Consider the following 57,671-nt stretch of genomic DNA (forward strand, 5'->3'; position numbering starts at 1 on the left):
CCCCGGGGGCCCCCCCCGCCCGGGGGGGGGGGGGGCGGGGGGGGGGGGGGGGGGCCCCCCCCGGCGGGCCCCCGGCCCCCCCCCCCCGGCCGGGGGGGGGGGGGCGGGGCCCGCGGAGGGGTTCGCGGCTGCGCGGAGACCACCCGATTTCCACGTCCGGTGGTGACAGCGCATACCGTAGTGGTGTGGCGAACGCGTTGAACTCCAAGACAGACCCCCGCGAACCAGGCGACGACGACGCTGAGAGGGCGCCCCTGCTGCGGGAACCCCGTGAGGGCCTGCCCGAGGTCACCGCCGACGCCGAGACCCTGGCCGGTGTGGTCGCGGCGCTCTCCGCCGGCACGGGCCCCGTGGCGGTGGACGCCGAGCGCGCCTCCGGCTACCGGTACGGGCAGCGGGCCTACCTCGTCCAGTTGCGCCGCAACGGCGCGGGGTCGGCGCTGATCGACCCCATCGCGTGTCCGGACCTGAGCGGGCTCGACGCGGCGGTCGGCGAGGCCGAGGTGGTGCTGCACGCCGCCCACCAGGACCTGCCGTGCCTGTCCGAGGTCAACCTCCGCCCCAAGCGGCTGTTCGACACCGAACTGGCCGGACGGCTCCTGGGCCACCCCAGGGTGGGCCTGGGCTTCATGGTGGAGCGGATGCTCGACATCCGGCTCGCCAAGGAGCACTCCGCGGTGGACTGGTCGCAGCGCCCCCTCCCCGAGGACTGGCTGCGGTACGCGGCCCTGGACGTGGAGATCCTCATCGAGCTCCGCGACTCCCTGGAGGTCGAGCTGGAGGAGACCGGCAAGATCGGCTGGGCCCGCGAGGAGTTCGCCGCGGTCCTGGCGGCTCCGCCCAAGGAGCCGCGGACCGACCCCTGGCGCCGCACCTCGGGCATCCACCGGGTGCGCAACCAGCGCGCCCTGGCCGCCGTGCGCGAGCTCTGGTACGAACGCGACCGCATCGCCCAGGAGCGGGACATCTCGCCCGGACGGGTGCTCCCGGACGCGGCGATCGTGGAGGCGGCGACGACGATGCCCCGTTCCACGACGGACCTGGCCAAGATCCGGCAGTTCGGGATCAAGCTCGCCCGCCGCTACCTGACGACGTGGATCAAGGCGGTCAACCGCGCGCGCGACATGGCGCAGGCCGACCTGCCCCGGCCCAACGCGCCCGGCGACGGCCCGCCGCCGGTGAACCGCTGGGCGGACCGGGCCCCCGAGGCCGCGCGCAGGCTGGAGGCCGCGCGGACCACGGTCACGGGCATCGCCGAGGACATCGTGATGCCGACGGAGAACCTGCTGCTGCCGGACACGGTCCGCCGGCTCGCCTGGGCGCCGCCGGAGACCGTGGACCCCGACGCCGTGGGGGCTTTCCTGCGCGAGCGCGGGGCACGCGAGTGGCAGGTGGGACTGACCGCGGAACCCCTGGCCACGGCCTTGCGGGACGCGGAGAAAAGCTAGCGTTTACCCGCTTCTCACCCAATCAATCCAAACGTGATGGAAGTCACCGACCCATAAGGGTGTCTGACGCCTGTTCCGTAGCCCCGTGTCCGATTAAGTTATAGAAACGTGCCTTGGAATATCAGGGCTTCTTGACCTCTTACGGGTGTGACGGCCGTCGGCTGCGAGGCCGCGGCTGCGCGATCAGGGAAATGTGGTGAGTCTGCTGTCGTTCTGGCGTGCGTTGCTGCGCGAGACCGGGTTGACGGGTGCGACCAGGACACGGTCCGCCGATTCCGCCAGCGCCGTACCCGCTCGCGAGGAACAATCCGTGACCCGTCCGGCCGAGACCCCCGTGCCGAGCCCGGCCCCCGTGGGCGGCGGGGGGTTCGAGACGCTCTCCCTGGCCGAGGAGCGGTCCGAGACCGCCCCGGACGGCGCCCCCGCGCCCACGTCGGGCATGCGGGCCGCGTCCCTGGAGCGCACCCTGCGCTCCCTCGTGGAGCGGCTGGGCACCGAGCACCCCGACACCATCACCGCGCGCAACAACCTGGCGACCAAGTACGCGCAGATGGGGCGCCGCCAGGCGGCGGTGCAGCAGTTCGAGCTGGCGCTGTCCGAGGCGGTCGCGGTCTTCGGCGACGAGCACCCGCGCACCGAGATCATCCGGGAGAACCTGGCCTGGGCCTTCGAGGACGCCGGACGCCCGGCGGACGCCTCCGGCCAGTGGGAGCTGCTGCTGCGTGAGCGCGAGCGCCAGTTCGGCGCCTCCGACGAGGACACCGTGGAGGCGCGCATGCGCCTGGCCGTCTGCTACCGGCGCAGCGGCCGCCTGGACGCGGCGGTCGCGCACTACCAGCGGGCGATCGAGGACGTGGCCTCGACCGAGCGGCGCGAGGAGCTGCGGCTGGGGCTGAGCGCGGCGCACAACATGTCCGGGCGCTACGACGAGGCGATCAACCAGCTCCGCATGGTCCTGGCCGCGCGGCGCCGCCGCCTGGGCAAGGGCCACCTGGACACCCTGGCGGTGCACCACCGGCTGGGCCGCGCCTACACGCAGGCGGGCCGCACCGACGAGGCCGTGGAGAGCCTGCGCGAGGCCTACCGGGTGGCGCTGAACTCCTCCGGCGACCCGGAGGTGCGGCGCCTGACCCTGCGGTTGCGCCGCGACCTGGCCGGCGCCTACAACGCGGCCGGGCGGCACCGCGAGGCCAACGCGCTGCTCTGACGGCGCGGGCGCGGCGGAACGCGAAGGGGTCCGATCGGGGCCGGGGTGGACCACCCCGGCCCCGACGCGTGTCCGCGCCCCGTCCCGGCCGCGGCCGCCGGAGGATCCGGGGCGGCGCGGAGCCTCGGCGCCCACCCCGCGGGCCCCTCCGCCGGGACCCGCCGCGGCCCGTCCCCGCGGCTCCGGCGCGCGCGGGAGCCGCGTCGCGCCGAGCGGCCGGTCGCGGGCCGGACCCGGTCCCAGGATGTCGCGAAGACGTCGGCCCCGCCGCTCGCACAATTTGTTACTGGCGAGTAGCATGGGCGCGACAAGTCCACTCACCCTTGGAGAAGGAGGGCCCATCGTGCCGCGAACTGCCCGCGATGTCGTGTTTGTCGACGGGGTCCGCACCCCGTTCGGCAAGTCAGGCAAGGGCCTCTACGCCGAGACGCGCGCCGACGACATGGTCGTCCGCGTCATCCGCGAACTGATGCGCCGCAACCCCGGCCTCCCGCCGGAGCGCGTCGACGAGGTCGCCATCGCCGCCACCACCCAGATCGGCGACCAGGGCCTCACGATCGGGCGCACCGCCGCGATCCTCGCCGGGCTGCCGCGCAGCGTCCCCGGCTACTCCGTCGACCGCATGTGCGCGGGAGCGCTCACCGCCGTCACCACCTCGGGCGCGGGCATCGCCTTCGGCGCCTACGACGTGGTGATCGCGGGCGGCGTGGAGCACATGGGCCGCCACCCCATGGGTGAGGGGGTCGACCCCAACCCGCGGATCGTCTCCGAGAAGCTGGTCGACCCGTCCGCGCTGGTCATGGGCAACACGGCCGAGAACCTGCACGACCGGTTCCCGAGCATCACCAAGGAGCGCGCCGACGCCTACGCGGTGCGCAGCCAGGAGAAGGTCGCCAAGGCCTACGCCGACGGCAAGATCCAGCCCGACCTGGTCGAGATGCTGGTCCGCTCCCTGGAGAAGGGCTACGGCCTGGCCACCCGGGACGAGCCCCCGCGCCCCGGCACGACCATGGAGTCGCTCGCCGGCCTCAAGACCCCGTTCCGCTCGCACGGCAACGTGACCCCCGGCAACGCCGCAGGCCTCAACGACGGCGCCACCGGAGCCCTGCTGGCCGCGGAGGACGTCGCCGAGGAGCTGGGGCTGGACTCCCGCATGCGCCTGGTCGACTTCTCCTTCACCGGTGTCGAGCCCGAGGTCATGGGCGTGGGCCCCGTCCCCGCGACCGAGAAGCTGTTCGCCCGCCAGGGCATCTCGATCGACGACATCGGCCTCATCGAGATCAACGAGGCCTTCGCCGTCCAGGTGCTCGCCTTCCTGGAGCACTTCGGCCTCGCCGACGACGACGCCCGCGTCAACCCGTGGGGCGGCGCCATCGCCGTCGGGCACCCGCTCGCCTCGTCCGGCGTGCGCCTGATGATGCAGCTCGCGCGCCAGTTCGCCGAGCGCCCCGACGTCCGGTACGGCCTCACCACCATGTGCGTCGGCCTCGGCATGGGCGGGACCATCCTGTGGGAGAACACCAACTACGAGGGGGGCAAGTGAGCAACGCGATCGAGCAGGCGAGGGAACTGTTCAAGGACGAGGTCGTCACCAACGCGATCTCCCGCGACGTCGAGCTCCCCTACGGCGCGGGCACGGCCGTCCTGATCACCCTGGACAACGGGCACGACCACACCAAGCCCAACACCTTCGGCCCCGGCGGGCTCCTCGGCCTGGACGCCGCGATCGAGGCCGCCCGTGCGCGCACCGACATCGCGGCCGTGGCCGTCACGGGCAAGCCGTTCATCTTCGCCGTCGGCGCGGACCTGACCGGCGTCCCGGCGATCCGGACCCGCGAACAGGCCCTGGCCATCGGCAAGCTGGGACACGACGTGTTCCGCAAGCTCGGCGAGCTGGACGTGCCCACCTTCGCCCTGGTCAACGGCGCTGCCATGGGCGGCGGCGTCGAGGTGGCGCTGCACTGCACCTACCGCACCATCTCCTCCGGCGTGCCGGCGCTCTCGCTGCCCGAGACCTTCCTCGGCCTGGTGCCCGGCTGGGGCGGCACGTACCTGCTGCCCCGCCTGATCGGCGCCGAGAAGGCCCTCAAGGTCATCATCGACAACCCGCTCGCCCAGAACAAGATGCTCAAGGGCACGCAGGCCTTCGAGATGGGCATCGCCGACGCGATGTTCGACCCCGCCGACTTCGTCGAGGAGTCCCTGCGCTGGGCCGCGAAGGTCGTCAAGGGCGACGTCGTCGTGGAGCGCCCCGAGGTCGACGAGGGCGAGGCCTGGGACAACGCGGTCAACATGTCCCGCTTCACCGTCGAGGGCAAGCTGCACGGCGCCGCCCCGGCCCCGGCCCGCGCCGTCGAGCTCGTCGCCGAGGCCAGGAACCGCACGCGTGACGAGGGCTTCGCCGCCGAGGACGAGGCGCTCGCCGACCTCATCATGAGTGACGAGCTCAAGGCCGGCCTGTACGCGTTCGACCTGGTGCAGAAGCGCGCCAAGCGCCCCGCCGGCGCACCGGACAAGTCGCTCGCCCGCAAGGTCACCAAGGTCGGCGTCGTCGGCGCCGGGCTGATGGCCGGACAGCTGGCGCTGCTGTTCGCCCGCCGCCTCGACGTCCCCATCGTCATGACCGACCTGGACCAGTCGCGCCTGGACAAGGGCGTCGCCTACGTCCACGGCGAGGTCGACAAGCTCCTGAAGAAGGGCCGGATCGGCAACGACAAGGCCAACCACCTCAAGGCCCTGGTCAGCGGCTCGCTGACCAAGGACGCGTTCGCGGACGCCGACTTCGTCATCGAGGCCGTGTTCGAGAACATGGAGGTCAAGCAGCAGGTGTTCGCCGAGGTGGAGGCGGTGGTCTCCCCCGAGGCGATCCTCGCGACCAACACCTCCTCGCTGTCGATCACCGAGATGGCCTCCGGGCTGCGCCACCCCGAGCGGGTCGTGGGCTTCCACTTCTTCAACCCGGTCGCCGTCCTGCCGCTGCTGGAGATCGTCCGCGGCGAGAAGACCGACGACGCCTCCCTGGCCACGGCGTTCGCCACGGCCCGGAAGCTGAAGAAGACCGCCGTCCTGTGCAAGGACGCCCCGGCGTTCGTGGTCAACCGCCTGCTCACCCTGTTCATGGGCGAGGTCCTGAGGGCCGTGGGCGAGGGCACCGAGCCCGAGGTCGCCGACCGCGCGGTCGCGCCCCTGGGCCTGCCGATGTCGCCGCTCCTGCTGCTCCAGCTGGTCGGCCCCGCGGTCGCCCTGCACGTGTCCGAGACCCTGCACGAGGCGTTCCCCGAGCGCTTCGCGGTCTCCGCCGAACTGGCCGAGATCGTCAAGGCGGGCAAGACGGCGATCTTCGCACCGGACTTCACCATCGACCCCGAGGTGAGGGAGCTGTTCACCGGCGGCGACAAGCCGTCCGAGGAGAGCGAGATCCTGGACCGGGCGCTGCGCGCGATGGCCCGGGAGGTCCGGCTGATGCTGGACGAGGGTGTCGTGGCCGAGGCCGCCGACATCGACCTGTGCCTGATCACCGGCGCGGGCTGGCCGTTCCACACCGGCGGCATCACGCCGTACCTGGACAAGGTCGGCGTGTCCGAGGCCGTGAACGGCAAGCGGTTCCACGAGGGCGCCCCCAAGGCGTTCTGACCGAGGAGCGCCGCCGGGCGCGGACGGGCCCGGCCACCCCTGCGGGAACAGCGGGGGCGGCCGGGCCCTTTCGCGTTCCCGGGGCCGCGAAATCGCACTTCACAGACATTTCGACTACTCGAACATACCGACCGGTAGCCCTGTGTAATGTCTGCCTCGTGGCAATCTCCCCTGAGCACCAGATATACGCCGAGTTGTTCGCCGACGCGCCCGACATGGCCGTCGGCTTCCTGCGCGACCTCGGCGTGAACGTCCCCGACTACGAACGGAGCGAGGTCACCTCGTGCGACCTCGGCCACGTCGATCCCGTGGAGCGCCGTTCCGACGTCGCGATCATGCTGCGCGGCCCCGGCCCGGACGACCCCCACGACCACCTGATGGGCATCGTCGTGGAGGTCCAGCGCGATCAGAAGGAGCGCAAACGCTTCACCTGGCCCGAATACGTGGCCAGCCTGCGGTCCAGGCACGAGTGCCCGGTCATGCTCCTGGTGGTCTGCCCCCGGCAGTCCGTGGCCGACTGGTACGCCGAACCGATCCACCTGGGCCATCCCGGCTTCGCCCTCCACCCCCTCGTGGTGGGTCCGGGCGACATCCCCGTCGTCACCGACCCCGGGACGGTCGCCCTCTCACCGACCCTGGGAGTGCTGTCGGCGGCGGCTCACGGGCATCTCAAGAAGGACGTCCTGGACGCGCTGCACACCGGCCTGGAATCGATCGACCAGGACAGGGCCGCGAAGTACATTGGATTCGCGCTGCACCTGCTCACCGACACCGATGGACAGAAGACTCTGGAGTCGCTCATGATGGCGGACACCTTCGAATACACCAGCGCCTGGACCGAGAGCCTCAGGGCCGAGGGCGAGGCCAGGGGGGAGGCCAAGGCCATCCTCCGCTTCCTGGCCACGCGCGGGATCGAGGTTCCGGAGTCGGCGCGCGAACGCATCAGCGCCTGCCGCGACCACGAGGAACTCGGCACCTGGCTCGACCGGGCCGCCGCCATCACCCACATCGACGAGCTGTTCGACGAGTGACCTGAGCCCGGGGCGGGCCCGGGCGCCGCGGCGCCCGGGCCCGCGGCCGTTCAGCGGACGGTGGCCGCCCGGAGCGGCCCCGCGGGCAGCGTCCCCTGCTGCCGGTACCAGGCGCCCGTCGCGGCGACGGTCTCGGCGACGGAGCGGAACTCCACGCCCAGGTCCCGCTCGGCCAGGCCCGAGGTGATGTGCCGGTCCTCGCCCTCGCGCAGGACCCGCACCCCGGCGCGGGTCGCCGTCGGCTCGCCGCCGCCTAGGCGGGCCTGGAGCTCCATGAGCGACGCCGCGGCCAGCGCCAGCCCGGCCGGGACCGCCCGGGGCGGGCGCACGCCCGTCTCGGTGGCGACCGCCCCGGTCAGCCCCGGCACGGACCGCTTGACCCCGGCCACCACGTAGCGGTCGTGCCGGCCCACGCGGGCGGCTGCCACGCAGGCGAAGGCCACATCGCGGGCGTCCACCACGTAGTTGGACAGCCTGGGCACCGCCTTGACCGCCCCCCTGGCCACGCCGAGGAAGAGGCGCCCCGAGGAGGTGGGGCCGGCGTCGCCGGGCCCCCACATCCACCCCGGCAGGACCACCGAGACGCGGGTGGAGCCCGTCCGCCCCGATCGGATCATCTCGTCCACGGCCCGCTCGGCGCGGACCTTGCTGGAGGGGTAGCACTCCGAGACCCGCAGCCCCGCGTACTTCTCCGGGGGCGGGGTCGACTCGTCGGCGGGCTGTTCGGGCCCGCGCAGCGCCAGCGTGTTGATGGAGCTGGTGTGGACGAACACCGGCACCCCCGCCTCGGCCGCCGCGGCCAGGACCTGGCGGGTCCCGGTGACGTTGACCCGCTCCAGGGGCTCGGTGAGGGAGGGGTCCTGGAAGTACTCGCGGAAGTAGGCGGCGGTGTGGAAGACCTCGTCCACCCCCGCGAAGAGGGCCCGGTAGGAGTCGGGGTCGGTGACATCGCCCGGGGCCAGGCGCAGGCGGGGATCGGCGGGGAGTAGCGTACGGGCGCGGTCCGGGTCGCGGACCAGGGCGACGACCTCCTGTCCCTGCTTCAGCAGAAGTCGCACGATGTTGCTGCCCAGGAGCCCGGTCGCGCCGGTGACCAGGGCCCTCTCCCTGGTGGGGAGCGGTGTGGTGTGGGTGTCCGCCATGGTTTCACATCCCAAATATTATATAGTTGATCTATAATCATTACTCGTGATTATTTATGGAGTGAGGGTGACCGAGTTATGGAGAACGCGGCCGAGTGGGACACCCCCCTGTGGCACACGACCGGTTTCCGGCTGATCAAGCTGGGCGAACTGGTCCAGGCGACCACCGCGTCGATCTTCGGACCCCAGCAGATCTCCTCGCGCGAGTTCCACGTCCTGTCCGCGGCGGCGTCGATGTCCAACCCCTCCCAGAAGGAGCTGAGCCGGGTCCTGGGCGTGGATCCCAACGTGATGGTGGGGCTCGTCGACAGGTTGGAGGAGCAGGGGCTCGCCGTGCGGGAGCGCAACCCCCGGGACCGGCGGCGCTACATCGTGACGACGACGGAGAAGGCGGCACGCCTCCTGGAGGAGGCCCGCGAGACCGTCGCCGAGGCGGAGTCGGAGTTCTTCGCCACGCTGTCGGAACAGGAGGTCAGGACCCTGCACGAGCTGGCGGGGCGCCTGCTCGCCACCCATCCCCGGGTGACCAAGCAGGAGTAGCCGGGAGGGTTCGTGTGTCGGGGGGCCCCCGCGGCCCCCCCCCCCCCCCGCCGCCCCCCGCGGGGCGCCCCCCCCCCCCCGGGCCCCCCCCCGCCCCCGGGGGGGGGGGGGGGGGGGGGGGGGGCCCGCGCGCCCCCCCCGACACACCGGGCGTCCTACTCGGAGATCCCGAAGCGCGCGTGCACGCGCTTCAGCGGGGCCGGCGCCCACCAGTTGGCGCGGCCGGCCAGCCGCATGAACACCGGTACCAGCACGCCGCGGATGAGGGTGGCGTCCACCAGGATCACCACCGCCATGCCGATGCCGAGCATCATCAGGTAGAGGACGTCGGAGACGGCGTAGGTGGCGAAGGACGCGGCGAGGATGACCGCCGCCGCCGTGACCAGCGGGCCGCTGCGCTGGAGCCCGGCCGCGACCGCCCTGGTGTTGTCGCCGGTCAGGTCGTACTCCTCCTTGATCCGGGACATCATGAACACCTCGTAGTCCATCGACAATCCGAACGCGATGCAGAACATCAGGATCGGGAACGTCGTCTCCAGCGTGCCGTTGGCGGTGAAGCCCAGGACCCCGGACAGATTCCCCTCCTGGAAGATCCACACCAGGACCCCGAACATCACCGCGAGGCTGAGCACGTTGAGCACGATCGCCTTGGCGGGCAGCAGGATGCTCCCGGTCATCAGGAAGAGGATGACGAAGGTGATCGCGAGGATGAGCCCGAACACCAGCGGGACCTGGCCCAGCAGGGCCTCGCGGAAGTCGGTCAGGTCGGCCGGGTAGCCGCCGATCTGCGTGTCCCCGGGGGCGGGCACGTCCCGGATCCGCTCGATCAGGTCCTCGACGTCGGTGAGGGCGTCGGAGCTGGGCACCACGGAGAACCAGGTGGCCTCGGCCGAGCCGAACCTCTCGTCGGCCCCGGGCTCGGGCCCCGCGGCCGCTTGGCCGCCCGCGTAGCGGCCCGTGAGCGCGTCCACCTGGTAGACGCCCTCCACCTGCGACAGGGCCTGCGCGTACTCGCCGAGGGCGGCCGTGTCGGCCCCTCCGGGCGTGTCCACCAGGACCTGCACCGCGTCCATCTCCTCCTGGACGAAGTTGGTCTCGATCTGGTCCTGGACGTCGCGGCTGGAGTTGCCCTGGGGCAGCACGCGGGCGTCGGGCAGACCGAAGTCGAGCCCCGTGGCCGGGGCCGCCAGGAGGAGCACCAGGCCCAGCGCGGGCAGGCCCCACAGGATCGGCCGGCGCATCATCCTCAGGGCGGTGGAGTGCCACCACCCGCTGTCGGGGTCCGGCTCGCGCTTGGGGCGCACGCGGTGCCCGACCTTGGCGAGCGCGGCGGGCAGGATGACCAGCGCCGCGAAGACCGAGGTCACCACGGCCCCCACGCCCGAGTAGGCGAAGGACTGGAGGAAGGGGAACGGGAAGAGCATGAGGCAGGAGAGCGCGACCGCGACGGTCAGTCCGCTGAAGAAGACGGTGCGCCCGGCCTTGGCCACCGCCAGCGTGACCGCCTCGGGGACCTCCCGCCCCCTGGCGAGCTCCTCGCGGAAGCGGTTGATGACGAACAGGCTGTAGTCGACGCCGAGCCCCACGCCCATGACCAGCGTGAGGTTGGCGGCGAAGGTGGACACGTCGGTGAAGTAGGTGACGCCGCGCAGCAGCGCGAGCGTGGCGATCACCGAGAAGAGGCCCATGCCCAGGGTCAGCGCGGCGACGGAGACCCGGCGGTAGATCAGGAGCAGCAGGACGAACACCAGCGGGAAGATGATCACCTCGGCGCGGATGAAGTCGGCCTGCGCCTGCTGGGCGGCCTGGCGGAAGATCTCGTCGCCGCCGCCCACCTCCACGCGCAGGACCTCGTCGTCGCGGGTGAACTCCGGGGAGATCTCACCGAGCGCCGTGCGCGCCTCGGTGACGGTCCCCTCCATGCGGACGGTGATCAGCGCCTGGGACCCGTCCTCGGAGCGCATCGCCGGGGAGTCGCCCCGGCCCCAGTAGGACGCGGTCTCGGCGACCTCCTCGCGGGAGGCCAGGTCCCGCTCCAGCGCGGTCGCCGCCTGCACGACCTCCGGGGCGTCCACGTCGCCGCCCTGGGCGGTGACCAGGAGCAGGAAGTGGTGCTTGCCGGTGCCGAAGCCGTCCTCCAGCAGCTGCTCGACCCGCTCCGACTCCGAGCCCGGGCTCTCGAAGCGGCTGAGGAGCAGGCGGTCCATGGTCCCGGCCGCCAGGACCAGGCTGACCAGGGCCAGCGCGATGCAGGCCAGGATCACCCGGCCGGGGCGCCGGGCCAGTCCCTCCCCGAGCCGGGTCAGGAACGGGGGGCGCCCCGGCGGGGCCCCTTCTGTGCTCGGCGGTGAGGTTGTCGTCGGTGACGAGGCCATCGTGTGTGTTCGCCTTCCAGGGTCAGGAGGTGGGGGCGTGCCGCTCCAACCACGCGGCAGCCGTCTCGTACAGGTGCTCGGATCCGGCGTCGACCGTCACGAAGTGGCCGGCGTCGTCCAGGGTCGTGGCGGTGACGTCGGGGCTGGAGGTGAACAGCCCGGGATAGCCCTCGACCCCCTGGCGGAGGACGTCGTGGGCGCCGAAGACCAGGTGGACGGGGACGTCGATCCCCCCGACCAGGTCCAGGTCGTAGAGGATCGCCATGGGCTCGGAGATCATGACGCCGCAGGGGTTGCGGCTCCAGTGCTCCTCCACCTCGGCGACCACGGCGGGGTCGGCGCCGGATCCGAGCCCCCCTTCGCGGAAGTCCTCCAGGGTGGGGTCGAAGTGGACGTAGCCGCGGGGGTCGCCCGGTTCGGCGTGCTCCTCGCCGCCCTCCAGGCAGGTCTGGTAGGCGGTGAGGAAGCGCCGGTTGGTGTCGTCGGTGATGCCCACGGCCGCCCACCCGGTCAGGAGCAGGCCGTCCACGTCGCCGAAGGAGACGGAGGCGGTCTCGGCGACCAGGGCGCCGCTGGAGTGGCCGCCCATGACCACGGTGTCGAAGGCGGCGGGCTCGCCCCCCTCCACCCCGTACTCGCCCTCGCGGAGCTGCCCGACCACCTGGTTCGCGATGTCGGCGTGGGCCCCGCTGCAGCTGGCGAAGCCGTCGGGGATGTCGCTGGACCCGTAGCCGAGGCGGTCGATGGTGACCGAGGCGTGGCCGCGGGCGGCCAGCTCGTTGACGTAGTTGCGCCCCTCGACGTCCAGCCGCCAGATCCACTCGCCCGTGTTGGTGCCGTGGACCAGCAGGGTCACGGCCGGGGCCTCGGCCTCCAGGACCTCGGCCGGCGCGGTGAGGTGGCCGCGCACGGTGTACTCCTCACCATCGGCGGAGCACTGGCCGCGGGTGCGGTTGACGTTGTCGACCGTGAACTCCACGGGGAGGTCCACCACCCCCTCGGGGAGTTCGGCGGGGGCGGCGGGCACGGCGGCGCCCGCCGCACCGGGAGCCCCCGCGTGCGGGGCCGCGGACGCGGCCCCGGGGAGGGGACCGTGGCCCCCGGGGGCCGCTGCCGTGGTGGCCGCGACGGTGAGGGCCGCGGCGACGGCGGCCGCCAGGCGGGCGGCGCGCCCGAGGGTGCGGGTCATGTGCGCTCCTTGGCGTGCGTGGGCGCCGGTCGGGCGGCGGGGTCCCGTGGGGTTCACCGGTCCTCCAGCCATGCGGCGAGGTCCTCGCGCAGGGCGGCGGCGCCCGGTTCGAGGACGAGGTAGTGGCCGGCGCCGGCGACCGTGACGGTCTCGCTCTCCGGAGCCCCGGTGAAGAGCGCGGCGTGCGAGGCCCCCTCGCCGACCCGGGTGTCGTCCTCGGCGAAGGCGAAGAGGACGGGGACGTCGATGCGGTCCACCCGGCGCATGTCGGTGGACAGCGCCTCGACCTGGGTGCCGAGGTCCCCGCAGGGGGTGCGGTCCTGGAGGGTCGCGGCGAGCGCGGCGGCCGGCGTGGAGGTGTCGTGGAAGTTGGCCCTGGTGAAGGACGTGTCGCCGACGTCGACGTAGGTGTATCCGGCGGGGTCGTCCCCGTCCGGGTCGGGCGGACCCGCGCCGGCGTCGGCGGGGACCCCTCCCTGCATGCAGGAGGCCAGGCCGCCGAAGAAGCGGGCGTTGGCGCGGTCGGTGACGCCGGTCCCGCTCCAGGCCATCAGGACCAGGGCGTCGGGCGCCCCGGCCCCGTCGAAGGAGTAGGCGGTGATCTGAGCGATCTGGGCGCCGCTGTGGTGCCCGGCCAGGGTGACCCGGTCGAAGGCCGGGACGCCGCCGTCCAGCGCCGAGGGGTCCCCGACCGTGTAGTCGCCCTCGCGGACCTGGGCGATGACCTGCGACGCCATGTCGGCCTGGCTCCCCAGGCACAGGGCCATGCCGTCGGGGCGGTCGCTGGCGCCGTAGCCGAGCCGGTCCAGTGTGAGGGAGGCCTGGCCCAGCAGGGCCATCTCCTCCGCGTGGTGGAGTCCGGGCCCGTCCATGCGCCAGAACCACTCCCCCGCGGCCTGTCCGTGCTGGTAGACGGTGACGGCGGGTTCCTCCTGCGCGAGCACCGCCGCCGGTGCGGTCAGGTGCCCCCGGAGGGTGTACTCGCCGCCGTCGCTGTTGCACGGCAGCCGGGAGTCGTTGCCGTTGGTGACGGTGAAGGAGACGGAGACGTCGACGATGCCGGCGTCGGCCATCCGCCGCGCGGTGGCCTCGGCCCGCTCCTCCGCCGTGGGCACGGGCGCCGCCGAGGGCCCGGAGCCGCCCGCGGGCAGCAGCACGAGCACGGCGGCGGCCACGGCGGCGGCGCCGGCCCCGGCGATCAGGGCCTTCCTAGTCCCGGACATGGGCCACCTCGGTGTTCTTCCTGTCGGGCTCCGCGACCGGGGCGGGCGCGGGGCCCTCCTCCGGGGTCCCGGGGCGGCCGGTCGTGGTGTCGGGGCGGGCGGCCCCGGCGTCCGGGTCCTCCCCGCCGGGCCCGTGCGGGCGGACGGGCTCGGCCGCGCCCTCGCCGAGGGTCGCGTCGAAGGCCCGGTGGAAGCGGCGCAGCGGCTCGGGGGCCCACCAGGTGGCCCGCCCGGTCATGCGCAGCACCGAGGGCACCAGGAAGCAGCGCACGACGGTGGCGTCGACGACCACCGCCAGGGCCACGCCCCAGCCGAGCATCATCGTGTTGGTGACGCGGGAGGCGCCGATGGCGAACAGGACGACGGCCAGGGTGACGGCCGCCGCGGTGATGATGCCGCCGGTGCGCCGGAGGCCGAGTTCGACGGCGGCGCGGTGGTCGCCCACCCGGTCGTACTCCTCGCGCATCCTGGACATCAGGAACACGCCGTAGTCCATGGACAGGCCGAAGGCGATGCAGAACATGAGGACGGGCAGGGCGGTGTCGATGAACCCGGTGGGGGTGAAGCCCAGCGGCCCGCTCAGGTTGCCGTCCTGGAAGATCCAGACCACCGCGCCGAACATGGCGGTGAGGCTGAGCGCGTTGAAGAGCACGGACAGCAGCGGCAGGACCAGGCTGCCGGTGAGCAGGTAGACGAGGACGAGCATGCTCGCGACGACGGCCGTCAGCGCGAGCGGGATCTGCTCGGCGATCGCGGCCTGCGCGTCCACGACGGCGGCGGCCTGGCCGGAGACGGACGTCTCCAGCGGAGTTTCGACCGCGCGGATGGCGCGGACCAGGTCCTGGCTCTGGGGGGAGATGTCCTCCACCCCGGGGTCGGGCATCACCTGGAGGTAGGCGAGGTCGTCGGACTCGCGCAGGGCGTCCACGGGGGTGCGGGCCCGGGTGTTGGCGCCGTCGGAGTACACGCCCAGGGGCGAGCGGACCTCGTCGACGTCGTCCAGGGACGACAGGGCGGAGGCGTAGGCGTCGAGGGCGTCGGCGTCGGTGTCCTGCGGGGGGCTGTGGACGAGCACGTCGACCGCTCCGGTCGCGGTCGAGCTGAAATCGTCGCGGATGACGTCCATGACCTGGCGCGACTCGGTTCCGGCCGGCAGCTGGCGGTCGTCGGCCATGCCGAACTCCACCCGGAGGAAGGGCAGCCCGGCGGCGACCAGGACGACGAGCGCCACGGAGGCGAAGACGGGGGCGCGGTGCATGACGAGGCGGGTGAGCCGCCGCCAGCGCCGGTCGGCGGCGTCCTCCGGGGAGAGGGGTTCGGCCGCGCCGGTGCGGCGGCGGAGCAGTCGGCGCGGGTCCAGGGAGTTGACGCGGTGGCCGAGGAGGGTGAGCAGGGCCGGGAGCACCACCAGTGAGGCGAGGGCCGCCAGCGCCACCACCGTCACGCCCGCGTAGGCGAAGGAGCGCAGGAAGTAGAGCGGGAAGAGCAGCATCGCGGCCAGGGCGGCGGAGATCGCCAGCGCGGAGAAGACCACCGTGCGCCCGGCCGTGCGGACGGTGACGGCGGTGGCCGTGGGCGGGTCGGCCCCGGCGGCCAGCTCGGCCCGGAACCGGCGCACCATGAGCAGGGCGTAGTCGATCGACAGGCCCAGCCCGAGGGCGATGGTGAGGCTCTGGGCGAAGACCGACACGTCGGTGAACCCGGCGATCACGTAGAGGGCGGCGTTGGTCCCGATGACGGCGACCACGCCGACCAGCAGGGGGAGGACCGCCGAGACGACGCTGCCGTAGACCCACACCAGGATGAGCAGGGTCAGGGGGAGGGCGATCAGCTCCGAGCGCAGGAGGTCCTCGGCGATGGTCGACTCGATGTCGTTCAGTACGGCGGTCTGCCCGCCGACACCGACGGTGAGGGGGCCGTGCTCCCCTCCGTAGGCCTCCGCGATCGCGGCGACGGCGGGGCCCGCCTCGTCCTCCGTGCCGCTCACGTGGGCGGCGATGAGGGCGCGGGAGCCGTCGTCGGACTTGAGCTCCTCGGAGCCGGTCTGCCAGTAGGAGGTGACGCCGGCGACGGCGTCCTCGTAGGCCAGCCCCTCGGCCAGTCCGAGCGCCCGGCTGGCGACCTCGCGGTCGTCCACCCCCGCCTCGGCCTCGACCAGGAGGATCAGGTTGGGCCGGCTGTCGGGGAAGTGCTCTTCCAGGACGTCGCCCGCCAGGGCGGACTCGGAGAGGGGGTCCTCGGTGCCCTGTCCCGCACGGAGCCGGTCCGCGACCCCCGAGCCCAGGACCACGGCCCCGGCCACGGCCAGCAGGGCGGCGAACAGCACCCACCAGGGTCTGCGCGTGGTCAGCCCGGTCAACGCGTCGAGCATCGTGCCACCCCCGTTCGTCTTGTGCGCGCGGGACGGCCGGCGGCGGTCGGAAGGCTCCGACCGCCACGGCGCGTACCGTCGTCGCCACAGTATCGTATAAGCATGCGACGATCATTCACCTAAACAATAGGGTTCACATATCGTTTACTCGGGGGAGCGCTGAACCTGCGGCAGCGGCGCGGCGTCGAGGAAGTCCCCCGCCCGCCAGCCGGGGTCCAGGACGGAGACCGACGCGACCACCGCGTCCGGGCGCACGTGCACCACCCACTCGCCCCCGGCCCCGCCCCTCGGGGGCCCGTCCCACCGCGCCACGTCGTGGGCCGCGGGGTCGGGCGCCGCTCCGTCGCGGCCGGTCAGCAGGAGCACGTCCACGTCCTCGGGGACCGCGCGCCTCAGCTCGGCCGCCGCGTCGGCGGCCCTCCGGGAGGAACCGCCGACCAGCAGCGCCTGCCGCCCGGAGGCGAGGTAGTCGTGCAGGCTCTCGGCCTTGGTCCCGGCCGCGGGGACGAGCGGCGCGTCGCCGATCCGCCGGCCCGGGACCGCGTTCCCCACCGCCTCGCGCTCCCGCCAGCCGGGCGGGGGCGCGGTGACGGCGGGGCTCTCCCGCAGGTCCGGGGAGATCTGGGCCAACTGCGGCACCAGCCGCTTCTCCAGCAGGCCCGACGCCGAGAGCGTGCGCATGAGCGTGTCGCGGAACAGGCGCGCCAGGGGCGCCCGCACCATCCACGTGCGGGTCTGCTGGTCCGCGCTGCGCACCACCGCCCGGGCGGTGGGCCGGCGTTCGAGCGGGTAGCTGTCCAGCAGCCCCTCCGGGGCGCCCCGGAGCACGGAGGCCAGTTTCCAGCCCAGGTCGAAACCGTCCTGGATGCCGGTGTTGAGGCCCTGGCCCCCCGCCGGACTGTGCAGGTGGGCCGCGTCCCCGGCGATGAGCACGCGCCCGCGCCGGAACTCGCGCGCCACCCGGGCGTGGACCCGGAAACGGCTGCGCCACCACACGCTCTCGATGCGCATCCCCGCGGGCCCCCGCTCGGCGAGCAGCCGGGCGAGCAGTTCGTCGCCGGGCGGCTCGGCGTCCCCGTCCGGGGCGATGTCGAAAAACACCCGGTGCCCGCCGCCCGGCAGCGGCACGATGACCAGCACCCCGTCGGGGGTGAGGTGGTACTGGGCCTCCTTCTCGGGAACGGGGCCGCTCACCACCCCGTCGCTGAGCAGGAACACGCGGTCGTAGGTGTCGCCCTCGAAGGCCACGCCGAGCGACTCGCGGACCGCGCTGCGGCTGCCGTCCGCGGCCACCACCCAGGCCGCGGAGACCTCCTCCCGGCCGTCCGGGTCCCCGGAGGGGCCGAGGACGACCCGCACCCCCTCCCCCTCCGGGGTCGCCGAGTGGACCTGGGTGGACCACTCGACGGACCCGCCGAGTTCGAGGAGGCGGTCGTGGAGCGCCTGCTCGGTGCCGGGCTGGGGCAGGCAGACCGGGCCGGGGAAGGCGGTCCCCTCCAGAGCCCCGAAGCGCACCCCGCCGATCCTGCGGCCTCCGGAGAAGTAGGACGCCGACGCCAGCGGGAGGGATTGGCCGATCACCCTCTCGTGGACGCCGAGCCTGCGCAGGACCTCCAGGGCCCCGCTCCACAGGATGAGCGCCTTGGGCTCCTCGGCGACGCCCGCGCGGCGTTCGACCACGCGGCAGGGCACGCCGTTCTGGAGCAGGGTGCACGCGGCGGCGAGCCCGGTGGGACCGGCGCCGACCACCAGCACCTGCGGGCGCTGACCGGAGGCGCTCACAGGACCCCCTCCGCCGCTCGCCGCGGCTCGCCCGCCGCGTCCAGGAGCGCGGTCACGTCGGCGATCGCCTGGGCGTTGTCGCGGAAGCGGACCGTGGCCATGCCCATCCTGGCCGCGGGCTCCAGGTTCGCCTCCAGGTCGTCCACGAAGAGGCAGCGCTCGGGCGGCAGGTCCAGCCGCGCGAGGAGGCGCTCGTAGATCTCGGCGTCGGGCTTGCGCACGCCCTCGTGCGCGGAGTTCACGACGACCTCGAAGAGCTCGTCGGCGGGCACGGTGGCCCGCCACAGCTCTTCCCACTCGATGACGTTGTTGGTGAGCAGGGCGACGCGGTAGCCGTCCCCGCCCAGCCGGCCCAGGAAATCGGCGAACTCCCGGTTCCCGGTGCGCCCGGCGAACCAGGTCTCGCCGAAGGTCCGGCCCTCGGGCAGCGCCCAACCCCCCTCGGGGAGCTCGGCGGTGACCTGCGAGACGAGGTCCGCCTCCGTGATGGCGCCGACCTCCAGCAGTGCCATGGGGTCGGCGCCGTTGCGCTCGGCGGCGGCCCCCATCGCGGTGAGGACGGCGTCGGGGGTCAGCCCGGCGGCCCCGGCGAAGTGCTCCAGGGTCTCGATGAGCGGGTTGGTGAGCACGCCGCCGTAGTCGCAGACGACGGCCTCGATGCGCTTCAGGACCACTGCGCCACCTCGATCCGGAAGGTGCTGCCCGTGACGCCCTGCTGGATGACGCGGACGTCCGCGCCCATGACCGGGCCGAACCGCTCGTCGCTGCGGAAGGGGACCAGGTCGGCCTCCACGACGGAGGCGAGGTCGTTCTCGGAGAACGAGGAGAACGACGCCTCCACCGAGACGGGCGCCAGGGTGGCCGGGTCCAGTCCGCTGGAGCGCGCCACGGCCGCCACCGCCAGCTGGCGGGCGGCCTCGATGAGCAGGTTGCCCGGCAGGTGGTCCAGCGGGTGGTCGAACAGGTGGGGGTGGCTGTGGTCGGGGACCACGGTGGCCCTCCAGCCCTCCTCGCCGCGCTGGACCGGTTCGGTGATGACGACGTTGCGCGGGTCGCGCCGGCCGACGACCGAGGGACGGGCGGGGACCGCGCGGGGCGCGGGTCCCGCGCTCCAGTCCAGGGCGTCGCGCCCCTTGCTGCGCAGCGCCTGGTAGGTGAGCTTGCTGACGAAGATGAGCGCGCCGGTGGCCTTGGCGACCTCGGCGCCGTTCAGCAGGACGTCGCCCCGGAAGTCGTATCCGCGCAGCTTCCCGGCCTGGTTGCGGTAGAGGTCCGCCTCGGTCCGGACCAGCATCCGGCCGGGCTCGGAGCCCTGGCGCAGACCGTCGAGGTCGGTGATGTCCAGCGACATGCGCTGCATGATGAACGCCCGGTCCATGGGGACGTTCAGGTGCCGGTGGGAGATGAGCACGCCGGTCTGGCGGCACGCCTCCAGGATCAGGGGCAGGTCGTAGGCGGGCGACTCCAGCATGACGTGGCCGCGGGGGAGCTGGGCGGCCACGTCGAAGGCGCTCTCCCCCGTCTGCTGGGAGTCGGTGACGAAGACCTCAGAGACGGCGTTGCGGTGGACGAGCCCCCGGGGCACCGTCGAGTCGTAGTCGAGTTCGCGGACCTCGGCGTGCTCGGGGTCGAGCCCGACGAGGGTGACGCGGTCGCCGGCCGCGGTGGCGGCCGGCTGCGCGCTGGTCGTTGCGTGGTTCATGTGCTTCCCTTTCGTTCGCGTTCCCCGGACGGGAGGCGTCTCCCGGTCGGGACACGAGGTTCGGAACGGCAAAGAAGGGTGGTTCCCGTGTCGGGGCGGGCGGGCCACGGGCCGCCTCCGCACAAGGACCGAGTATCCGGAGGAGCCCTGAAGGAGCCCTGAACAAGACCTGAAGGCGAATCGCGAAAGAAGTTCGCATTTTTCGGCGCACACCACATCCACCTGCGAAAATGCACGCGCAATTGATCAAGGACCATGATCGTCACTGGATTGTGACTATCAACACAAGAGATGGCCTCGGGCTTGTCCCCAACCCCCGGGGCTGGGAAGCCGCCGCGGGCGGCGTCGGAGCGGAGCTTATCCATTACTTACAGGCATGGCCTGCGTGTTTATGATCGACTCGCCGCGCCCCCGGCGGCACGGAAGCGGCTGGGAGCGCTGTTCCACCCCGCAAGTCCCTGAAATTCTCTCGGCGCCGGAACACGGAAGAAGGACCGGAGAACCGAAAGAAGCAGGAGCACGTCAACGCGAGGAAGAGTCAGCTGGAAAGGCTCCTGAATGCACAGAACACAGCCTGAGACCACCACCCTGGCCGTACTGGGCGAGCTGGCGGTCACCGACGGCACCGTTTTCCTCCCCCTGGGAGCCCCCAGGCAGCGCGCGGTGCTCGCCGCCCTGGCCATCAACGCCAACCAGTCACTGACCACGCAGCGCATCATCGGCATGGTCTGGGGTTCGACCTATCCGGCCTACGCCAACAACCTGGTGCACAAGTACGTCTCCGGCCTGCGCCGGGCCCTGGCCGGCCTCCCGGCCCACCGCCAGGTCCGCATAGAGAGCGGGTCCGAGGGCTACCGGCTCGTCGCCAGGCTGGACCAGCTGGACCTGACCCTGTTCCACATCCATGTCGAAGCCGCGCGCGACCTCCGTGAGCACGGGGAGCCGGGACGCGCCGCGGAGATGTTCGGGGAGGCCCTCGCCCTGTGGCGGGGCCCCCTCCTCGGCGAGCTGCCCGGAATCGCCTTCGACGACGAACGCGACTTCATGGAGACCGTCCGTCTGGTGGTGCTGGAGGAGTACGCGGCCCTGAGCATCCAGGTCGGCCGCCACAACGACGTGGTGGGGATCCTGCGCACCACCCTGCGCCACCACCCCCTGGAGGAGAACCTGGCCAGGCTGCTGATCCTGGCCCTGTACAAGGCCGGGCGCACCGCCGAGGCGATACGGGTGTACCAGCGGCTGTCCTCACGGATGCTGGGAGAGCTGAACATGCCGCCCCGCCCCGAGCTGAACGACCTGTACCACGCCATCCGGCGCCACGCGCCGATCCCCGCCCCGCACGCCTGACCCCGAGCTGCGACCACCGCCCGACGGCCGCGCGCACCGTCCCGGCGCCGACGCACCCACCCGCTTGTGACGGCCGGCCCGCCGGGCCCGGCCGGCTCGGCCCCGCGGCGCCGAGCACAGCGCTCCCCGGCGGCATGCCGCCGGGGAGCGCCCCTTGCCCGTCAGACCCCGGCGGGTTCCCGGTCCCCGTCCCGTGCCCGGTCGCCGGGCACGGCGGCGTCCTCGTCGTCCCCGCCCTCGGAGATCCCGATGCGGTCGTGGAGCAGGCGGAGGGGGCGCGGCAGCCACCAGTTGGCGCCGCCGAGCAGGCGCATCGAGGCGGGCACCATGACCGCGCGGACCAGGGTCGCGTCCACGAGCACCGCGATGGCCAGGCCGATGCCGATGATCTTCAGGAACAGCAGGCCCGAGGTGCCCATCGCCAGCAGCACCACCATGAGCAGGATCGCGGCGCTGGTGATGATCTGGCCGGTGTGCTGGAGGCCGGCCGCCACCGACCGGGTGTTGTCCCCCGTGCGCAGGTACTCCTCGCGGACCCGGCTGAGCAGGAACAGCTCGTAGTCCATCGCCAGGCCGAAGGAGACGATCGTGATCAGCACCAGGTAGGTGGGGTCGATCGTGCCGACGGCGTCGAAGCCGAGCAGGCCGGCGAAGCCGCCCTCCTGGAAGCCCCAGACCGCGATGCCCAGGGAGGCGCCCAGCGACAGCGCGCCCATCAGCACGGCCTTGACGGGCAGGACGATCGACCCGAAGGCGAGGAACAGCAGGAACAGGGTCGCGGCGGCGACGAAGCCCACCGTCGTCGGCACCGAGTCGACGATCGCGGACACGTTGTCCTGCTGCATGGCCGCCACGCCGCCGACCAGGGTCCGCTCGGCCCCCTCCGGGGCGGGCTCGGCCCGCACGTCGCGCACCAGCTGCGCCACCTCCGGGGAGTCCGACTCCCCCTCGTAGGCGACGAAGACGTGGGCGATGCCGTCGCCGGTGCGCTCGACGCGGGAGAGCGAGGCCCCGGGCAGCTCCGCCAGGCGCTCGCCGTACCCCTCCAGCGCCTCCTCGCCCGCGTCCCCGACCACCGCCACGTCGAGGCGGCCCAGGCCGCCCGCCGGGAAGTCCTCCGCCACCGCCTCGGTGGCGATCCGGCTGCCCGCGTCGCCGGGCAGGTAGCGCTGGTCGGTGGAGCCGAGCTGGGTCGAGGCCAGACCGGAGCTGAAGACCAGCAGGACGGCGCCGACCGCGACCAGGGACACGGCGGGGCCGCGCATCACGGTCCGGGCCAGGCGCGCCCAGGCGCCGGCGTTCTCGTGGACGGCGCCGGTGACGGTGCGCCGGGGCAGGGGGATCCTGAGGCTGTTGATCCTCCGGCCGACCACGGCGAGCAGGGCCGGCAGGAAGACCAGGGCGGCCAGCAGGTCGAACAGCACGACGGCGATGCCGCCCCAGCCGATCGACTTGAGGATGGGCTGGGGGAAGAACAGCAGGCCGGCGAAGGCGATGCCGACGGTGATGCCGGAGAAGGCCACGGTGCGGCCGGCGGTGTCGACGGTGCGGCGCACGGCGTCGCCGATCGCCCGTCCCCGCCCCAGCTCCTCGCGGAACCGGCTGACCATGAACAGGCCGTAGTCGATGGCCAGTCCCAGGCCGAGGATGGTGGCGACGTTGACCGCGAACACCGACACGTCGGTCACGTAGGTCAGGGCGCGCAGGACGGTCAGGGAGCCGAGGATGGCCAGTCCGCCGACGGCGAGCGGGACCAGGCCCGCGACGAGGCCGCCGAAGATCACGACGAGGAGGAGCAGCAGGACCGGCAGGGTGAGGAGCTCGGCGCGGACGATGTCGGTCTCGGCCGTCTCGGACAGCTCGTGCTCGACCGCGACGGGGCCGCCCAGGTGGACCTCCAGCGTGCTGGACTCCAGGTGCTCGGCGACCTCCTCGTACTGGTGGAGGCGTTCGGCGTGGCTCTCCCCGGTGAGGGTCACGGGGATGTAGGTCGCGTGCATGTCCTCGGCCACGAGCATGCCGCGCTCGGTCTCGGGGAGCTCCTCGTCGAGGTAGACGTCGAAGTCGGCGACGGCGTCGGGCATGCCGTCGGCGATGCGCTGCACGGCCGCGGCGAAGGTGGGGTTGTCCACCTGGATCTCGTCGCTGCGGTAGACCGCGACGACGTCGACGCCGTCGTGGCCCAGGCCCTCCTCCAGGAGGCGCGTGGCCTCGGAGGACTCCGACCCCGGGTCCTCGAACCCGCTCTCGCTCACGTCGGAGAAGACCCCCGACCCCCACACCGCGGCGAAGACGGCGAAGAGCGCGGTGGCGGTCAGGACGGCCCAGCGCCAGCGGTGGGCCCCCAGACCGAGGCGCCCGAAAAGTCCGGTGTGTGTCGGCATACGCCGCCCTCTCAGCGAACGGCCCTCATGTCCGTCAACGGTGTTTGCTAACGGTGTTCACTAAAGCGTGCGGGCGTTACGCTGTCAACGTCGCCAACGAGGACCACAGCGCCCCGACCGGGGCGCCGGAGACGGGGTGTACCGCAGCACATGACGAAATCCCAGCTCGCCCGGGGGGACGGGCGGCCGAGCCGCCGCGAACGTGTGCGCGAGGCCACACTGTCCGAGATCAAGGCCATCGCCCGACGGCACCTGGTGGACCACGGGGCCGCGGGCGTCTCCCTGCGGGCCATCGCCCGCGAGATGGGCATGACCGCCCCCGGGCTGTACCGCTACGTCTCCGGCATCGACTCGCTGCTGATACTGATCACGGCGGACATGTTCACGGAGCTGGCCGACGCGGTGGCCGAGGCCGACGCCAGCGTGCCCGACCGGGAGACGGACCTGCGCATCCTCACCTCCCTGCGGGCCTTCCGCTCCTGGGCCGTTGCGCACCCGGCCGAGTTCGCCACCATGTTCGGCCCGCGCGCCCGCCTGGACCCGGAGGCCGACCCCGCCCCGGCGATGGAGGCCGGGCGCAGGTTCGGCGCCACCTTCTACACTCTCTTCGACCGCCTGCTGTCCGAGGAGCGCTTCCCCCTGCCGGACGGGGACCGCATCACCCCCGAACTCGCCCGCGAGCTGCGCGCCTTCGCCGACAGCTGCGGCTTCTCCGCGCCGCACATCCCGGTGGAGGCGATCATGGTGCTCAGCAGCTGCTGGGTGCGCCTGTACGGGGTCGTGTGCATGGAGGTGTTCCAGCACCTCGATTTCGTGATGCAGGACATGGAACCGCTCTTCGAGTCCGAGCTTCAGAACCTGTTGGCGGGACTCGGCGTCCGGTACCGGCCGCCGGAGAACAGCACGCCGGTTACCATCGGTACGCCCCCTTAGGCCCCATACTGAAGCTCTGTGCACCTTGCCGGATTCGCCCCGGGGCGTCTCCGGCCCCAGCCCGGTGGGCTCTGGCACCCTAGCGAGGACGGACCCCGTGGAGAACCGACCCGGCGGTGAACGGGGCGACGCCCCCCGCCCCGACCAGCCCGGCCCCGCAGACTCGCCCGTCCCCTCCGAGGCGCGCGACGGGCGGGGGTCCCCCCTGCCGTCCGACCCCGCGCCGGAGGGGGAGTCCGGGAGGGCCGGGGCCGCGGACCCGGCCCCCTCCTCCGAGCGGGGGCCCGCCGCCCCCGACGGCGCCTCCGACGGGGAGGCCGGCCACACCCCCGCGCCCTCCTCCCAGGACGGACCGCCCGCCCCGGACCCCGGCTCCACGGGACGGTACGCACAGCCTCCCCTGCCGGGAGCTCGACAGCCCCAGGGCCCTCCGGCCCCCTCGTGGCAGGGCCCCCTCCCGGGGCCGCAGGGGTTCCCCGCCCCCGGCCCGCGGTCCCCGGGGACGACGGCCCACACCCTCCACCCGTTCCACGCCCCCGACCGCCCGGCGGCGCCCGGGCAGCCGTTCCCGCGGAGGGGGCCGTACCCGCCCCTCCCCCCGCACCCCGCGATGGCCCAGCACCCGGCCGCCCCCTACTACGGGCCTCCCGGCGGACACGGCCCGTGGCCGCCGCCCCGGCAGCCGTGGGGGCAGCCCCTGCCGCGGCGGCGCCGCCGCGGCCTCGGCGTCCTGGTCGGCTCCTCCGTGGCGGGCACGATCGCCGTCGCCGCCCTGGTCGTCAGCATCGTCATGGTCTCGACGACGCCGCAGCCGGAGCCGCAGCCGACCGGCACCGACCTGTCCGCCCTCTACGACGAGGGCCTGGCGGCCCGGCCCAACTCCGTCGAGATCGACATCGCCGACCACCCCCTCTACGACGCTCCGATGCCGGAGCCCGTCGACTGCGACACCCCCTCGCTGGACATCGGCTCGGACGAGTCGTGGCAGGACTTCGCGACCATCACCGGCGACTGCCTGGACCTGCTCTGGGCCCCGGTCATGGACGACCTGGGCCTGTCCTCCAGCACCCCGGAGATCACCGTCACCCGCGAGTCCCCCGACACCGGCGAGGAGGAGGGGTACACGCTCGCGTACTACGAGAGCGACTGGAACCGCATCACCGTCGTCCTGCCCAACGTCCGCCAGCTCAGTGCCCAGATCCCCGTGGACGAGCGCGAGGACGTCTGGATCGCCCTGATGGGACACGAGTACGGCCACCACGTGCAGTTCGCCACCGGCATCCTCGACGTCTCGCACGACATGCGCTGGAACGCCGGGAGCGAGGACGACGAGCTCGACACCCTCCGGCGCACCGAGCTCCAGGCCGAGTGCATGGCCGGGATCGGGCTGCGCGGCGTCACCGGCGGCGACGGGGACGTCCTGGAGGCGGTCAACGCCAACTTCAACTCGGGCGGGGACCTCGACACCCACGGCAGCGCGAGCAACCGGGCGTTCTGGCTGGAGCAGGGCTGGTCCGAGGAGACCGTGAGCGCCTGCAACACCTACGGCGCCGCGGCGGGCGAGGTCACCTGATCAGCCCTCGACGACCTTCCGGTAGGCCTCCCACCCGTGGAGCTTGACCCGCTCCCCGCGTTCCAGCTCCGCCGCCTGGCGGGCCTCGGCCGCGTCGATGCGCAGCCAGTCGTCGTACCAGCTGTGCGCGATCCCCCGCTCCTCCAGGACCCGTTCCAGCGGCACCGGGTCCGGAGCCTCCGCGCGCAGCCCCGGGGCGTCCCGCAGCAGGGACCTCACCGTGGCCGCCGCGTCGGACTTGTTGGTGCCGATGACCCCGGTCGCGCCCCGCTTGACCCACCCGGCGACGTAGTCCCCGCGGACCACCCGGCCCCCCTCGTCCAGGACCCGGCCCTCGTCGTGCGGGACCGTGCGCCCCTCGGCGTCGAACGGCACGCCCGGCAGCGGGGCCCCCGCGTAGCCGACCGAGCGCAGCACCAGCCCGGCGTCCAGGTCGGTGGTCCGCCCCGTGCCGACCAGGCGCCCCTCGTCGTCCAGGCGCGTGTGCTCCACCCGCACCCCCGTGGCACGGCTCCCGCCGAGGACCTCCTTCGGCCGGGCCCAGAAGTGCAGGCGCACGGTGCGGGGACGCCCCTGGGGGGCGCGCCCCGCGTGCTCCCGGAGGAGCTTGATGTTGGTGCGCGCGGCGCGGGCGACCATGCGCGTCTCGTGCGTGCCCGTGCCCACCTCCGCGGGGTCGACGTCGACCTGCTCGGCGGGCACGACCACGTCGGCGCCGGGCAGGGCGAGCAGGTCGCGCAGCTCGGGCGCGGTGAACCGGGCCTGGAGGGGCCCCCTCCGCGACAGGATGTGGACCGTGCGCACCCGGCTGGCGGCGAGCACCTCCAGGACCGGCTCCGGTATGTCGGTGTGCCGCAGTTCGTCGGCGGTCTTGGCCAGGATGCGGGCGACGTCCAGGGCGACGTTGCCCGCCCCCACCACGACGGCCTCCTCGGCGTCGAGCACGAACCCCGCGAGCTCGCTGTCGGGGTGCCCGCAGTACCAGTTGACGAAGTCGGTCGCGGCGACGCTGCCGGGGAGGTCCTCCCCCGGCACGCCCATGCGGCGGTCCACCGGGGCCCCGGTGGCGTAGACGACCGCGTGGTAGGAGCGGGCCAGGTCCGCGCGGGTGAGGTCGGAGCCGAACTCGACCCCGCCGACGAAGCGCACGTCGGGGTGCTCCAGCACGCTCCTCAGGGCCCCGGCCACACCCTTGATCTTGGTGTGGTCGGGCGCGACCCCGTAGCGCACGAGGCCGTAGGGGGTGGGCAGGCGGTCCATCACGTCCACCCGGACGGGGACGCGCCGCTGCCGTGTGAGGGCGTCGGCGGTGTAGACGCCGGCCGGACCGGAGCCGATCACGGCCACACGGAGCGCGTCGCCGGCCCCGGCGTCCCTCGGGTCGGGCTGAGAGGTCATGGTCCCATTCTGACAGCCCGGGGACGGATCGCGGGGGCGGTCGCGGCGCGCCGTGTCCCGGACGCGGACCGGCCCGGACGGGGGTCCCGTCCGGGTCGGTCCGCGCGGCGGTCAGGCCTTCTCGTCGGCCAGCTCCTCGGCGCCCTTGCGCGCCTCCGTGTGCCGGGAGACCGTCCCGGTGAGCTTGCGGGACAGTTCCTGGGGCGTCAGCCCCTGGGCCCGGAGGATGTCGTCGCGCTTGGCGTGGTCCAGGAACTCCTGGGCGATGCCGAACGTGCGCACCGGCACGTCCACGTCGTGGTCGCGCAGCAGGCGCGCCACCGCGTCGCCCACGGCGCCCGTGCGGCCGTTGTCCTCGATCACGGCCACGACGCTGTGCTCGGCGGCCTCGCCGACCAGGGCCTCGTCGAGCGGCTTGACCCACAGAGGGTCGACGACGGTGACGCCGATGCCCTGGACGGCCATCCGGTCGGCGACCTCGCAGGCGACCTGGGCCATGGTGCCCACGCCGACGATGAGCAGGTCCTTGGCGTGGCCGCCGTCGGCGGCGCGGCGGAGCAGGTCCATGGAGCCGATCCGGCCGACCGCGTCCACCTGTTCGGCCACGGCGCCCTTGGGGTAGCGCACCACGGTGGGGGCGTCGTCGACGGCGACCGCCTCGTTGAGCAGGAGGCGCAGGCGCTCGGCGTCGCGGGGGGCGGCCAGGCGGAGTCCGGGGACCACCTGGAGGATGGACATGTCCCACATGCCGTTGTGGCTGGCCCCGTCGTTGCCGGTGACCCCGGCGCGGTCCAGGCAGAAGGTGACGCCCTGGCGGTGCAGGGCGGCGTCCATGAGCACCTGGTCGAAGCAGCGGTTGAGGAAGGTCGCGTAGACCGCGACCACCGGGTGCAGGCCGTTCATGGCCATGCCCGTGGCCGCGGTGGCGGCGTGCTGCTCTGCGATGCCGACGTCGAAGATGCGGTCCGGGTAGGCGTCCGCGAACTTGTTGAGGCCGGTGGGGTGGAGCATGGCGGCGGTGATGGCCACCACGTCCTCGCGCTCCGCGCCGATCTCCACCATGGCGTCGGCGAAGACCGAGGTCCACTTGACGGCCTTCGACCCCGGCTTGGCCAGGCCGGTGGCGACGTCGAAGGGGCCCGGGGCGTGGAACTGGTCCTCGTCGTGGTTCTCCGCCGGGGCGTAGCCCTTGCCCTTCTGGGTGATGCAGTGCACGATGACCGGGCCGCCGAAGTCGCGGGCGCGGCGCAGCGCCTTCTCCAGGCCCTGCTCGTCGTGGCCGTCGATGGGGCCGAGGTACTTGAGCCCCAGGTCCTCGAACATCATCTGCGGCTGGATGGCGTCCTTGATGCCCTTCTTGAGGCCGTGCAGGGCCTCGTAGATGGGCTGGCCCACGACCGGGGTGCGGTTGAGGGTGGTCTTGGCCAGGTCCAGGGCCTGCTCGTAGCCGGGGGCCATGCGCAGCGAGGCGAGGTGGTCGGCGAGCCCGCCCCTGGTCGGCGAGTAGGAGCGGCCGTTGTCGTTGACGACGACGACGAGGCGGCGGTCCTTGCGCTCGGCGATGTTGTTGAGCGCCTCCCAGGCCATGCCGCCGGTGAGGGCGCCGTCGCCGATGACCGCGACCACGGTGCGGTCCCTGCGGCCCCGCACCTCGTTGGCCTTGGCCATGCCGTCGGCGTAGGAGAGCGCGGTGGACGCGTGCGAGTTCTCGACGAAGTCGTGCTCGGACTCCGCACGGGAGGGGTAGCCGGAGAGCCCGCCCTCCGACTTGAGGTCGGAGAAGTCGTGCCTGCCGGTGAGGATCTTGTGCGCGTAGGCCTGGTGGCCGGTGTCGAAGAGGATGGGGTCCTTCGGCGAGTCGAAGACCCTGTGCAGGGCGATGGTCAGCTCGACCACCCCGAGGCTGGGACCGAGGTGCCCGCCGGTCTGGGAGCAGGAGTCGACCAGGAAGTCCCGGATCTCCTGTGCCAGCGTCGGGAGCTGGTCGGCCGGAAGCTTCTTGAGAGCTTCCGGATTGTGTATCGACTCGAACAGTGCCACTGTCTCGTCAGTCCCCTCGTCCAGCGTGTCCGTTGAGTGTGCCGACCCGGGCCCCTGACGTGGGCCGGTTCCGGCTACCGGCAGGTATACATACCCGAGTTTATGGGTGTGCGTCCACGGGTCCTACCCAGCCCTGCGACGGCTACGACCCCGGAGGCGGCCCGCGCGCGGCGGGTCCCCCGCCAGACGGCCGGAGCCGCGCGGAACGCCCCGAGTATCGCGGGTTTCGGCGTACATTACTCGGTTTCGGGAACGGTGTTGTCCCAGTTGCCCGGCCCGAGGGCGTCCGGGGGCGCTCCCGGGCGGCCCGGACTCCCCGGTCCGGCCCCGTGCGCTCCGGCGGCCCCGGACGTGTCCGGGGTCACCCGAGGACGGCCTGCGCGAGCAGGCCGGCGGCGGAGGCGCCCACCACGCTCAGCATCGCCACGCGCAGCCGCCCCGCGTCGACGCGGCGGCGCAGGACGCCGCCGAGCAGGAACCCGAGGACGACGAAGGGGACGGCGGCCGCACCGACCACGGCGGTGCGGACGTCCATCTGGCCGCCCGCCGTCAGCGCCGCCAGGGAGAACGCGCCGCCGCACAGGAAGAACGCCGCGAGGGTCGCCCGCACCCGCGAGGGCGCCTCGTGCTGGTAGAGCAGGGCCATCGGCGGTCCGCCCACCGAGGTGGCGGTGCCGGCGAAGCCGGACAGGGCCCCCGCGGCCACGAGCGACCCCGGGGTGATGCGCACGCGCAGGGACAGGACCGAGAGGGCGACGGCGACGAGCACCATGAGGCCGACGGCGCCGGCGAGGGCGCGGGGTTCCAGGACGGCGACCACCCACACCCCCAGAACGGTCCCGGGCACGCGCGCGGGAAGGCCCCACGCGAGGCCCCGCCAGTCCACGTGCCGCCACTCCTGCAGGAGGGTCAGAACGGGCAGGACGATGACCGTCACCAGCAGGCTCCCCGGCATCAGCGTGGGGTCGAGGAAGGAGATGACGGGGGCGGCGACCAGGCCGAGGCCGAGGCCGACGGCGCTCTGGACCGCCGCCCCGAGCACGACCGCGACGACGCACACGAGGACGAACGCCCACAGGTCCGACTCCCCGAGGAGGCCGTGGCCGGTCGGGGAGAAGTACTCCGCGAGTGCCGGGGCGGCGGCCCGGTGGGTCGGGAGGGCGGGCGGGGACGGGACTGCGGAGATGTCTACGGGCACGCCGCCGGACGTTACATCTCACTCATCCCTACCGGGATTAGGAGATAGGAGCATGGGATGACCGAACCGGGCGGGGGTCGGGTCCGCGGCGGTACGCCGCCGGCGTCCGGAACGGCCCGGAGGGGGGCCGCCGGACGGAGGCGGCGCCACGGACCGCGTCGGCGTACTCCATCGCCCGCTCGGGGTGCAGGAACCAGTCGATCAGACCGCTCGGATCGCTGAAGGAGTTGGCGAAGCGGTCGGCCGTCGCCTGGTGGCGGGACGCGAGGCCGAACAGCTCCCACACGTGCGGCGGGCCGGACAGCATGACCCTGCTCCAGGCGGTGACCTGGCGGGCCCGGCGCCAGTAGGAGGCGAACGCCGACCGCATGAACGCCTCGTCGAAGGGGCGCGTGCCGTGGTCCACGATCGCGCGCCGGTAGACGTCGGCGCACAGGGACGCCATGTTGGCCCCCTGCGCGGTGATGGGGTCGTTGGCGACCACGGCGTCGGCCATGCCCAGGACCAGGGCCCCGTTGGAGAGCCGGGCGACGGGTTCCCTCACCACGGGCGTGCAGGCGCCCCGCAGGGCGGCCCGCGGATCGGCGAGGCGGGCCCGGGAGAAGCGCTCGTACTCCCACGGCGCGGAGCGGCGCAGCACGTCGAGCAGGGAGTCGAGGACCTCCTCGCCCGGGGCTCCGGCCGGCAGTGCGCGGTCCATGGGGCCGCCCGGCACGGCCTCCACCATGACGGCGTCGCACGCACCCGCGAGCGAGTAGGTGGGGAGCGTGAACACCTCCCCCTCCCCCGGCACGGCGCTGCGGCTGAGGATCGGGCCGGACGGGTGGGGAGCGGCGCCGGTGACGTAGGCGAGGGCGAGGGTGCGCTGCGGTGCGGCGAAGGCCGAGCGCCGGGTGTCGCGGGGGAAGACGTCGGCGAGCTCTCCCCGTCCGGCGGCGACGACCACGAGGTCGTGGTCCCGGTCGGCCGCGAGCCGCTCCAGCTCCGCGGCGCCGACCCTGCGGCGGACGTGGCGGCCCCCGCGCCGGACGAACAGGTCGAGCCAGGCCGACAGCTTGAGCCTCTGGTCCACCGACTGGGCGGGTTCGTCCAGCCTGCCGACCCACGATGCGGCCGGGGCGGTCCCGCGTCCGCCCGACCGCGCGGCCGGCCCGCGGGCAGGGGCTCCCGCGGTCCCCCCTCCGGGGTCGGCGACGTGGACCCCCACGCCCCGGACGAGGGGCGCCCGGTCGTCCCAGAAGGCGAGTCCGTGGCGCCGTTCGCGGCGCAGGGCCGGGCCGAAGAGGCACTGGGTGGAGGTCACGCCGCCGGAGCGGACCTCCTCCGCCCCGGCCGGGCTGACCAGTGTCACGCCGTAGCCCTCGGCCAACAGGCCGAGGGCGAGTTGCAGACCTGACTGTCCGCCTCCGACGACGAGGATCGTGCGCATGTCTCTCCCGGGTACGCGCCCGCGGCCCGGAGGCCGGAGAGGGCTCCGGGGCGGGCGGCGGGCGCGGGGTGGTCGGGCCGTCGCGGTCCCTGTCCCGTCCCGGCGTGGTCCGGGCACGGCGGAGCCGGGGCGCGGCGCACACGTGGTGCGCCTTCCCCGCGACGGCCGGTTGCTTGCGCGGCGAAACTAGCAGCGCCCCGCAGGGCCCCTCCCCCGCCCCCGGGGAGTGGGACCTTCGGCCCGGCGGGGCCGGGACCTGCGACTCTGCGCCGCCCGGCCGCCGGAGTCGGCGGCGCCCCGGGGCGTCGCGCCGGCGTTTCCGGCGGCCTCGGCCGACGTTCGCGCAGCTCATGGCGGTCGGTTGGGACGGCGGGGCCGGTCGGGGCGCCCACGCGGCGGAGGCGGGGCTCCCGCCTCGGCCCCGGCCGCTCCCGCCGCCCCTCCCCCGGAGTGCGCCCCTCGGCCCGCGGGAAGGGGGAGCGACGCATGTCACAGGGCCGCAGGGGCTCCGCCCCGGAAACGGCGGGGCCCGGCCCGGCGCACGGGGCGCCGGACCGGGCCCGACGGGGGTGGGGAGCGCCGCCCCCGCCGCCCCCGCCGCCCCGGGAGGACCCGTCCGAACCGGGACCCGGGCCTGCCCGGACCACGCAGCGGGCCGGCGCCGGGCGTCGGGCGGGGCGGGTGTCACCGGCCTCCGTGGCCGGTACGCCTAGGCGCCGCCCCGTGCGTGCGTCTTGCGCCCCCGCCGCGAGACCGCGTCGAGGATGACCGCGATCAGGAGGACGGCCGCGGTGATCATGAAGCGCACCGAGGTGTCCATCTGGAGCAGCAGGAGACCGGAGGTGATCGCGCCCAGGACCAGGCCGCCCAGGAGGGCGGAGTAGGCGTTGCCCCGGCCGCCGAAGAGGCTCGTCCCGCCGATGACGGCCGCGGCGATGGCCATCATCAGCTCCGCCCCGCTGCCGGTGGAGACGCTGGCGGCGAAGTTGCGGGACACCAGCATGATGCCGCCGAGGGCGGCCAGGGTCGACGCGATGCCGAACACCGAGATGCGGATCAGGTCGACGTTGATGCCCGCCCGGCGGGCGGCCTCGGAGTTGCCGCCGACGGCGTAGACCATCCGCCCGTAGCGGGTCTTGCGCAGCACGAGGTCGAGGACGACCACGAAGCCCACGAAGATGAGGAACGCCAGCGGCACGCCCTTGTACTGGTTGAGCACCCAGACGCCGCCGACGATCGGCACCGTGAGCAGCGCCGCGCGGAAGAGGACCTCCTCCAGGGGCTTGTAGGGCAGGCCCGCCAGGCGCCGGCGCCGTTCGACCGAGAAGACGGCGATCAGGTAGAGCACGATGACGATGCCGGCGATGGCCCACCCCATGAAGGGGACGAAGTACGTCTGCGTGAGCATCGCGATGGCGCCGCTGGGGCTGGTGTTGATGGTGCCGTCGGCGCCCATCAGGTAGAGGTGCACGCCCTGCCAGCCGAGGAGGCCCGCGAGGGTGACCACGAAGGCCGGCACCCCCAGTTTGGCGAAGATGACGCCGTGGAGCAGGCCGATCAGGAGCCCGACCCCGACGGCCGCGGCGATGGCGCCCCACTCGGGCAGGCCCGTCTTCACCGCGAGGACGGCCAGGACGGCCGCGGACAGGCCGGAGACCGATCCGATCGACAGGTCGATCTCGCCGAGGAGCAGCACCATGATGACGCCGGTGGTCATCAGGCCGACGGCGGCGATCTGCACGGTCAGGTTGGACAGGTTCTGCGGGGACAGGAACCGGTCGTTCATCGACTGGAAGACGATGCCGATCAGCAGCAGTCCGACCACGACGGGGAGGGGACCGAGCTCCCCGCCCCTCAGGTTGCGCCGCAGCGCCTGGAGCCAGCCCTTGGGCGAGGCCGCGGTGGCGAGGAGGCGGGGGTCGCGCCTGGCCTCGCCCGCTTCGGGTGTCCCGTCCCCGGACTCGTGGGACAGGTGGGTCTGCTGTGTCATCGGTTGTCCTCCGTGGCCAGGGCCGAGGAGCCGGTGCGGTCGGAGCGGCGGCTGACCGGGTTGTCGGCCGCCCCGGTGATGGCGGCCACGATCTCCTCGTAGCTGGTCTCCGCGATGGGGAAGTCCCCCGCATTGCGGCCCAGCCGCAGCACCACGGCGCGGTCGGCGACAGCGCGGACGTCGGCCATGTTGTGGCTGATCAGGACCACGCCGAGCCCCTGGTCCCGCAGGCGTTCGATCAGGTCGAGGACCTGGGCGGTCTGGGCGACGCCCAGGGCTGCGGTCGGCTCGTCGAGCATGACCACGCGGGGCTGCCCCAGCAGGGAGCGGGCGATGGCGATGATCTGCCTCTGGCCCCCCGAGAGCGAGGCCACGGGGACGCGCAGGTCGGGGATGCTCACCGACAGGGAGTCGAGGAGCTCCCTGGCCCGGCTCTCCATCTCGACCTCGTCGAGGGTTCCGGGGAAGTGCAGCTTCTCGTTGCCCAGGAACAGGTTGCCGACGATGTCCAGGTTGTCGCACAGGGCGAGGTCCTGGTAGATCGTCGCGATCCCGAGCCGCTGGGCGTCGGAGGGGGCGGAGATGCCGACCGGCTTTCCGTCCCACGCGATGCTCCCGCCGCTGTCCGCGGGGTGGACGCCGGCGATGACCTTGACCAGTGTGGACTTTCCCGCGCCGTTGTCGCCGAGCAGGGCGACGACCTCGCCGGGGCGGACCTGGAAGTCGACCTCGCTCAGGGCCCTGACGGCGCCGAAGGTCTTGGAGATCCCGGACAGTTCCAGGACGGGTGTGCTCATGCGCTCGTTTCTCTCTCCTCGTCCCGGCCGGGGGCGGTACGGGCTCGCCCGCCCGCCCCCGCGCACCGGGGACTTCGCGCCGCTTCTAGAGGTTTTCCTGGCAGAAGTCGGTGTCGGCGTAGTCGTCGGTGCAGATCTCCTCGACGCTGTAGACCTCGTCGGCCACGACGGTGTCCAGGACGTTGTCCTCCGTCACGACGATGACGTCGAGCAGGACCGCGGTGACGGCCTCCCCGTTGGCGTCCTCGACCTCGGTGATCTCGTAGCCGTCGAGCTGGAGGTCCTCGCCCGTGCCCAGGGCGACCGCCATGGCGGCGGCGACCTCGGCCTCGGGGCGGATCTCCTTGTAGACGGTCATGTGCTGCTCACCGGCGACGACGCGCTGGATCCCGGCGAGCTCGGCGTCCTGGCCGGTGACGGGCGGAAGGTCCTCGACCGCGACCCCGGCGCTGCGCAGGGCCGAGATGACGCCCGAGGCCATGCCGTCGTTGGCGGAGTAGACGCCGGCGATCTCGTCGACGCCCAGGGAGGTGATCGCGCCCTCCATCTGGCTGTTGGCCTGGTCGGGCGACCAGTCCGGGGTGTCGAACTCCTGGCCGATCTCGACGGCGCCGTCGAGGACGTCGTGGGCGCCCGCCTTGAAGTCCGCCGCGTTGGGGTCGGTGGGCGAGCCGTTGATCATGACGATCTGGCCGTCCTCGTTGCCGTCCTCCTCCAGGGCCGCGAGCAGGGCCTCGCCCTGGACCTGTCCGACCCGGAAGTTGTCGAAGGAGACGTACATGTCGACGCCGCCCTCGGCGAGGCGGTCGTAGGCCACGACCGGCACGCCCTGGGACCGGGCCTCGTTGACGGTTCCGGCCGCCGCGGCGGAGTCGACGGCGTCGAGGACCAGGACGTCCACCCCGTCGGTCAGCATGGCCTGGGCCTGGGTCTGCTGCTCGTCGACGTCCTGGTCGGCGTTGGCGTAGGAGAGCTCGCACTCCGGGCAGAGCTCGTTGAGGGCCTCTTCGAAGTAGGGCTTGTCGAAGGCCTCGTAGCGGGCGGTCTGGAGCTCGGGGAGGAGGAGTCCGACGTGGAAGCCCTCCTCCACGCTCTGGGTCTCCTGCTCGCCCTCGCCACCGGTGGTGGTGAGGCCGGCGCAGCCGGAGACGAGGAGGGCGAGTGCGGCGGTGGCCGCCAGGCCTGCGGTGGCCCTGCGGTGCGGTGCGAAGCGTCGTGTACTCAACGCTGGTGCCTCTCATGACGGGGGGTTCACGGTGGAGAACTCGCGAGTGGTGGTGTGCAGTCAAACCCCGCCGCCACCTTGGCGTCAACTCCTGAACACATAACCGAAACATCACGGGACTTGAGTTCAGGAGCTGAAGGGATCAAAAACCCAGGCCAGAGCGGAAACCCGAACGTGGGCGTCCGTGTGAGGAAGTCTCAGGTTTTACCCGTGACCGGTCCGGCGCAGGCGGTGACCTCGCGGTTCACCGGCCCTCCACCCCCCGGCCGGGACCTGGATCGGCCGGCGCCGGTACCCGTGCCGCCCCGCCGGAGGCCGGGGCCACGCGCGCGGGCGGCGGGCGGACCACGGCCGGACGGGGAGGGTCAGTTCGCGTGCTGCGAGGCCATGCGCAGCGCCCCGTACAGGGCCGCGTCCCGCCCCAGTTCGCCGCGCACCAGCGAGAGCCGCTCCAGAGCGCTGCCCAGCGACCCCAGCTCCATCGCCCGCCGCATCGGGTCCAGCAGGAGCTCCCCGGCCTCCGCCAGGTCGCCGCCGACGATCACCCTGTCCGGGTTGAACAGGTTGGCCATGATCGCGATCCCCTGGCCCAGCGCGGTGCCCGCCTCCGCGATGATCCGGCGGCTCCCGGGGTCGCCCCCCGTGGCCGCCTCGACCAGGTCGCCCACCCGTGCCGGACCCGGCCCCCGGGCGACGTCGGTGTTGTGCGGCAGCATGTCCAGCAGGTAGTTCGCGCCGACGAAGGTCTCCAGGCAGCCCCGGTTGCCGCACCGGCAGACCTGGCCGCGCGGGTCCAGCGCGATGTGCCCGATCTCCCCCGCCGTGCCGCCCGCGCCGCGGAAGAGCCGGCCGGACATCATGATGCCCGCCCCCACCCCGTCGCCGATGACCAGGTGGATGACGTGTTCGGCCCCCGTGCCCGCCCCGCGGTGCTGCTCGGCCAGGACGGAGAGGTTGGCGTCGTTCTCGGCCAGGACCTCCAGGCCCAGGCGCTCGGTCAGCGCCCTGGCGGGGTGGAACCCCGCCCACCGGGGCACGCAGGAGATGTGCCCCACCGCGCCGGTGCCCGGGTCGATGGGCCCCGGCACCGAGGCGACCACGGACGAGACCGTGCCCAGGTCGATCCTGGCGCGCTGGAGGGTGGTCTCGGCCAGCCAGGCCGCGCGGCGCACCGCCCGGTCGGCGTCGGACCCCACGTCGTAGTCGATCTCCTCGCGGGCCAGCATGTTGCCCTCGCTGTCGCCGACCGCGACGCGGACGCTGTCGGCGGTGAAGTCGACGGCCACGACGGTGCCGGGCGGGCGCAGGAGCGTGACGGCCCGCGCGCGCCGGCCGTTGGAGGAGGTGTCGCGCACCGACACGGTCCCGGAGGCGCGCAGGCCGCGCACGATGTTGGACACGCTCGCGGCCGACAGCCCGGTGGTCCGGGCCAGCTCGGCCTGGGTGCGCGTACCGTCGCGCCGCAGCACGTCCACGACCCGGCGTTCGTTGGCCCGGCGCAGGGCGGACTGAGATCCCGGCGTCGCCGCGGCGTCGGTCACCAGTGGCCCCTTTTCGGTCGGCACTCCCCAGCGCTTCGGCGCTGCTGCGAGGAATGCTACAAGCATTGAACGCAGGCCGGAACTCGGCTCCCGCGCGGGTTAGGGTCCGAGCGTGAACGCACCACGCATCAGCACCGCCGACGACGGCTGGGACCAGGCCCTGGCCGGAGCGGTCCCCTCCGGCGGCCCCCCGGGCGGGCCGCGGATCGTCGCGGTCGAGGGCCGCTCCGGCTCGGGCAAGAGCACGGTGGCCGCACGGCTGCGCGCGGCGCTCGCGCTCCGGGGGCGGCCGGCGGCCGTGCTGTCGATGGAGGACCTCTACCCGGGGTGGGAGGGGCTGGCCGAGGCGCCCGCGCTGTTGCGGGAATGGGTCCTCGAACCGCTCTCGCGGGGGGAGCGGGCGGCCTGGCGGCGCTACGACTGGGAGCGGGGGGGCTTCGCGCGGGGGTGGGCGTCGCCGCCGGGGGAGGTCGCCGCGGGCGGGGTCCTGGTGGTCGAGGGGACCGGCTCGGGCGCCGCCGCCGGACGCGGCCTCCTGGACCTGCTGGTCTGGGTGGCCGCGCCCGGCGACGAGCGCGCCCGCCGGCTGGACGCCCGCGGTGACGCGTCGGTGTACGCGCCCTACAGGCGTGTGTGGGCGGAGCAGGAGGAGTCCTTCTACGCGGAGGACCACACCCGGGAGCACGCCGACCTGGTGGTCGACAACCCCGCCCGGTGACCGTGCGCGGGACGGGCGCCCGCCGCCGGGGCCCGCCCCGCGGGGACGCGACCGGACGGAGGGGCCGGGGCGGTCGGCGCCCCGCCTCAGCCCCCCTGGGCGGGGGCGGGGTCGGCGGCGCCTCCGACGAACCCGGTGACCAGGCCGAGGACGGCCTCGTCGGCGAGGATGCCGCTGTGGCCCGCTCCGCTGGTCCGCACCAGACGGGCCCGCTCCCCGAGCGCGGCGGCGGTGCTCAGGGACTCCCCGATCGGGACGTGGGCGTCGTCCTCGCCGTGCAGGAGCAGCACGGGCAGGTCGAACGACTCCGGCGCGTGCGTGGCCGAGAAGCGGGTCCACACGGTCGGGTCCCCGTCGAAGTAGTGGCGCTCGACGGCCTCGCGCAGCGCCGCCACGGCCCGGGGCCGCAGCCCGAGGACGCCCGAGAAGGAGCTGACGAGGAACCCGAAGTCCGACACCCCCGAGACCAGGACCGCCCGGTCGGCCCGCAGGCCCTCCCGCAGGGCGTGGACGGCGAAGAGCGCGCCCAGGGAGTGGCCGATCACGGCCGTGAAGTGTCCGTGCCGGTCCTGGAGGACGCGCATGATCTCCCGGGCGTCCAGGACGCTGCCCACCGGGCCGTCCGTGGAGCCGTGGCCCGGTGCGTCCCACGAGACGGGGCTGTAGCCGAGTTCGAGCAGTCGCCGGACCACCGGCGCGAAGCGGGAGGCGCGGGAGCGCCAGCCGTGGACGAGCAGGACGGGGCGGGCGCCGTCGCCCCAGGCGTAGGCGGCGACCTTCCACCTCCCGACGTCGAAGGACTCCGTCCGGGCGCTCCGGTGGAGTTCGAGGTCCCCGGCGGCGACCGGGCGCGGGCCGCGGGGGTCGGCCCACAGGCGTCGCGCCAGGGCTCCCGCGAGGCCGGGGGCGGGGAGGGCGAGGGCGTTGACGGCCGCGCCCACGAGACGGGCTGTGTTCACTGTGGACTCTTTTCCGCGGGACGCCCGCATCCAGAAAACTTTACGAACGATCGTATTATTTGTTTTGCATGTCGCTTCCGTCAAGGGGCAAGTAGGATCACCTTGTACCCGACCGACCGTTCACCTCCCCCGTAGGACGAGTCCAACCGAGGAGGAGCATGACGACCCGGACCGACGGCCGCCTGCAGCGAGGCGACCAGACCCGGCGGGCGGTCCTGGACCGCGCTGTGGACATCGCCTCGGTGGAGGGCCTGGAGGGGCTCTCCCTGGGCCGGCTGTCCAAGGAGCTGCGGATCAGCAAGAGCGGGGTGTTCGCGCACTTCGGGTCCAAGGAGGAGCTCCAGCTCGCGGCCGTCGAGGCCGGCAGGGCGGTCTTCGTCCGCCACGTCGTGCGCGAGGCGCTGCGCACCCGGCCGGGCGTCGAACGCCTGTGGCGGCTGTGCGAGGACTGGCTCGCCTACTCCCGGGACCGGGTCTTCTCCGGCGGGTGCTTCTTCTACACCGTCACCGCCGAGTTCGAGTCCCGCCCGGGCCGGGTCCGCGACGCCCTCGTGGAGGCCCACCGCGAGTGGCGCGACCTGCTCACCCGGACCGCCGAGGACGCCCGCCAGCTGGGCGAGCTCGTCTCCGGGGCCGACCCGGCGCTGCTCGCCTTCGAGCTGCGCGCGTTCCTGGACACCGCCAACGCGGTCTCCCTGCTGGAGGACGACAGGGACGCCCCCTACGCGATGGCGCGCACCGCCGTCACCGTCCGGCTGGACGCCCTGGCCTCCCCGGACACCCCGAGGCCCTGGGCGCCGGAGCCGCCCGCCGGGGCCGGGTGACCCCTCAGCCCCGCCCCGGGCCCCCGCCGTGCCCCCGGGCGGCGTGCAGTCCCATGTAGGCGCCGACCAGGCGGCCGACGATCGTGACCAGGAACAGCGTCCCGGCGACGGCCTCCGCCGAGGCCGCCGCGCGCGCCCACCCCGAGACGGGGACGACGTCGCCGTACCCCAGCGTCGCGAGGGTCACGTAGGAGAAGTACGTCAGCTCCTGCCAGGCGACCCCGTCCCCCGGCCGGGCCTGGTCGGTGAAACTGCCCGGGGCGACGCTCTCCAGCGCGCCGAACACCGCGGTGAAGAACCCGCCGAGGAGCAGGTAGACGCACACGGCCGCCAGAACGAGCTCCATCTCGTGCGTCCCGCTGCGGCGGTAGACGAACCTCAGCAGCGAGGAGACGATCGCCACCTGGAAGGCCCCGGCCGAGACGAAGACGCACACCATCGCGACGGCCTCGCCCCCGCCCGCCCCCGCCCACGACGCGCTGAGGAGCAGGGCCGCACCGGCTGCCGCGGCGGGGGCCACCCGGTCGCTCTCCCCGCGCACCAGGAGCACCCCGAAGAGGACGACCCCCACGTAGGCGACCAGGTAGAGGGCCGTCCAACCGGTGCCGTGGAAGGTGATCGGGTACCCGAACTGGAGGAGGACGACGAACACCAGGAACGATCCGAGGTTCACGGATCGCCCCTGCGACGGACCGCGTCTGCGCACCGGCCCACTATGGCACGGTGTGCCGCGCCCGCCCCGGCGCCGCTCCGGCGGAGGCCGGACTCACCGGCCGGGCGCCCCCGGCCGGGGCGCGCAGATCTCCCTGGCCCTTCGCAGGTCCTCCTCCATCGCCCGCAGCCCGGCCCCCAGGGCGGAGAGCGGCAGGCCCTCGAAACGGCGCAGCCTCTCCCTGCGCTCCTCCCTCCCCCCGTGCGCGCGGGAGTCGAGGCGCGCCAGCAGCAGCCAGCCCGCGCCGCAGGCGGTGGCCGCCACGAACAGGAGACCCGGGTCCACACCCTCCCCCCAGGCCACGAGGGCGAAGGCCGCGAGGAGCAGCACCGTCCCGAGGACGCCCAGCACGCCCTTGCCGAACGCGTAGCCCTCCTGTCTGCGCACCGTCGCGCGCAGGCCGTCGGCCTCGCCCCGCACCACCGCGGTGTGCTCGCGCCACTGCTGCTGCCGGCGGGCGACCCTGAGCACCGTGGGGACCACAGCGTGGACCGCGGCCGCGTGCCCGGCCCGCGAAGGGCCCGAGGCGTGCTCCACCCGGCTCCACAGGATCCGCGTCCACTCCCCCGCCTCCGGCGGGCCGCCCGGGTCCGGCGGGACCGTCAGCCCGGGGTTGAGCAGGAAGGTCAGGACCAGGGCGGGGTCCACACGGTGGCGGCCGCCCTCCCATCCGCCGAGGCTTCCGGTCAGCTCGTGGACGAAGCCGTTGCCCACGTGCTCGCCCTCCTCCAGGTCACGGGCGAGGACGAACAGCGCTCCGTCCCCGGAGAGTTTCGCCATCCTCCGCAGCTCCGCGGGCCGGGCCGGCGGTCGGGACCCGGCGGCCGCGGCGTCGCCGGCGAGCAGGGGCCCGGGGTCGTCGAAGAGCTCGCGCAGGTCCTCGACGCCGAGGGACCGCGACGGCGTCTCCCCGCCCGTGGGCCCGGAGGGCACGGCGTCGCCGGCCGGTCCGACGGACGCGGCCCGGGGGGCGGGGAGGACGGCCAGGGGGTCGCCCGTGATGAGGTGGTGGAGCAGGTCCTTGGCGTCGGGCCTGTCCTGCGGCCTCCTGAGCAGGCAGGTCCGGAGGGTCTCCCGGAACGGCTCGGGCACGCCGTCGAGGTCGGGTTCCCCGGAGAGGACGCGCGCGATGCGGGCGGCCTGGGTGGGCCCGGGGAAGGCCTCCTTGCCCGTCGCGGCGTAGACCATCACCGACCCCCACGAGAAGACGTCGACCGCCGAGGTGAGGCGCTCCCCCTCCAGCTGCTCGGGCGCCATGTAGCCCACCGTGCCGATGATCCCGCTGGCGGTCACGGAGGTGGTCTCCAGGGCCCGGGCGATGCCGAAGTCGATCACCCGCGGGCCGTCCGCGGCCAGCATGATGTTGTCCGGCTTCAGGTCGCGGTGCACGACACCGGCCCCGTGGATCGCGGCGAGGGCGGTGGCCGTGCCGACGGCGAGGCGCTGGAGCTCGACGCCGGCGCGCGGCCCGTCGCCCTTCACCGCGGCCTGGAGGGTGGGGCCGTCGATGAACTCGGTGGCGATCCACGGCTCCGCCGCCTCCGGATCGGCGTCCAGGATCGCCGCGATGCAGAAACCGTCCACCCGCCGCGCCTGCTCCACCTCGGCGGTGAAGCGGCGCCGCATCTCCGGGTCCCCCGCCCACGTGGCGTGCAGCACCTTGACGGCGGCACGGCTCCCGTCCGGAGCCTCCCCCAGGAACACCTCGCCGAAGCCCCCGCGCCCCAAGGAGCGCACGAGTCGGTAGTCCCCTGCGGTACGACCAGGGTCGTCCACGGTTCTCCCTCTCCTGTTGTGTCCGCCTGGGCGGACCGGGTCAGACCCCGCAGATCGCGCGCGCCTTCCGCAGATCGCCGTTGATGCGGGTGACCCCCGTGGTCAGCTGGGGCAGCTGTGCCGCCACCCCGTTCAGTTCCTGGTAGCGCTGGTGGCGCCGGGCGGGACCGCCCGAGACGACGCGGACGGCGGTCCCCGCGCCGATCACCCCGGCCGCGCCCATGACCCCGACGACCAGCAGGAGGCCGGTCAGGGCGCCGTCCGCCGACGCGAGCCCCATGACGATCCCCGCCGGGAGGCCGAGCACCGCGAACCGGCAGATCCTCAGCGCGAGGAGCAGCTTCTCCTGGAGGTCGACCTTGCGCCGCAGCGCCTCGTGCCGGGCGCCGACCGTGCCGTGGCGGTCCTCCCAGTGCCTGCGCTGCTCGGCGAGCGCCCGCAGGGTGGGCAGCGCGCCGTAGACCACGGCCGCGCAACCGGCGTCGGCCGGCGCGGGGGAGTTCCGGACACGGCCCCAGAGGATGTCGATCCACTCGCCCACGCCCCTGTCGCCGCCGTCGCCGGGCGGCACCAGCCGCTCCGGGTGCAGCAGGAACGCGAGGATCAGGGCGGCGCTGACGCTCACGCGCGTCGTGCGCCACCCCTCGAGCTCGGAGGTGAGCCGCCCGTGGAAGGCGTTGCCGGCGCGTTCGGCCTCGTCGAGGCGGTCCGCCAGCCGCGTCAGCGCCCCGGGGTCGTCCCCGTGGTGGGCGCCCAGGATCCTGAGCACGTCGGGCCGGGCCAGAAGCACCATCTCGTTGGCCAGGGGCGCGCCGGTGAGGAGCGGTCGCGGGTCGTCGAACAGCTCCCCGAGCTCGGCCACGGTGGCGCCCCGGCCCCGGAAGACCGGCGGCAGGTCGGGGCGCAGCTGTGCGATGAACGAGGCGAGCGCCAGGTTGGCGTCGTTGTTGACGTGGCCGCGGAAGAGCGACCGGTCCAGGACGGTGTCGCCGAGGTCGTCGACGAGCCAGGCGCCCAGCGCGGCGCGCTGTGCGGGGTCCTGGAAGACCTGGACGGCGGAGCCCCAGTTCTGCTGCATGGCCTCCGCGAGGTCGCGGGGATCGGTGAAGCGGACGCCGCGGAAGTGGTACGGGGGCACCCCGCCCTCGAGGTACGCCGAGGGGGCGGGGAGGCCGGTCGCACCGGTCCCCGGCCCCGGGTGGAACGGCGGGGGGTACGGCGGCGGCGTGGGCGTGCCCGGCGCCGTGTAGGAGGGCGGACCGCCGTGGGAGCCGGAGACCCGCCCCGGTGCGGACGGCGCGTGGCCGGCGGCGTGCGCACGCGCCGCGTCCGGCGCCGACCGGGTGTAGGCCCGGGTCGGGTCGACGGGGGCCTGCGGGGCCACCCTGGTGGGGTCGGCCTGCGGGGGCGCGTCGCCGGCGATCCTGGTGCGCTCCACGCCGACGCGGGTGCCGTCGTCGGGCGCGGCCTCCGGGCGCCCGGTGGCGGGGAACGCCCCGTGGGCCCCGGACGCGGGCGCCGGAGCGGAGATCAGCCGGTTGAGGAGGGTCGCGGCGTCGGGGCGCCGGTCGGGATCCTTGTCCAGGCAGGAGCGGACGATTCCGGCCAGCGGTTCGCCCAGGGGCCCCAGGTCGGGCTCGCCGCCCAGGATGCGGGCGATGCGCGAGGCCTGGGTGGGGCCGTGGAAGGCCTCCGTGCCCGTCGCGGCGTAGACCATCACCGACCCCCACGAGAAGATGTCCACGGCCGAGGTGAGCCGGACCCCCTCCAGCTGCTCGGGCGCCATGTAGCCGATCGTCCCGACCACGCCGCTGGCGGTCACGGAGGTGGTCTCGACGGCGCGGGCGATACCGAAGTCGATCACCCGCGGGCCGTCCGCGGCCAGCATGATGTTGTCCGGCTTCAGGTCGCGGTGCACGACACCGGCCGCGTGGATGGCGGCCAGCGCGGTCGCGGTGGAGATCGCCAGCCGGTGCAGTTCGACCCCGGCGCGGGGGCCGTCGTGGGCGACGGCGGCCTGGAGGGTGGGGCCGTCGATGAACTCGGTGGCGATCCACGGCTCCGCCGCCTCCGGATCGGCGTCCAGGATCGCCGCGATGCAGAAACCGCTCACCCTGCGGGCCTGTTCCACCTCGGCGGTGAAGCGGCGCCGCATCTCCGGGTCCCCCGCCCACGTGGCGTGCAGCACCTTGACGGCGGCACGGCTCCCGTCGGGCGCCTCCCCCAGGAACACCTCGCCGAAGCCCCCGCGCCCCAAGGAGCGCACGAGTCGGTAGTGGCCGGCGGTCCGGACCGGGGACCTTCCCGCCCCGGCGCCCCCGGCCTGGTTCTGGAGGTCGTCCACCGTCCGGCCCTCGATTCGTCGTCGTGCTTCCCCCTGGAGGGCCCCAGACGGGCCCGTGGGAACTATAGCCAGGTTCCGGCTGTCCCGAATCCGGTCGCCGCCCTGCTCCGGCGCGTCGGCCCGGGGCGTCGGGAGCGCCCGGACGGCTTCCGCGCGGTGGGACGGGTGGGGTCAGCGGGACCTGACGTTGCGCGTGTGGTCACCCCTCTGGATGCGTTCGACCAGGTCGTCGGTGAGGGTTCCGTACCCGGTGGCCGCCCACACGCTGTCGCTCGCGGGCACCTCGTAGTACGGGACCGTCCGTCCCTCGTGCTCGTCCGGCAGGACGACGGGGCGCACGCGTCCGCGGACGGCCTTGGCGCACTCCTCGCACAGGGGGACGCGGATGGTGCGGGTGCCGCCGAACTCGCGCCAGGCGGTCACCTTGGTGACGGTCCCGTGCAGGGGGTTGGCGTAGCAGTGCAGGCGCCGGACGGCGGACGCCCGAGAACCCCTGGCGGCGTTGTCGATGGCGTCCTCCGCCATGTCCAGGAGGACGAGCACGCCCACGGCGTCGGGCAGGGACGCGTCACCGTCCGCCATCCGGTCGTGGACCGCGGCCGCGGCGGAGCGGGCGTCCAGGGCGGCGCGCAGGTGCTGCTGCGCCCTCTCCCCCGGGGCGCTGCCCGACTCCAGGCGGCTCAGGCGCTCGCCGACCTCGATGAGATCCTGCTCGCCCTGCTCCACCAGGGCCTCCAGCTGCGCGCGCTCGGCGTTGGCGAACGCGGCGTGCTGGGCGATCGCGCGGGAGCGCCGCCTCCCCAGACTCCGGGACGTGCGGCGGTACAGGGGGTAGGCGATCACCACGACCAGGATCCCGCCGAGGAGCAGGGTGCCCGCCACCAGCCAGCCGCCCGCGGATCCGGCCGTCCCGGCCCCTCCGGAGAAGACGGGGCCCGCCCCCCGGTCCGTCCCGCTGCGTTCCTCGTAGTCGGCCACGGCCCTGTCGTAGGCGCCCTCCGCGTCGCCCGACAGGGCGGTCTCCACCGCCACGTCCAGCTGGGCGAGCGCGGTTCCGTCGAAGTCGGTGGCGTAGGAGGAGGTGAGCGCGGCGTAGTGGGCGGTGGTGCCGCCGCCGAAGTCCGTGCCGAAGACGTCGTCGTCCACCGCGAGGTAGGAGCCCGCCGGCTCGCCCCTGCGGTCGTGGACCACCGAGACCAGGGCCTCCACGTCGCCGTTCCAGGGGTCGGCCTCCACCAGGGGGACCGCGATCACGTACAGGTCCAGGTCGGACTCCGCGATGAGCCCGGCGATCCGCTCCTGCTCGGCCTCGGGGATGGCGTTGGCGTAGACCGGGTCGACGTACACGGGGAACTCGTCCAGGGCGTCGGCGATCTCCTGGGAGGGGTTCTCCGCGGGGGCCCCGTCCACCGGGGCGTCGCTCCCGGTCCGGGCGAGGGCCCCGGACAGGGGGGCCGTGACCAGCCCCGCGCAGACCAGGGCGGCCAGGAGCCGTGCCGCGTGCCGCGCGGTCGGGAACTCAGCGGGCATCGATCTCCTCCAGGAGTCTCTCGGCCATGCGTGCGGGGCGCTCCGCCCCGAAGTGGTGTCGGACCCACGCGCGGTCGTCCAGCGACAGGTAGGACAGTCTCCCGCCCAGGCGGTCCCGGACGTGCAGGACCCTGGCGGCGCGCACGGCCTCGGTCGCCTGCGCGCAGGACGCGCACATGGGCACGCTCCCCCCGGCCACGCGCGACCGCCGGGAGGTGGTGGAGGGCCCGTGCAGCGGGTTGACCCGGCACGGGGCACGGCCGACGTTCCCCTCGGGGTCCTCCAGAGCGGCCATGACCCGTCGCGAGACGACGACGGCGCCGACGTGGTCGAGGTCGTCCGGGCCGTGCTCCATGGCGATGAGCACCGCCTCCGCCGGCGGCATCAGCTCGCCGGGGATCTCGCCGGCCCGGTCCGAGGCCAACGCCTTACGGAGCCTTCCGCTCTCCCGCAGCGCCATCCGGCGCAGGGCCCGCGGACCGGCCGCACCGTCCCGGCGGACGAGCAGCCGGACGAGGGCCGCCGCGCCGACCAGGGCCAGGAAGGCCAGCGGGCCGAGGAGCACCACCCCCGTGGGGAAGCCCTCGCCGAAGTAGCGCGGCACGCGCGGCCCGGGGGGCTCGGTGCCGGAGTCCATGAAGTACGGCGTCCCGACGTACGCGCCCTCGCCCACCTCGACGCCCTCCAGCGCGTCGAGGGCGGCGTCCAGCGCCAGGGCCGGGCTCGGCTCCTCGATCTCGCTGGTGGCGGTCCACAGCTCGTAGGAGTCCACGGTCCCGAGGCCGACGGGGGACGCCGAGACGCGCACCCCCGCCTCCGCGTACCGGTGTCCGACGACGAGGTAGACGGCGTCCTCGCCGCTGACCGAGGCCAGGGCGTGGGCCAGGACCTCGGGGTCGCCGCTGAACTCGTCGGCGGGGTCCATGGGCAGGACCAGCGCGCGCACCGGGACGGGGGCGTCGGCGAGGCGCTCGGCCGTCGCCGCCAGGCCGTCCAGGGGGAGCGGGGTGCGGGGGTCGACGTAGAGGGGCGCGGTGGTCTCCTCCAGTTCCCGGGCGATCTGCTCCACCCTGGCCGTGGACGCCACGTAGGGCGGGGAGGCGAACGCCTCCTCCCGGGGGGAGAGGACCTCGGCGCCGCCCTCCGGGACGCTGACGACATGGGCGAGCGGGGCGAGGGCCACCGCCGCCGCCAGGACGACGGTCGCCGCGGCGGTGACGGTGACGACCGCGACGCCGCCTGCGCCGAGCGAGCCCCGGCGCAGGCGGAGCCAGACGAGGCAGCCGCCCGCGCTGAGCACGAAGCCGCCGAGCGTCCCGGCGAGGAAGCCCGTGTTCCCGGGGCCGTTGTGGCTGGTGGGGTCGAGGTCGTCGAGGAAGTCCCGCCACCCCGCGGCGAGCCGGTCCCCGGCCGAGGGCGCCCCGTACGGGGCCGGGGCCGCGGCTCCTCCGGGCCCGGGGTCGGTCAGTGCCCGGGCGAACCCCTCGGCGACCTGGTCCACGGGGGCGTCGTAGGCGATGTCCGGGTCCGACATCACGGCGCTGCGCGCGTCGTCCACCGGCAGGGGGACGCCGTACGCCGCCACGTCGAACAGGGAGGAGCCGGGGCGCAGGTGGACGTAGACGCCGTCGGAGCCGAGCCGGTCGTGCAGGGCGGGCAGCATCGCGCCTCCCCACTCCGTCCCGGAGCCGGGGAAGGGGCTGACGACGACGTGGTAGGGCTCGCCCAGGGCGTCGAAGGTCTCGCGCAGGTCGGCCTCGAGCTCCTCCGGGTCGTGGAGCCCGGACACGGCCCCGTCCACCACGACGGCGGCGCCCTCGGGCTCGTCGGCCATCAGGTCCGCGTAGTACTCGGCGGGGGTCACGCGCGTCTCGTACGCGGACGGGGCCCCCGGCGGCTCGGGCTCGGCCGCGGCGGGGGACGCCGTGAACGGGAGCGCCAGGGCCGGGAGGACGGCCAGGGCGGCCGGGAACCAGGCACGGGGGAAGGAGGGACCGGGCATGGAGGTGATCATATCGGGGAGTTTCGGTCAGCCCTCTACCCCGCCCGACCCCTTTCCGCCCCGCTCAGGAGGGCCTCGACCATGCGGTCGGGGCTGTGCGCGCCGAACCGGTGGCGGATCCACGCCCGTTCGCTCTGGTCCAGGTACGAGCGCCACACCCCGTCCGGTCCCCGCAGTTCCAGTCGCGCGAGCACCCGGCGGTCGTCGGGGAGGGCGGCGCACCCCCCGCAGAGCGACGTCCGCTCGGCCCGCGCCCCGGGTTCCCGCCGCTTGCGCCCCGGCGGGGCGGGGGCACTGGCGGTGCCCGGGCCGTGCAGGGGGTTGTTCCTGCACGGGGCCCCGTGGACGGGGGCCGCGGGGTCGGCCAGGGCCGCGCGGGCACGGCGCACCAGGACCAGCACCCCGACGAGGTCGAGGGCGTCCGGGGTCCCCTCCATCACCATGAGCGCCGCCTCGGCCTGGGGCATCAGCCCGTCCGGCAGGGCGCGGCCCGCGGCGAGCTCCCCGACCAGGGCCGCCGTCTCCCGTTCCGCGAGCGAACGCAGGGTCGCGGCGCCGACCCTGCCCCCCGCGGAGGCTCCGGGGCGCCTCACCAGTGCGACCGCGCCCCAGACGGCCCCCGAGAGGAGCGCGCCGACCACAGGTCCCACGAGCAGGAGGGCGAGGAGGAAGCTCTCGGTGAAGCGCGGAAGGCGTGGTTCCAGGGGCGTGGAGTCGATCGTGGGAGGGGCCGGCGACGCGTCGGCGTCGGCGGGGTGGCGCCCGACCTCCCGCAGGACCGCGTCCAGGGCCGCGGCCGGGTCGGCGGCCTCCTCTTCCCGGACCTCACGGAGGAGGGAGTAGCCGTCGACGGGCGCGCCGAAGGCCAGCAGGTCCACGGACACCGCCTCGAGGTCGTGGGTGACCACGGCGTAGACGCCGTCCTCGCCCAGCACGTGGTGCCAGGCGTGCAGGAACACGTGCGGGTCGCCGGCGGACTCGTCGCTGTCGGCCATCGGCAGCACGACCGCGCGCACGGGCGTGGGCGCCTCCTCCAGCCGCGCCGCGACCTCCGCCAGGCCCTCGCGCGGGAGGGGCGTGAGCGGGTCGACGTAGAGGCGCTCCTCCCCCATCTCCCCCACCACGCGCTCGACCCGCGCGGTGGAGGCCACGTACGGCGGCTCGGCGCGGACCTCCTCCAGGGGGTCGGGCAGCTCCTGGGGGCCCGGGGGCGCCCCGGTCAGGTGCGCCAGGGACCAGGCCACCGCAGCGGCGGACGGCACGAGCGTCGCGACCGCCGCCACCAGCACCGTCGACCGCGCGCCCGCGCCCCGCCGCACCCGTACGACCGCCCACACCGCGCCCATCGTGACCAGCGCCCCGACGGGGGCTCCGGCGATCAGGCCCAGGTTCTCCGGACCGACCGACCTCGACGGGTCCAGGTCCTCCACGAACTCCTCCCAGCCCGAGGGCGTGTCCTCCCCCGCCTCCCGGGCGGCGACCACCGCGTCGCTCCTGCGCAGGAGGTCGGCCTCGGAGGCGGTGAGCGCCTCGGTGAAGGCGGCCGCCACCTCCCCGAGCGGGGCCCCGTACTCCAGCTCCCCGCCGGTCACCTGGTCCGCCAGGTCCACCGGCAGGTCCACGCCGTGGGCCCGTGCCCCGGCGATCCCGCCGTCGGGGCGCAGGTGGACGTAGAGCCCGTCGGCGCCGACCCGGTCGTGCAGGGCGGCCAGCATGTCCGGCTCCCACAGGGACGCGAGGGACTCGGGGAAGGGGCTCGCGACGACGTGGTAGGGCACGCCCACCGCGCCGAAGGAGCGGTGGAGCCCGGCCTCCAGCTCGGCGAGGTCGTACTCGCCCGCCAGCGCGTCGTCGACGACCACCGCCGCCCCCTCGGGCAGCTCCGCCATCAGGGAGGCGTAGTGCTCGGCGGGGGTCACGTGGGCCTCGTACGACCCGGGCTCCGGCGCGGCGAGGGCGGGGGCGCCCGTGACGGCGAGGGCGGCGAGCACGGCCGGGACGAGGAGGAGGCGGGGGTGGAGGAGCCGGGGAAGGGCGGGCATGCGGGGAGCATACCCGGAGGTTTCGGTCGGCCCTCCGGCCGGACAGGAGCCGACGCGGCGAGGCCCCCGCGCCGCCCGTGGGCGGCGCGGGGGCCTCGGAGGTCCCGCTTCCCGGACCGGGGCCCGGGCTCGCGGTCAGGCCGTGGACCGGGTGGGCTCCACGAAGGCCTTGAAGCGCTTCATGTCCCCCTTGGCGCGGGCCTTGACGAGCCCCAGCTTGTCGCCGAGCTGCTCCACCGCGCCCTCGGGGACGGTCTTCAGCTGGAGGGTGATCCGGGTGCTCGTGTCCGAGAGGTGGTGGAAGGTCACCACGCCCGCGTGGGTCGCGCCGTCGACGGTCTTCCAGGCGATCCGCTCCCCCGGGATCTGCTCGGTGACCACGGCGTCGAAGTCGCGCCGCTGGCCGGCGATCTCGATGGTCCAGCGCATGGTGGTCTCACCGGTGCGCACGACCTGGGTCACGCCCTCCATGAAGGAGGGGAACTCCTCGAACCTCATCCACTGGGCGTAGGCCGCAGTCACCGGGACGTCGACCTCTACCGTCTCCACGATGTCCGACATTGATCGACTCCTTCGCAATAGATTGCGTTTCGTCCTCACCGGGGCCGCTACCCGGCTCCCGGCGTCGCAATCAGGGGTTGCGCCCCTCCAGCGCCGCCGGGCGACGCTCCCGACACCCCCCGGGGGAACCGTGGGGACCGGCGTGACCTGGGAGGACGCGCGCCGGTCCGACGCCCCGGAAGGAATTCGTGAAACGGGTCACCGCGCTCCGGGCGAAGGCCCCGCCGCACGCGGACGGGGCCGCCACCGTCGGTCGGACGGTGGCGGCCCCGTGGAACCGCGCTGCGCGCCTGGTGGGCGCCGGCGGAGCCCCGCGTGCCGTTCCCTACTGGGCGATCAGCTGGCGGAGCACGTACTGCAGGATGCCGCCGTTGCGGTAGTAGTCGGCCTCGCCGGGGGTGTCGATCCGCAGGACGGCGTCGAACTCCACCCCGGTGTCGGTGCTGACCCTGACCGTGCTCGGCACGCGCCCCTCGTTCAGCTCGGTCACGCCGGTGACCGAGAAGGTCTCCTCACCGGTCAGGCCGAGGGAGTCCGCGGACTGCCCCTCCGGGAACTGGAGGGGGAGGACGCCCATGCCGATCAGGTTGGAGCGGTGGATGCGCTCGTAGGACTCGGTGATGACCGCGCGGACGCCCAGCAGGCTGGTGCCCTTGGCCGCCCAGTCGCGGGACGAGCCGGAGCCGTACTCCTTGCCGCCCAGGACGACCAGCGGGGTGCCCTGCGCCGCGTAGTTCTGCGCGGCGTCGTAGATGAACGACACCGGGCCGTCGGGCTGGGTGAAGTCGCGGGTGTAGCCGCCCTCCGTGCCCGGCGCGATCTGGTTGCGCAGGCGGATGTTGGCGAACGTGCCGCGGATCATCACCTCGTGGTTGCCGCGGCGGGAGCCGTAGGAGTTGAAGTCGCGGCGCTCCACGCCGTTGGACTTCAGGTACTCGGCCGCCGGGGTGCCCGGCTTGATGGCGCCGGCCGGGGAGATGTGGTCGGTGGTGACCGAGTCCCCCAGCTTGGCCAGCACGCGGGCGCCGGAGATGTCGGTGACCGGGGACGGGTCGGTGTCCATGCCGTCGAAGTACGGGGGCTTGCGCACGTACGTCGACTCGGCCTCCCACTCGAAGGTGTTGCCGGTCGGCGTGGGCAGCGAGCGCCAGCGGTCGTCGCCGGCGAACACGTCCGAGTACGCGGACTCGTACATGTCGGAGGCGATCGCGGAGTCCATGACCTCCTGGATCTCCTCGGCGGTCGGCCACACGTCGGCCAGGTAGACCGGCTCGCCGTCCTTGCCGATGCCCAGGGGCTCGGTGGTGATGTCCACGTCGAGCGAGCCGGCCAGGGCGTAGGCGACCACCAGCGGCGGCGACGCCAGGTAGTTCATCTTGACGTCCGGGTTGATCCGGCCCTCGAAGTTGCGGTTGCCCGACAGGACCGCGGAGACCGCGAGGTCGTTGTCCTGGACCGCCTGGGAGATCTCCTCCGGCAGCGGGCCGGAGTTGCCGATGCAGGTGGTGCAGCCGTAGCCGACCAGGTTGAAGCCCAGCTTGTCCAGGTACGGGGTCAGGCCGGAGCGCTCGTAGTAGTCGGTGACGACCTTGGAGCCCGGGGCCATGGAGGTCTTGACCCACGGCTTGCGGGACAGGCCCTTCTCCACCGCCTTCTTGGCCAGCAGGGCGGCGCCCAGCATGACCGAGGGGTTGGAGGTGTTGGTGCACGAGGTGATCGCGGCGATCACGACGGCGCCGTGGTCGATCTCGGTCTCGGTGCCGTCGGCCATGGTGACCTTGACGGACTTGTGCGGGCGGGCGCCGTTGGCGGTCTGGGCCGGGGCGTCGGAGGCCGGGAAGGACTCCTCGCCGGCCTCGTCGGCGTCGTCCTGGACGTAGTCGCGGATGTCGTGGCGCCAGGTGGTCTTGGCGTCGGAGAGCGCGATGCGGTCCTGCGGGCGCTTGGGGCCGGCGATGGACGGGACGACGTCGCCGAGGTCGAGCTCCAGGTACTCGGAGAACTCGGGCTCGACGGACGGGTCGTGCCAGAAGCCGTTGGCCTTGGCGTAGGCCTCGGTCAGGGCGACCTGCTGCTCGGAGCGGCCCGTCAGGCGCATGTAGCGGATGGTCTCGTCGTCGACCGGGAAGATCGCGGCGGTGGAGCCGAACTCCGGGCTCATGTTGCCGATGGTGGCGCGGTTGGCCAGCGGCACCGACGCGACGCCGTCGCCGTAGAACTCGACGAACTTGCCGACCACGCCGTGCCGGCGCAGCTGCTCGGTGATGGTGAGCACGAGGTCGGTGGCGGTGGTGCCGGGCTTGAGCTGGCCCGTGAGCTTGAAGCCGACCACGCGCGGGATGAGCATGGAGATCGGCTGGCCGAGCATGGCGGCCTCGGCCTCGATGCCGCCCACGCCCCAGCCCAGGATGCCCAGGCCGTTCTGCATGGTGGTGTGGGAGTCCGTGCCCACACAGGTGTCGGGGTAGGCCTGGCCGTTCCGGCTCATCGTGACGCGGGCCAGGTGCTCGATGTTGGCCTGGTGCACGATGCCGGTGCCGGGCGGGACGACCTTGAACTCGTCGAAGGCGGTCTGGCCCCAGCGCAGGAACTTGTAGCGCTCGTAGTTGCGCTCGTACTCGATCTCGACGTTGCGCTCGAAGGCGTCGGGGCGGCCGAAGAGGTCGACGACGACGGAGTGGTCGATCACGAGCTCGGCGGGAGCGAGCGGGTTGATCTTGTCCGGGTCGCCGCCCAGGTCGCGGACGGCCTCGCGCATGGTGGCGAGGTCGACGACGCAGGGGACGCCGGTGAAGTCCTGCATGATCACCCGCGCGGGGGTGAACTGGATCTCCTGGCTGGGCTGCGCCTTGGCGTCCCAGCCGCCGAGGGCCCGGATGTGCTCGGCGGTGACGTTGGCACCGTCCTCGGTGCGCAGGAGGTTCTCCAGCAGCACCTTCAGGCTGTAGGGAAGCCGCTTGGAGCCCTCCACGGCCTCCAGACGGAAGATCTCGTACGACTCGTCGCCAACGCGCAACGTGTCACGGGCGCCGAAGCTGTTCGTGGACACGGTGTCTGCCTCCTGATCTCGCCACTTTGTCCCCAGCATCCTGCCTCATCAGACGGGTGCGGGACCTGTTGAGGCCGCCCTGGCCGGATGGCCGGGAGCGGAGGACCGCGGGGGTGACCTCCGTAGTCCCCGGCCTCCATCATGACCGCTGTGACCTGTGACGACACCACTCGCCACCGGCCAGGCGGCCCACTGGCCACGGGCGCCCACGATGTTCTGGACCGGACGCCGCCGAGCGGCCTACATCACACGCCGGCGCTCGCGTCCGAAACCTGGTGCGGGTCGGGGGGACCCCCGCTGTTATCTTGATGTCAAGGTATCCAACTTGTATCTCGATATCAAGTTATCGGGTGCGGGCCCGGAGCGGGCAGCCGCCCCCCGGCAAGCCCCATCCTCTCAGTCCAGCTGGGGCACCACCTGCGACGCGACCAGCTCCAGGTGGTCCAGGTCGGACATGTCGAGCACCTGGAGGTACATCCGCTCGGCGCCGGCCTCGCCGAAGCGGCCGATCCGGTCCACCAGCTCGTCCGGCGAGCCCGCCAGGCCGTTCTCCCGGAGTTCGGGGACCGCGCGGCCGATCCGCTCCGCGCGGCGCGCCACCTCCGCCTCGTCGCGGCCCGCGCACAGCACCTGCGCGGCCGAGTACACCAGCGGGGCGGTCCTCCCGGAGTCGCGCACCGCCGCACGGGTCCGCCCGAAGGCCGCGTCCGTGTCCTCCAGCGACGAGAACGGCACGTTGTACTCGTCGGCGTACTTGGCCGCCAGGCGCGGCGTGCGCTTGGGACCGGTCCCGCCGATCAGCACCGGGGGCCGCGGCCCCTGCTGCGGCTTGGGCAGGGCGGGGCCCTCCGCCAGCCGGTAGTGCTTGCCCTCGTAGCGGAAGGACTCGCCCGCAGGCGTCGACCACAGGCCGGTGATGATGTCCAGCTGCTCCTCGTAGCGGTCGAAGCGCTCGCGGCCGGAGGCGGGGAAGGGGATCCCGTAGACGGCGTGCTCCTCCTCGAACCAGCCCGCGCCGAAGCCGAACTCCACGCGGCCGCCGCTCATCCGGTCGACCTGGGCGACGGTGATGGCGAGGGGGCCGGGGTAGCGGAAGGTCGCCGCGGTCATGAGGGTGCCGAGGCGGATGCGGGAGGTGTCGCGGGCCAGTCCCGCCAGGGTGATCCAGGCGTCGGTGGGCCCGGGGAGGCCGCTGACGTGGTCACCCATGTGCAGATAGTGGTCGGAACGGAACAGAGCGTCGAAGCCAAGGTCCTCGGCTGCCTTGGCGACGGCGAGCTGATCCTCGTAGGTGGCCCCCTGTTGGGGCTCAAGGAAGATCCTCAGGCGCATACGCCCCATTTTCTCCCACTGCGGGGACCAGACCGAAGCCGCCGCGCGGGTACCGTCGAAAAGGCGCCCCGGGCCCGCCCCCGCACCGCCGAACCGATCCGCCCACCCGACGCGATAGCCCTCGATGTGAAGCTGCTCCGCCGCGCGCGCCGCCGCGCCCCCTCCTACGGCCCGGAGAGCACCGACCCGGTGCTCCTGGCGGCCATCGCCGTCGGCGAGACCGAGGCCCTGGAGATCCTGCACCGCAGACACGCGCCCTGGCTGCGCGCGCGGTTGCGCTACCGCTGCTCCGACACCGACCAGCTCGACGCCGCGCTCCAGGAGACCTTCCTCGCCGTGTGGAGGAACGCGGGCTCGTTCACGCCCCGTCCCGGCGACACCGACGCCGGGGCCTGGCTGTGGACCATCGCGATCCGACAGCTCATCTCCCAGCTGCGCAAACGGGCCAACCGCTGGATCTCGGACAGCGACACCGAGCCCTACGAGACCATCGGCGACGCCTCCGCCGAGGACACCGTGCTGCTCAACATCGAGCACGGTCCGCTGGGCGCCGCCCTGCACTCCCTCTCACCCGAGCTGCGCTCGGCCATCCAGGCCACCGTGCTCGACGGGCTCACCGTCCGTGAGGCCGCGCAGATCCTCCAGATCCCCGAGGGAACCGTCAAGACACGGGTCATGCGCGCCAAGGCGCGCCTACGGGAGGCACTGACATGAGCTGGCACCTGACCCCTGCCCAAGCACACGAGTACGCGAGCCACCGGGCCGACGACGTCACGGCCATGTCCGTGGAGGCCCACATCACGCACTGCGCGCCCTGCCGGAACCTGCTCCCGGGCGACGAGGAATGGCTCGCCGACAGCTGGGCGGGGCTGCGCGACGTCGTGGACCGCCCCCGGCGGGGCGTGGTCGAGACGCTGCTGGCCGCCCTGGGGCTGCGGGAGGGCACCGCCAAGCTGCTGGCGGCGACGCCCGGCCTGTACCGGGCCTGGCTCCTGGCGTCGGTCGTGGTCCTGATCGCCGCCCTCTTCGCCGCGCACCACCTTCCGCGCGGCTCGCTGGTCTTCACCTTCACCGCCCCGATCGTGCCCCTGGTGGGCGTCGCCCTGGCGTACGGACGCGGTGTGGACCCCGCCCACGCCCTGACCTCCGTCACCCCGATGGCGGGCCAGCGGCTCCTCTTCCTGCGCACCTGCGCGGTGCTCGTGCCCTCCCTGGCCCTGTGCGCCGCGGCCGCGCTGATGCTGCCCTCGGCCTCCACACCGTGGACCGCGGCGTTCTGGCTCCTGCCGTCCCTGACACTCGTCGCGGGATCCCTCGTGCTCAGCCACTGGCTGCACCTGAGCGCCGCCAGCGCGGTCGTCGGGCTGGCCTGGCTGGCCGCGCTGGCCGCCATGGTCGTCTCCGAGCACGCGACGCCGCTCCAGCTGCTCGCCCCCCAGGCCCAGGCGTGGTGGGCGACGGCGCTGGCGGCCCTGCTGGGTGCGATCCTGGTGCGCGTGAGGACGGCATGAGCGCGGACACCGCGGGGACCGGGGCCGGGGGCGCCGCCCCCTCCTCCCGCGCGCCCTCCGTCCGGATCCGGGGGCTGGTCCGCCGGTACGGCGCCCGCACCGCCCTGGACGGCGTGGACCTGGACCTGGGTCCCGGGGTGACCGGCCTGCTCGGCCGCAACGGCGCCGGCAAGACCACGCTGCTGAGGTGCCTGGCCACGGACCTGGAGGCCACCCGGGGCGAGGTCAGCGTGCTCGGGCGCAACCCCGAGCGGGCCGCCGAGCGCACCGAGATCCGGCGCCGCCTCGGCTACCTGCCGCAGAACCCCGAGTTCTACCCCTACTTCACCGCGTTCGGACTGCTGGACTACATGGCGGTCCTCAAGGAGCTCGGCGGGCGCCGGGCACGCCACGAGGAGGTGCGGCGCGGCCTGCGGCGGGTCGACCTCTACGACCGCCGCCACAGCCGCGTCCGGCGCCTCTCGGGCGGGATGCGCCAGCGGCTCGGCCTGGCCTCGGCCCTGCTCGGCGACCCGGAGCTCCTCCTGTTGGACGAGCCGACCATCGGCCTGGACCCCGAGCAGCGCATCCGGTTCCGCGGCCTGGTGTCGGAGCTCGCGGTGCACAGCACCGTGGTGCTGTCCACCCACCAGATCGAGGACGTGGCGGCCCTGTGCCAGCGCGTGCTCTGCCTGGACGGGGGGAGGATCATCTTCGACGGCACCCCGGGGCAGCTGGTGGACCGCGCCCGCGGCCACGTCTGGGAGAGGACCGGGCACCCGGGCGAGGGGCACACGGCCTGGCGCCTGGCCGACGGCCGGTACCGGGTGCTCA

41 protein-coding genes (1 of these 41 running past the window's edge) are annotated in these 57,671 nt (G+C 73.8%); 14 read left to right on the forward strand and 27 right to left on the reverse strand.

Annotated features, from left to right (window positions below; genetic code table 11):
• Positions 1-197: 197 nt before the first annotated feature.
• From ACIRPH_RS26650 to ACIRPH_RS26670, 5 genes are all read left to right on the forward strand, one after another.
• Positions 198-1,448, forward strand: a complete 1,251-nt coding sequence (locus tag ACIRPH_RS26650) for an HRDC domain-containing protein (RefSeq protein WP_402919553.1) — start codon at positions 198-200, stop codon at positions 1,446-1,448.
• A 202-nt stretch (positions 1,449-1,650) separates the two neighbouring features.
• On the forward strand, positions 1,651-2,655 hold the full coding sequence (locus ACIRPH_RS26655) for a tetratricopeptide repeat protein (RefSeq protein WP_402919555.1): 1,005 nt from the start codon (positions 1,651-1,653) through the stop codon (positions 2,653-2,655).
• Between the two features lie 367 nt (positions 2,656-3,022).
• Positions 3,023-4,198: a thiolase family protein gene (locus tag ACIRPH_RS26660; RefSeq protein ID WP_402919557.1), complete on the forward strand. Its 1,176-nt coding sequence runs from the start codon at positions 3,023-3,025 to the stop codon at positions 4,196-4,198.
• Positions 4,195-6,288 carry a 3-hydroxyacyl-CoA dehydrogenase NAD-binding domain-containing protein gene (locus ACIRPH_RS26665; protein WP_402919131.1) on the forward strand — a complete coding sequence of 698 codons (2,094 nt, stop codon included), beginning with the start codon at positions 4,195-4,197 and terminating at the stop codon, positions 6,286-6,288. The genes ACIRPH_RS26660 and ACIRPH_RS26665 overlap by 4 nt, the downstream gene beginning before the upstream one ends.
• Positions 6,289-6,446: 158 nt before the next feature.
• On the forward strand, positions 6,447-7,319 hold the full coding sequence (locus ACIRPH_RS26670; protein WP_402919133.1) for a hypothetical protein: 873 nt from the start codon (positions 6,447-6,449) through the stop codon (positions 7,317-7,319).
• 50 nt (positions 7,320-7,369) lie between these two features.
• Here the strand turns inward: ACIRPH_RS26670 and ACIRPH_RS26675 are convergent, their stop codons facing one another.
• Entirely contained in the window at positions 7,370-8,461 is a 1,092-nt protein-coding gene (locus tag ACIRPH_RS26675) for an NAD-dependent epimerase/dehydratase family protein (RefSeq protein WP_402919135.1), read from the reverse strand.
• Positions 8,462-8,539: 78 nt separating this feature from the next.
• Between ACIRPH_RS26675 and ACIRPH_RS26680 the strand changes: the two genes are divergently transcribed.
• Entirely contained in the window at positions 8,540-9,001 is a 462-nt protein-coding gene (locus ACIRPH_RS26680; protein ID WP_402919137.1) for a MarR family winged helix-turn-helix transcriptional regulator, read from the forward strand.
• A gap of 155 nt (positions 9,002-9,156) precedes the next feature.
• Here ACIRPH_RS26680 and ACIRPH_RS26685 read toward each other — a convergent pair whose 3' ends face one another.
• The 7 genes from ACIRPH_RS26685 to ACIRPH_RS26715 all read right to left on the reverse strand — a co-directional run bounded on the left by ACIRPH_RS26685 (position 9,157) and on the right by ACIRPH_RS26715 (position 19,643).
• Positions 9,157-11,376, reverse strand: coding sequence for an MMPL family transporter (locus tag ACIRPH_RS26685; RefSeq protein WP_402919138.1), 2,220 nt, complete (start codon positions 11,374-11,376; stop codon positions 9,157-9,159).
• Positions 11,377-11,398: 22 nt separating this feature from the next.
• The gene (locus tag ACIRPH_RS26690; protein WP_402919140.1) at positions 11,399-12,565 is read right to left on the reverse strand and encodes an alpha/beta fold hydrolase; all 1,167 of its coding nucleotides are present in this window, start codon (positions 12,563-12,565) and stop codon (positions 11,399-11,401) included.
• 53 nt (positions 12,566-12,618) lie between these two features.
• Positions 12,619-13,788, reverse strand: a complete 1,170-nt coding sequence (locus ACIRPH_RS26695) for a hypothetical protein (protein ID WP_402919142.1) — start codon at positions 13,786-13,788, stop codon at positions 12,619-12,621.
• Complete coding sequence (locus ACIRPH_RS26700) at positions 13,775-16,159, reverse strand: MMPL family transporter (RefSeq protein WP_402919144.1); 2,385 nt, start codon at positions 16,157-16,159, stop codon at positions 13,775-13,777. The genes ACIRPH_RS26695 and ACIRPH_RS26700 overlap by 14 nt, the downstream gene beginning before the upstream one ends.
• Positions 16,160-16,303: 144 nt before the next feature.
• Positions 16,304-17,941, reverse strand: coding sequence for an FAD-dependent monooxygenase (locus ACIRPH_RS26705; RefSeq protein ID WP_402919146.1), 1,638 nt, complete (start codon positions 17,939-17,941; stop codon positions 16,304-16,306).
• Positions 17,938-18,615: an HAD family hydrolase gene (locus ACIRPH_RS26710; protein ID WP_402919148.1), complete on the reverse strand. Its 678-nt coding sequence runs from the start codon at positions 18,613-18,615 to the stop codon at positions 17,938-17,940. Before ACIRPH_RS26710 ends, ACIRPH_RS26705 begins: the two co-directional genes overlap by 4 nt.
• On the reverse strand, positions 18,606-19,643 hold the full coding sequence (locus ACIRPH_RS26715; RefSeq protein WP_402919149.1) for a ScbA/BarX family gamma-butyrolactone biosynthesis protein: 1,038 nt from the start codon (positions 19,641-19,643) through the stop codon (positions 18,606-18,608). The genes ACIRPH_RS26710 and ACIRPH_RS26715 overlap by 10 nt, the downstream gene beginning before the upstream one ends.
• 558 nt (positions 19,644-20,201) lie before the next feature.
• Here ACIRPH_RS26715 and ACIRPH_RS26720 point away from each other — a divergent pair.
• Positions 20,202-20,990: a BTAD domain-containing putative transcriptional regulator gene (locus ACIRPH_RS26720; protein ID WP_402919151.1), complete on the forward strand. Its 789-nt coding sequence runs from the start codon at positions 20,202-20,204 to the stop codon at positions 20,988-20,990.
• A 161-nt stretch (positions 20,991-21,151) separates the two neighbouring features.
• Here the strand turns inward: ACIRPH_RS26720 and ACIRPH_RS26725 are convergent, their stop codons facing one another.
• Complete coding sequence (locus ACIRPH_RS26725) at positions 21,152-23,374, reverse strand: MMPL family transporter (RefSeq protein WP_402919153.1); 2,223 nt, start codon at positions 23,372-23,374, stop codon at positions 21,152-21,154.
• A 150-nt stretch (positions 23,375-23,524) separates the two neighbouring features.
• Between ACIRPH_RS26725 and ACIRPH_RS26730 the strand changes: the two genes are divergently transcribed.
• Together ACIRPH_RS26730 and ACIRPH_RS26735 are read left to right on the forward strand one after the other, a co-directional pair.
• Entirely contained in the window at positions 23,525-24,307 is a 783-nt protein-coding gene (locus ACIRPH_RS26730; protein WP_402919155.1) for a TetR/AcrR family transcriptional regulator, read from the forward strand.
• Positions 24,308-24,917: 610 nt separating this feature from the next.
• The gene (locus ACIRPH_RS26735) at positions 24,918-25,880 is read left to right on the forward strand and encodes a neutral zinc metallopeptidase (protein ID WP_402919157.1); all 963 of its coding nucleotides are present in this window, start codon (positions 24,918-24,920) and stop codon (positions 25,878-25,880) included.
• Here the strand turns inward: ACIRPH_RS26735 and ACIRPH_RS26740 are convergent, their stop codons facing one another.
• The 8 genes from ACIRPH_RS26740 to ACIRPH_RS26775 form a co-directional block, all read right to left on the reverse strand.
• A complete protein-coding gene (locus ACIRPH_RS26740; protein WP_402919159.1) occupies positions 25,881-27,278 on the reverse strand; it encodes an FAD-dependent oxidoreductase in 1,398 nt (465 codons plus the stop codon).
• Between the two features lie 111 nt (positions 27,279-27,389).
• Positions 27,390-29,318, reverse strand: coding sequence for a 1-deoxy-D-xylulose-5-phosphate synthase (gene dxs / locus ACIRPH_RS26745; RefSeq protein WP_402919160.1), 1,929 nt, complete (start codon positions 29,316-29,318; stop codon positions 27,390-27,392).
• Positions 29,319-29,679: 361 nt separating this feature from the next.
• Positions 29,680-30,396, reverse strand: coding sequence for a sulfite exporter TauE/SafE family protein (locus ACIRPH_RS26750; RefSeq protein ID WP_402919559.1), 717 nt, complete (start codon positions 30,394-30,396; stop codon positions 29,680-29,682).
• Positions 30,397-30,553: 157 nt separating this feature from the next.
• On the reverse strand, positions 30,554-31,945 hold the full coding sequence (locus tag ACIRPH_RS26755; protein ID WP_402919162.1) for a styrene monooxygenase/indole monooxygenase family protein: 1,392 nt from the start codon (positions 31,943-31,945) through the stop codon (positions 30,554-30,556).
• A gap of 709 nt (positions 31,946-32,654) precedes the next feature.
• The gene (locus ACIRPH_RS26760; protein ID WP_402919164.1) at positions 32,655-33,935 is read right to left on the reverse strand and encodes a sugar ABC transporter permease; all 1,281 of its coding nucleotides are present in this window, start codon (positions 33,933-33,935) and stop codon (positions 32,655-32,657) included.
• Complete coding sequence (locus ACIRPH_RS26765) at positions 33,932-34,732, reverse strand: ATP-binding cassette domain-containing protein (RefSeq protein WP_402919166.1); 801 nt, start codon at positions 34,730-34,732, stop codon at positions 33,932-33,934. The genes ACIRPH_RS26760 and ACIRPH_RS26765 overlap by 4 nt, the downstream gene beginning before the upstream one ends.
• Before the next feature lie 85 nt (positions 34,733-34,817).
• Positions 34,818-35,957, reverse strand: coding sequence for a substrate-binding domain-containing protein (locus ACIRPH_RS26770; RefSeq protein WP_402919168.1), 1,140 nt, complete (start codon positions 35,955-35,957; stop codon positions 34,818-34,820).
• Between the two features lie 365 nt (positions 35,958-36,322).
• A complete protein-coding gene (locus tag ACIRPH_RS26775; RefSeq protein ID WP_402919170.1) occupies positions 36,323-37,498 on the reverse strand; it encodes an ROK family protein in 1,176 nt (391 codons plus the stop codon).
• Between the two features lie 112 nt (positions 37,499-37,610).
• Here ACIRPH_RS26775 and ACIRPH_RS26780 point away from each other — a divergent pair, with 112 nt between their 5' ends.
• Positions 37,611-38,216 (forward strand): uridine kinase, encoded by a 606-nt coding sequence (locus ACIRPH_RS26780; protein WP_402919172.1) that lies wholly within the window; start codon positions 37,611-37,613, stop codon positions 38,214-38,216.
• An 86-nt stretch (positions 38,217-38,302) separates the two neighbouring features.
• Here ACIRPH_RS26780 and ACIRPH_RS26785 read toward each other — a convergent pair whose 3' ends face one another.
• Positions 38,303-39,175 (reverse strand): alpha/beta hydrolase, encoded by an 873-nt coding sequence (locus ACIRPH_RS26785; protein WP_402919174.1) that lies wholly within the window; start codon positions 39,173-39,175, stop codon positions 38,303-38,305.
• A 158-nt stretch (positions 39,176-39,333) separates the two neighbouring features.
• Between ACIRPH_RS26785 and ACIRPH_RS26790 the strand changes: the two genes are divergently transcribed.
• Positions 39,334-39,999: a TetR/AcrR family transcriptional regulator gene (locus ACIRPH_RS26790; RefSeq protein WP_402919176.1), complete on the forward strand. Its 666-nt coding sequence runs from the start codon at positions 39,334-39,336 to the stop codon at positions 39,997-39,999.
• 4 nt (positions 40,000-40,003) lie between these two features.
• Here ACIRPH_RS26790 and ACIRPH_RS26795 read toward each other — a convergent pair whose 3' ends face one another.
• From ACIRPH_RS26795 to ACIRPH_RS26835, 9 genes are all read right to left on the reverse strand, one after another.
• A complete protein-coding gene (locus ACIRPH_RS26795) occupies positions 40,004-40,672 on the reverse strand; it encodes an ion channel (RefSeq protein ID WP_402919178.1) in 669 nt (222 codons plus the stop codon).
• Between the two features lie 93 nt (positions 40,673-40,765).
• Positions 40,766-42,487 carry a serine/threonine-protein kinase gene (locus ACIRPH_RS26800; protein WP_402919180.1) on the reverse strand — a complete coding sequence of 574 codons (1,722 nt, stop codon included), beginning with the start codon at positions 42,485-42,487 and terminating at the stop codon, positions 40,766-40,768.
• 40 nt (positions 42,488-42,527) lie between these two features.
• Positions 42,528-44,831 carry a serine/threonine protein kinase gene (locus ACIRPH_RS26805; RefSeq protein ID WP_402919182.1) on the reverse strand — a complete coding sequence of 768 codons (2,304 nt, stop codon included), beginning with the start codon at positions 44,829-44,831 and terminating at the stop codon, positions 42,528-42,530.
• Between the two features lie 171 nt (positions 44,832-45,002).
• Positions 45,003-46,361, reverse strand: coding sequence for a hypothetical protein (locus tag ACIRPH_RS26810; RefSeq protein ID WP_402919184.1), 1,359 nt, complete (start codon positions 46,359-46,361; stop codon positions 45,003-45,005).
• Positions 46,351-48,375, reverse strand: a complete 2,025-nt coding sequence (locus tag ACIRPH_RS26815) for a hypothetical protein (protein ID WP_402919186.1) — start codon at positions 48,373-48,375, stop codon at positions 46,351-46,353. The genes ACIRPH_RS26810 and ACIRPH_RS26815 overlap by 11 nt, the downstream gene beginning before the upstream one ends.
• A 23-nt stretch (positions 48,376-48,398) precedes the next feature.
• Complete coding sequence (locus ACIRPH_RS26820) at positions 48,399-50,405, reverse strand: hypothetical protein (protein ID WP_402919187.1); 2,007 nt, start codon at positions 50,403-50,405, stop codon at positions 48,399-48,401.
• 135 nt (positions 50,406-50,540) lie between these two features.
• A complete protein-coding gene (locus tag ACIRPH_RS26825) occupies positions 50,541-50,966 on the reverse strand; it encodes an SRPBCC family protein (protein WP_402919189.1) in 426 nt (141 codons plus the stop codon).
• Between the two features lie 325 nt (positions 50,967-51,291).
• Positions 51,292-54,015, reverse strand: coding sequence for an aconitate hydratase AcnA (acnA, locus tag ACIRPH_RS26830; protein ID WP_402919191.1), 2,724 nt, complete (start codon positions 54,013-54,015; stop codon positions 51,292-51,294).
• Between the two features lie 396 nt (positions 54,016-54,411).
• Positions 54,412-55,347, reverse strand: coding sequence for an LLM class F420-dependent oxidoreductase (locus ACIRPH_RS26835; protein ID WP_402919193.1), 936 nt, complete (start codon positions 55,345-55,347; stop codon positions 54,412-54,414).
• Positions 55,348-55,473: 126 nt separating this feature from the next.
• Between ACIRPH_RS26835 and ACIRPH_RS26840 the strand changes: the two genes are divergently transcribed.
• The 3 genes in view from ACIRPH_RS26840 to ACIRPH_RS26850 are tightly spaced (each overlapping or abutting the next) and all read left to right on the forward strand, a layout consistent with a single transcriptional unit that may run on beyond the window.
• Positions 55,474-56,061 carry an RNA polymerase sigma factor gene (locus tag ACIRPH_RS26840; protein ID WP_267949149.1) on the forward strand — a complete coding sequence of 196 codons (588 nt, stop codon included), beginning with the start codon at positions 55,474-55,476 and terminating at the stop codon, positions 56,059-56,061.
• Positions 56,058-56,858 (forward strand): zf-HC2 domain-containing protein, encoded by an 801-nt coding sequence (locus ACIRPH_RS26845; protein WP_402919196.1) that lies wholly within the window; start codon positions 56,058-56,060, stop codon positions 56,856-56,858. The genes ACIRPH_RS26840 and ACIRPH_RS26845 overlap by 4 nt, the downstream gene beginning before the upstream one ends.
• A protein-coding gene (locus ACIRPH_RS26850; RefSeq protein WP_402919198.1) for an ATP-binding cassette domain-containing protein crosses the window boundary here: on the forward strand, positions 56,855-57,671 show its 5' portion. It continues 155 nt past the right edge of the window; only the first 817 of its 972 coding nucleotides appear in the window; it begins with the start codon at positions 56,855-56,857; its stop codon lies off the right edge, out of view. Before ACIRPH_RS26845 ends, ACIRPH_RS26850 begins: the two co-directional genes overlap by 4 nt.

The sequence above is a fragment of the Nocardiopsis sp. NPDC101807 genome (assembly GCF_044766605.1).
Classification (GTDB): Bacteria; Actinomycetota; Actinomycetes; order Streptosporangiales; family Streptosporangiaceae; genus Nocardiopsis; species Nocardiopsis tropica.

Excerpts from the sequence above, each read along its gene's own strand:
- ACIRPH_RS26755 (WP_402919162.1), bottom strand. The coding sequence starts at position 31,945 with ATGCGCACGATCCTCGTCGTCGGAGGCGGACAGTCAGGTCTGCAACTC.
- ACIRPH_RS26820 (WP_402919187.1), bottom strand. The coding sequence starts at position 50,405 with ATGCCCGCCCTTCCCCGGCTCCTCCACCCCCGCCTCCTCCTCGTCCCG.
- ACIRPH_RS26685 (WP_402919138.1), bottom strand. The coding sequence starts at position 11,376 with ATGGCCTCGTCACCGACGACAACCTCACCGCCGAGCACAGAAGGGGCC.
- ACIRPH_RS26680 (WP_402919137.1), top strand. The coding sequence starts at position 8,540 with ATGGAGAACGCGGCCGAGTGGGACACCCCCCTGTGGCACACGACCGGT.
- ACIRPH_RS26845 (WP_402919196.1), top strand. The coding sequence starts at position 56,058 with ATGAGCTGGCACCTGACCCCTGCCCAAGCACACGAGTACGCGAGCCAC.
- ACIRPH_RS26720 (WP_402919151.1), top strand. The coding sequence starts at position 20,202 with ATGCACAGAACACAGCCTGAGACCACCACCCTGGCCGTACTGGGCGAG.
- ACIRPH_RS26690 (WP_402919140.1), bottom strand. The coding sequence starts at position 12,565 with ATGACCCGCACCCTCGGGCGCGCCGCCCGCCTGGCGGCCGCCGTCGCC.
- ACIRPH_RS26730 (WP_402919155.1), top strand. The coding sequence starts at position 23,525 with ATGACGAAATCCCAGCTCGCCCGGGGGGACGGGCGGCCGAGCCGCCGC.
- ACIRPH_RS26715 (WP_402919149.1), bottom strand. The coding sequence starts at position 19,643 with ATGAACCACGCAACGACCAGCGCGCAGCCGGCCGCCACCGCGGCCGGC.
- ACIRPH_RS26765 (WP_402919166.1), bottom strand. The coding sequence starts at position 34,732 with ATGAGCACACCCGTCCTGGAACTGTCCGGGATCTCCAAGACCTTCGGC.
- ACIRPH_RS26790 (WP_402919176.1), top strand. The coding sequence starts at position 39,334 with ATGACGACCCGGACCGACGGCCGCCTGCAGCGAGGCGACCAGACCCGG.
- ACIRPH_RS26810 (WP_402919184.1), bottom strand. The coding sequence starts at position 46,361 with ATGCCCGCTGAGTTCCCGACCGCGCGGCACGCGGCACGGCTCCTGGCC.
- ACIRPH_RS26735 (WP_402919157.1), top strand. The coding sequence starts at position 24,918 with ATGGCCCAGCACCCGGCCGCCCCCTACTACGGGCCTCCCGGCGGACAC.
- ACIRPH_RS26675 (WP_402919135.1), bottom strand. The coding sequence starts at position 8,461 with ATGGCGGACACCCACACCACACCGCTCCCCACCAGGGAGAGGGCCCTG.
- ACIRPH_RS26695 (WP_402919142.1), bottom strand. The coding sequence starts at position 13,788 with ATGTCCGGGACTAGGAAGGCCCTGATCGCCGGGGCCGGCGCCGCCGCC.
- ACIRPH_RS26700 (WP_402919144.1), bottom strand. The coding sequence starts at position 16,159 with ATGCTCGACGCGTTGACCGGGCTGACCACGCGCAGACCCTGGTGGGTG.
- ACIRPH_RS26825 (WP_402919189.1), bottom strand. The coding sequence starts at position 50,966 with ATGTCGGACATCGTGGAGACGGTAGAGGTCGACGTCCCGGTGACTGCG.
- ACIRPH_RS26760 (WP_402919164.1), bottom strand. The coding sequence starts at position 33,935 with ATGACACAGCAGACCCACCTGTCCCACGAGTCCGGGGACGGGACACCC.
- ACIRPH_RS26815 (WP_402919186.1), bottom strand. The coding sequence starts at position 48,375 with ATGATCACCTCCATGCCCGGTCCCTCCTTCCCCCGTGCCTGGTTCCCG.
- ACIRPH_RS26725 (WP_402919153.1), bottom strand. The coding sequence starts at position 23,374 with ATGCCGACACACACCGGACTTTTCGGGCGCCTCGGTCTGGGGGCCCAC.
- ACIRPH_RS26740 (WP_402919159.1), bottom strand. The coding sequence starts at position 27,278 with ATGACCTCTCAGCCCGACCCGAGGGACGCCGGGGCCGGCGACGCGCTC.
- ACIRPH_RS26835 (WP_402919193.1), bottom strand. The coding sequence starts at position 55,347 with ATGCGCCTGAGGATCTTCCTTGAGCCCCAACAGGGGGCCACCTACGAG.